Below are 56,158 nucleotides of genomic sequence, written 5' to 3'. Positions count from 1 at the left end.
CCGCTCGCGCCGCCGCCGAGCAGCGGCACCAGCACCGGCAGCGCGAGCATCTGGGCGAGCATCAGCACCGGAGTCGCGGCGAGCAGACGCTCCCGGTCGCCGCCGGCCAGGGCCGTGAAGACGATGACGTAGTCGATGCACGGGGCCAGCAGCACCAGCAGAGCACCGATCAGCAGAGCCGGGGAGGCGGCCAGCGGACGCGTGATCGCCCAGACCACCACGGGGACGACGACGAAGTTCAGGACCAGGAGCGCCGCGAGGAAGCGGCCGTCGGCCGCAGAGACCCGGAAGCGTGTCAGCGGCACCCCGAGGAAAGTGACCAGCAGCAGGGCCGCGATGGACGGCTCGACCGCGGTCTCCATCGCTCCAGCGGCGCGGGGCAGCAGTGCGCCGAGGACGGCGCCGACCGCGATCGCCGCGAGATAGATCGGCACCTGGCGACGCTCGAGACGGCCGGCCCAGGCCGCGAGCGCGCTCGTCGCACCGCGCGCGTTCCGCTCGCGGGGCTCGACACCTCGGCTCCCGTCCATGGGTCGCTACGGTAGTGCGAGCGGCTCAGGGGGCGTTCGGGGGCACGGGATAGCATGTCTCCCGTCACACGTCCGGGGGCGACGAAGGAGCTCACATGGGATTCATCCAGGCATTCAAAGGCGCGATCGGCGGGATGTTCGCCGACCAATGGCAGGACTTCCTCACCGTCCCGAACGGGCTGCCGCAGACCGCGGCGCTGTTCCCGGCCGTGCCGCGCGGCACCAATGCCGGTCGCGGCTCCAACGTCCGCGGCTCGGAGAACGTCATCACCAATGGCTCACGGATCCTCGTGCCCCAGGGCTACGGTCTGATCACCGTGGTCGACGGGCGGGCCACGGGCCTGATCACCGAGGCCGGCGGCTACGAGTTCAATGATCAGTCCCCGGACTCGCGGTCCGTGTTCGCCGACGACGGCATCCTCGCCTCCACCGTCGGCATGTCCTGGGAGCGCTTCAAGTTCGGCGGCCGGCCCACTTCGCAGCAGCTCGGCTTCTACGTCAGCCTCAAGGAGATCCCGGACAACAAGTTCGGCACCCAGTCGGAGATCTACTGGGACGACGCCTACCTCAACGCCCAGGTGGGCGCTGTCGCGCGCGGCTCCTACACGATGCGGATCATCGACCCGCTGCTGTTCGTGCACAACTTCGTGCCCGCCACCTTCATCGGCCCGAACGCCCCCGTCTTCGACTTCTCCGATCCGGACAACGCCGCCGGCAACCAGCTGTTCCGCGAGGTCGTCGGCTCCCTCGCCCAGGCGTTCTCGCGCTACACGAACGATCCGGACAAGGGCAACCGCATCTCCCGCATCCAGGGTGACTCGGTGGGCTTCGCCCAGTCCCTCTCCGCCGCCGTCGAGGAGGGTTACCGCTGGTCCACGGACCGCGGCCTGGCCATCGTCAAGACCGCCATCGCCTCGATCGAGTACGACCAGCGCACCCGTGAGCTGCTCACCGACGTGCAGAAGGCCGACGCCCTCTCCGGTGCCCGCTCGCAGTCCTTCCTCAATCAGTCCGTGGCCCGCGGCGTGGAGAACGCCGGCGAGAACGGCGGCGGCGCTGGGCTGGCCATGTTCGGTGCCGGCATGGGAGCCACCGGCGGCCTGGTGAACCCGGCACAGCCCTGGGCGCCGCCCGGGCAGCAGGGCGGCCCGGCGCAGGGTGCGCCCCAGGGCGGCGCCCCGCAGCAGGGCGGCCAGCAGGCGCCTCAGGGCGGCCAGCAGGCAGCGCCGCAGCAGGAGGATCCGGTGGCCAAGCTCGCCCAGTACAAGGAGATGCTGGATCAGGGCCTGATCACTCAGGAGGACTACGACGCGGCGAAGAAGGCCGCCCTCGGTCTCTGAGATGTCCGTACCTCCCGAGCGCCCGGAGTGGGCGCGCCCGGACCAGCCCGCCCGGCCGCCCGCCGAGAGCGGGCGGGAGCCGGCCGTGCAGGGACCGCCGGGGCAAGGCGGACCGCCTCCCTCCGGTCAGCAGCCCGGCTCCCCGCACCAGTCCGGGCCGCCGCAGCAGTCGGGGCCGCCGCCCCAGCAGTCCGGGCCGCCGCAGCAGGGGAAGTCCCCTGCGCAGATGCTCGGTGACGATCAGATCGCCGGAGCGACGGAGGCCGCGCGCCAGCACGCCGCACACCGGATCATCGACACCAGCTCGGGCCGCAGCGACGGACTGAGCAAGTGTCCCCGCTGCGGCAGCACGGACATCAAGTACTCACTGAGCGCCAAGGCGCTGGTCTGCGCGTACTGCCGTCATCAGTGGAACGAGGACAACGCCGAGCAGGCCTTCGGCTTGGATTCCTCGATCGCGGAGCTGCAGGGCCACACCATGGCCTCGGGCACGGCGGACATCCGTGAGGACGTCTCGGTGGTCACCCTGAAATGCCAGGGCTGCGGCGCGGAAGTCGTCATCAACGTCGACCAGGAGCTGCAGGCCCGCTGCCACTGGTGCCGTCAGACTCTGTCCGTCAACACCCAGATCCCCAACGGCGCGGTCCCCGACGCGGTGCTGCCCTTCGAGCTCACCCGCGAGCAGGCCATCGAGCGGATCGACGAGTTCGCCGGCAAGCGCAAGGCCTTCGCGCACGGCCGCTTCAAGCAGGAGTTCGTGCCCGACAACGTGATGGGCGTGTACATCCCGTACATGGTCGTCGACGGGAACATGCACGCCGTCCTCGGCGGCACCGGCGAGGTCACCACGCGCCAGTACACGGTGCGCCGCCGGGTCGGCAAGGACAACTACGTCACCGAGACCTACTACGACGCCGACGTCTACAACGTCCAGCGTGCCTTCGACCTGCTCGTGGACGACCTGACGGTGGAATCCGCCCAGCGCTTCAACGCTCGCGACAACTCCCAGGCGACCAACAACATCCTCAACGCCGTCCAGCCGTACGACACGGAGAACGCGGTCGCCTACAACTCGAACTACCTCAAGGGGTTCACCTCCGAGCGCCGCGACCTCGACGTGCAGGACGTCGATGACGCGGTGGAGGACAAGTTCCTGGCCATCGCGCGCGCGAAGGCGCTGCCGACCATCGGCCGCTATGACCGCGGCGTGCGCTGGGAGCAGGAGGGCGTCGCCGTGCACGGGACCCGCTGGGTGGCGGTGTACGTGCCGGTGTGGCTGTACAGCTACGCGGACTCCGCCAAGGGCGAGAACTCGCTGACCCACTACATCGCCGTCAATGCGCGCAACGGCAACACCATGGGGTCGGTGCCGGTCTCGCATCCGAAGATCTTCGCGGTCGCGTGCCTGGCCGGCAGCGTCGCCGCGGCGGTCGGCGCGGTCGTCGGCTTCGGCTGGTTCTTCGCAGGATGAGGGCGTCGAGAATGGATGAGGAAAGGGGCCGAGACGATGCTGCCACTGCTCGCTGAGCTGGCCGGGGATCCGGCGACCACGATGCTGCTGGCCGACGGGGACTCCCGGGTCATCGGCCTGTCCTTCCCGTTCCTGGCGGGGCCGGCCGTGTTCGCCGCGGTCTACGGCGGCATCTACCGCTACTACCGCAACACCGACAAGCGCCACCACTTCGAGAAGGAGACCGAGGTCTCCGTCGGCAACCTCAAGCAGCGCGACGCGAAGGTCGGCACCAACAACCGCCAGAAGTCCCGCACCATGAGCGGGGACAACTCCACCGACCACCTCAAGAGGGTCCGCCGGATCGCGGTGGACTGAGATGGGGTCTCCCTCGGCGCGCGCCCTGCTGATCACCGGTGCCGTCGGTGTCGGCAAGACCACGGTGACCGACGCCGTCGGCAGCGAACTCGCCCGCCGCGGCGTGCCCGGGGCGGCCATCGACCTGGACGGGCTGCGGCGCTGCTGGCCCGCTCCCGACGGCGACCGTTTCCACGGCCGGCTCGAGCTGGCGAACCTGCGCGCCGTCTCCGTGAACTACCGGGACGCCGGGGCACGAGTGCTGGTCGCCGCCGGCGTGCTCGAGCGTCGCGCGGACCGTACGCGTTACGAGGACGCTATGGGGTGCCCGTTGACGGTGGTGCGGCTGCAGGCGCCGCGTGACCTGGTCCGTGCCCGGCTGCACCGGCGCCACGAGCTCGACCCGGATGGCCTGGACTGGCATCTGGAGCGTTTCGACGAGCTCACCGAGATCCTCGACGCCGCCCACGTGGAGGACGTCTCCGTTCCCGTCGCCGCGACTCCCGAGCAGACAGCGCGGGCGGTGCTGAGCGCCGTCGGTCTCTGAGCCGGCGGCCCGAAGCCGTCACTGCCCGGTGGGCTCGGCCCTCGGCAGCAGCATCGTCGAGAAGTCGTGCTCGCCGTGGTCGGCGGCGATCTCCGCCTCCAGGGAGGCCAGCGCCCCGCGCAGTGCGGGCAGATCGGAGCTGGGTCGTGCGGGCCCGTCGGCCGACGCGGAGGTGACCGTGTCGATCATGAGCCGGGTGTCCTTGGCGATCGCATTCGCGGAGAAGTCTCCACCCTCGGTGCTGCGTTCCCCGCGCACGAACGGGCCCTTCATCCCGGCGATGACCGCGAGCCCGGTCGAGCCGAGCATCTCGAGGGTCTCCTCGTCCGTGGCGCCCGCCGCCTCTCCCAGGGCCAATGCTTCGCGCAGACCCTGCGCTGTCACCGCGAGCGCCAGGTTCGCCAGCAGCTTGCCGGTGGCGGCCCGGCGACCGGACTCGACGCCGTGCAGGCGCTCCGGGTCCGCCCACGGCGCCACCAGCTCCGTGACCTGCGCGCGCAGCGCGTCGTCCGGGGTGCCGACGTAGACGCCGAGGGTGCCGTTGCGGGCGGGGCCCAGGGTGCCCAGGATCGGCACGCCCACGTAGGTGGGGACGGCCGCGGCGAACTCGTCGGCGTCAGCGGGGGAGACGGTGGTGGTGTCCACCCAGGGGACGCCCGCCGGGATCAGACCGGGGCCGGTCACGGTCTCGCGGACGGTGTCGGGACCGAACAGCGCGGTGATCACGACTTCGGCTCCGTCGACCGCCTCCGACGGGCTCTCGGCCACCGCGGCCCCGGCGTCGGCGAGGCGGGCGGTCTTCTCCCGCGTACGGTTCCAGACGGTGAGCTGATGATCGGGGATCAGGTGGAGGGCCAGTTCGGTGCCCATACGGCCGGTGCCCAGGAACGCGATTCTCATGCGTCCAGTCTGGCACTGCGATCCCGGCGCTGTCAGGGGCGGCTGCGTCTCTCGCCGGTGGGCGGATGGCCGACCGGAGGGTCACGGCAGGAGGCCGGTCGAAGGCCGCAGGGGGAGGGTCGTCGCCGTCCTCGGTCCGGAAGTCCGGCGGGATCCGCGCGGGCCCGTCGGAGACCCGCCGGGACACGCGCATGTCTATCTGACACGAAGCCGCGACCTGAAGACGGGGAAAACGCCCTGTCCAGGGGCGTTTCCGTCCGAGCGGGAGACTGGATGGGGAGGAGTGATCGTCCACATCAGGTGTCGCTCGCGCGGACCAGCATGCACAATGGAGACCATGACACCGCGCATGAGCCGACGCCGAGCGATCGCCGTAGCCGCCGCGGCAGGCCTCAGCCTGCCGGCAGCTACTGCCTACGCCGGGCAGCAGCCGGCCCGTCGCGGTGAGCGCATCGAGCAGCTGCGGGTGGCCACCTACAACGCCTCGCTGAACCGGGCTGCGGCCGGAGATCTCTTCGCGGACCTGGAGACCGGCGAGGACGAGCAGATCCGCGCGGTCGCCGAGGTCATCCAGACCAACAATCCCGATGTGCTGCTGATCAACGAGTTCGATCATGACGATCAGCAGCAGGGAATCGATCTCTTCCGCAGCAACTACCTCGAGGTCGGCCAGAACGGGCGCACCCCGGTCTACTACCCCTACGCCTTCACCGCTCCGGTCAACACCGGGGTCGCCAGCGGGTACGACCTCAACGCCGACGGCACCGTCGGCGGCCCGGACGACGCATGGGGCTTCGGTGAGTTCCCCGGCCAGTACGGGATGGTCATCCTCTCCCGGCACCCGATCCTCACCGACCAGGTGCGCACCTTCCAGAATCTCCGCTGGGCCGACATGCCGAGCAACCTGCTGCCCACCGAGTTCTACGGCGAAGAGGTCGCCGCCGAGCTGCGTCTGAGCTCCAAGTCCCATTGGGACGTGCCGGTGCGGGTCGGCAACTCGACGCTCCACGTGCTCGCGGCGCACCCGACGCCGCCGAGCTTCGACGGTCCGGAGAAGCGCAATCAGCGCCGCAACAGCGATGAGATCCGCCTGTGGGCCGACTATCTCAGCCCCGGCAGCCGTTCGCAGTGGATCGTGGACGATGAGGGCAAGCGCGGAGGCCTCGCCCCGCAGGAGAAGTTCGTGATCCTGGGCGACTACAACTCCGATCCGGCCGACGGCGATTCCTGGCCGGGCGCGATCGACCAGCTGCTCTCGCATCCCCGCATCCAGGATCCGAAGCCGCGCAGCAGCGGGGCGGTCGAGGCCGCCGAGCTGCAGGGTGGGGCGAATGCTGGCCACTCCAGTGACCCTCAGTTCGACACCGCCGACTTCTCGGACGACCCGAGCCCGGGCAACCTGCGCGTCGACTACGTCCTGCCGGAGAAGAACCTCCAGGTCGTCTCCTCCGCCGTGTTCTGGCCCGAGCAGGGTGCGCCCGGCAGCGAGCTGACCGGTGAATACCCCTTCCCCACCTCGGACCACCGCCTGGTGCGCCTCGACATTCAGGTGCGTTCCTGAGCTGACACACCACGGGCCGCCGCTCCATGGCTCGGCCCGCGCACGGAGGATCTGCGGCATGGCACCTGCGCTCGACCCGATCATCGACGTCGCCCAACTCCACGAGCTCCTCGACCGGGGCGCGGACCAGGGCCCTCCCGTCCATCTGCTCGACGTGCGGTGGGCATTCGACGGTTCCAAGGGCCACCACACCTACCTCGAGGGGCATCTGCCCGGGGCCGTGTACATCGACCTCGATACCGAGCTGTCGGCACCTCCCCGGCCCGACGCCGGCCGCCATCCGCTGCCCGACCCGGAGGAGTTCGCGGCCTCGCTGCGCCGCGCCGGCGTGACGGCGGACTCCGTGGTGATCGGCTACGACGACTCCGGCGGCGCCCCCGCCGGACGCCTGGTGTGGATGCTGCGCGCCCTGGGCCATGAGGCGGCCATGCTCGACGGCGGCCTGGCCGCCTGGGACGGCGAGCTGAGCACCGCCGACGAGCACCCTGCGCCCGGCGACGTGCCGGCACGCCCGTGGCCGGCCGACGCGATCGCCACCGCCGACGAGGTCGCTGCCGGAGGCGCCGTGGTCATCGACGCGCGGCCCGCCGAGCGCTACCGCGGCGACAGCGAGCCCATCGACCCCCGCGCCGGGCACATCCCGGGCGCGGTGAACCTGCCCTTCACCGGGAACCTCGGGGAGGACGGGCGCTTCCTGCCGCCCGAGGACCTCGCCGAGCGGTATACCGCGGCGGGAGTGCGGCCCGAGGGTGAGGCCATCGTCTACTGCGGCTCCGGCGTGAACGCCACCCACGACGTCCTGGCCCTGCAGCGCGCCGGATTCGGGAAGGTGCGGATGTTCCCCGGCTCCTGGTCGCAGTGGAGCGCCGACGACTCTCGCCCGGTCGCCACGGGGCCGAATCCCTGACCCGCGGATGTGCTCCGAGCTTTCAGGCTCCTCTGCGCGCGAAGACCATCGCTCCCGGTATCTCGTCGTCCGGTCGCAGGAGCAGCTCGGCCTCGACCGTGAACCCGGCGTCCCGCAACCACCCAGAGACGCGGCTCAGCGGGCGGTGGTGGCTGTCCACGGAGATCTGACGGCCCGTGTAGCCCTGTGAGGAGTGGTGCGTCCCCTCGCCCACGTGGAAGCCGACCAGCAGCGGGCCGGCCGGGCGCAGCACTCGGCGGAACTGCGCGAACACGCCGGGGACAGCGTGATCGGGGATATGGATCACGGACCAGAACGCCACGAGACCGGCCATGGATTCCTCGCTCAGCGCCAGATCGGTCATCGAACCCACCTCGAATCGCAGATGCGGGTATCGGTGCCGGGCGATATCGACCATCGCGGGGGAGAGATCGATGCCGACGGTGTCGATCCCGAGGCGGTGAAGATGGTCGGTGACGTAGCCCGGTCCGCAACCGATGTCGGCCACGGTCCCGCTCCCGCTCTCGCGCACCGATTCGGCGAACATCGCCAGGCCGCCGCGCAGATGGGGCCGTCGCTGCAGCAGACCGTCGACAGTGCGCGCATAACCGGTCGCATCGGCGTCGTAGGAGGCGCGGGTCTCGGACAGCCAGCTCTCGGGCATGAGCGTCACAGTAGCCGCCCGCGCCAGGCACTGAACGAGTAGGGCGTTCTCCGGGACGGCTTGCGGGCGAGCCAGGCGCTCACGTGCCCGGGTGGATCTCCCGGATCGCCTCGATGATGGCGAGGTGGCGGCGGCGCCGGGCCGTACGGTCCGCCGAGCTCGCGTCCTCCCCGAGCGCCGCGGCCCAGATGGGCACCATCTCCTCGTGGTAGGAGTGGCCGTGGCCGCCGGTGACCTTGATCGACAGCGGCATGTCGGCGGCGATCTGCCAGAACGTGATCCACGGGAACCAGCGCATGGCGGGGGTGACGTCGTGGCCCACGCGCTCCTGCAGCCAGGCCGGTTCCTCCCACAGCAGGGACGGCCGCCAGGCGACCACCGGATCCGACGGGTGCTGGGCGTAGACCACGCGCGGGCGCTGCCACGGCTCGTACAACCCGCCCCAGTAGTTGTGCTCGAGGTCGCGCGGGCGGGTGACCACGCGGATGTGCCGGCCGTTGTCCAGGATCGGGGCGATCGCCGGGGCACCCCGTCGGCCGCGCTCGGTGATCTCGCGGTAGATCGGCGTGAAGCTGGGTGTGCCCGTCCAGACCGCGCCGTCGACCTTGGCCAGCATGTCCTGAACATCGCGGAACGCCGCGTGGCCGCCGACGGAGCCCAGGGACTCCCCGGCCACGAACAGCCGCGGCCGGGACTCCTCGGGCATCTGATCCAGACGGCGGCGCACCGCATGGAACAGCAGGTGGCCGGCGCGCTGCGGGGAGCGCCCGTCGAGCAGATAGCTCAGCGCACTGGTGTAGACCGAGTACTGCAGGGAAGCGGTCGCACAGTTCCCGCCGGTGAGGAACTCGATGGCCGACAGCGACCACTCCTGCAGCCAGCCCGTACCGGTCCCGGTGAACAACACCAGCACGTCCCGGTCCCAGGCGCCGGTGCGGTCCAGCTCGGCGAGCACGGCGTCGACGGTCTGCTCGAGGGTGCGGGTCGAGGATTTCCCGGCGTAGACCCGGATCGGCTCCATGGCCTCCTGGCCGGTGGTCCGCGCGATGTAGTCCGCGCCCGCACCGGCCGAGACGATCTTGCGGCCCGGAGCCCCCAGGGACTGCCAGGACTCCAGCGAGTCCGGGCTGCCCGAGCGCAGGGGCGAGGTGGGACGGGGCACGTCGGGGGAGATCAGACGGTTCGCCGCCTCGGCGCTCTCGATCATCTGCTCGAGCAGCCGCCCGCGGACGATCCGTTCTGCGAGCACCGTGACGGTCGCGGCCGTCAGCATCAGGGAGACCGCGCCCACGGTCCGCGCGGGCAGGTAGGGCCGCAGCAGCGCCCGGTACAGGTGGGCGGTCGCGATCACGGCGCGCACCGTCACCAGGGTCCCGAACGAGGCGGAGAGCCCCCCGATCGTGCCGACGATGTGCGTGGCGAGGTTCTTGGGCTCCTGCTGGACCAGATGGCTGATCTCCCGCTGGCGGAGCACCCCGCGCACCCATGAATAGGCGGAGATGCCGATCAGGGCCGCGGCGCCCAGACCGCGGGCCCGACGCCGACGGTCCTCTGCGATCTCCACGTGCAGGCCGATCTCGGAGGCGGCCCGCAGCACCAGCCGCTCGGTCAGCACGCCGGTCGCGTAGCCGTAGATCTGGGAGAAGCCGATGTTGGCCGTCCACATCCACCAGGTCCGCGGCAGCAGGCTCGGGGAGGTGGAGATCCACCCGGTGATCGAGGCCCCGAGGAACCCGCCGGTCGACAGCGGGCGGCTCATCGCGGCCCGCCGCATCCGTCGGCCGGTCCTCCTGGTGGCCCCCCGCACGACGTCCGCGGCGCCACCGAGGACCGCCGAGAGGGCCGACACGGACGATGCGGAGCCAGATCCCATGGGGGCAGGGTATCGAACCCGGGCCGGGACGGCAGGGGCGCGACGGCCCGGGCACGCCGTAGCCTGTGGCCATGAAGATCCTGCTGCCAGACACCATCCCGCTGGACCCCACCCTGCCGGAGGGCTGGGAGTCCGCCGTCATCGACGCCCGCGCCGAGATCCCCGCCGAGCACCACGATGCCGACGTGCTCGTGGTCTGGGGCTCCTCCCGCAGGAACCTGAGCTCCGCCGCGGAGAACCTCGGGCAGCTGAAGCTGGTCCAGTCCCTCTCCGCGGGGGTGGACGGGATCCTCGCCGCGGGCTTCCCGGAGGACGTCGTCATCGCCTCCGGAGCAGGCCTGCACTCGCTGACGGTCAGCGAGCACGCCCTCGCGCTGCTGCTGAGCCTGCTGCGCCGTCTGCCCGAGGCCGCCGAGGCCCAGGCCCGCCACGAGTGGTCCCGGGAGCTGGGCGGGCTGCAGCCGCTGCACCCCGAAGGGCGCATCACCTCCCTGATCGGTGCGCGCGTGCTGATCTGGGGCTTCGGCCAGATCGGTCAGAACCTCGCCCCGACCCTCGCGGCGCTGGGCGCCGAGGTGCGCGGCGCCGCCCGCAGCGCGGGAACCCGGGCCGGTTTCGAGGTCATCGCCGACGAGGACGTGCTGGACGCGCTCCCGGAGGTCGACGTGCTCATCGACATCCTCCCGTCCACCGAGCAGACCGCCGGCGCCATCGGCCGCGAGGTCCTCGCGGCCCTGCCCGACCACGCCGTGCTGATCAACGTCGGTCGCGGCACCACGGTCGACCAGGCCGCGCTGCGCGAGGCGCTGGAGGCCGGAACCCTGGGCAGTGCCGGACTCGACGTGACCGACCCGGAGCCGCTGCCGGCCGACGACCCGCTGTGGGACGCCCCGCGGCTGCTGATCACCCCGCACGGAGCGGGCGGCCGCCCGGTGGGAGCCGACGAGCGGATCCGCGACAACGTGCGCGCCCTCGTGGAAGGCACCGAGATCCAGCACGTCGCCTCGCGCTGAGCGCGCCGGCGCTCACTCGGCGAGGTCGCGCGCCAGCTCCGCCACGGCCCGGGCGGAGATCTCCGCGACCAGGTCGATCTCGAGATGGAACTGCTGGCCCGCGGCCGGGCCGCACAGGTCCGAGACGGCCCGCAGGGCGACGAACGGCACCCCCAGCTGGGACGCGGTGCGGGCGCTCGCGGTGGTCTCCATGTCGGCGCTCAGCGCCGCGGGGAACCGCTGGCGCATGGGCTCCGCCAGGGGAGCGGTGACGAAGGCGTCCCCGGTCAGCATCAGCCCGCGACGGACTCCCGGGTCGCCCGGATCCTTCCGGGCCGCCTGCTCTGCCGCGTCGACCCAGTCGGGCTCGGCGAGGAAGCGCTCGGGCCCGCCGGGCAGCTGCCCCGGGGCGTAGCCGAACGCGGTGGCGTCGGCGATCGAGTACGTGAAGGACTCGCCCACGATCAGCGTGCCGACCTCGACGTCGGCCGCGAGCCCGCCGCAGGACCCCGCGGCGACCACGGCCCGAGGTCGGTGGGAGAGGATCCCCCAGGTCGCGGCGGCGGTCGCGGCCGCGACGCCGATGCCCGTGGTCACCACCACGGTGTCCAGACCCTCCAGCGTGCCGCGCACCGCAGCGACGCCCCCGGTGAACGGTGTCGGCAGCTCGCGGGGCCCGGCGAGGCGGGCCGTGACGGGGCTCGCCTCCTCCGGCATGGCCGTGAGCACCAGCAGCGGCCCGGTCGGATCACAGGAGGTCGTCATGACGGCAGGTTACCCGGCTGCCGGCCGGCACCCGCACCGGGCGCGGGAGCGGGGCTGCGGCCCGTTCGTTAGGCTGGCACCATCCGCAGCGAGGCGACCTCCGGGTCGCAGGTAGGAGGCAGTCATGGGTCGCGTCCGAGATGCAGTGGTGACAGGAGTCCGCGCGGTGCGTCGCATCCCGATCCCGTCGACGGTGTCCCATCAGGCGCTGCGGGAGGCCCGCCGCCCCCAGCCCCCGGCCCCGGTGCAGAAGGCCCACGCCGTCGAGAACGAGATGATCGGGCGCACGCGCACCGTGTGGCTCGACGGGCATCGCGCCGACAAGGGCATCATCGTCTTCCTCCACGGCGGCGGCTACGTCTCCGGTCCCTTCGTCAGCGACTGGGCGTGGCTCTCCCGCCAGGTCGACGACCACGGCTGCGCCGGGCTGATGGTCGACTACCGCAACGCCCCGGACCACCAGCACCCGGTCGCCCTCGATGACGCCGAGGCCGTGCTCACCGCTCTGGTCGCCGACGGTCGGCTCGCCGGGCAGCCGTGGGTGCTGGCCGGTCAGCACGCCGGCGGGGGACTGGCCTTCGCGATCGCCCGGCGTCTGCGCGAGCGCAGCGAGATCCCGGCACCGGCCGCGCTCGTGGCGATGTCCCCGTGGCTGGACCTCGAGCTGACCAACGCCGGCATCACCGAGACCGACCAGGTCGACCCCGTCCATGAGCGTCGCCTGCTGCGCGATGCCGCGCGACGCTATGCCGGCCGCACCCGGCTGGATGACCCGGATCTCTCACCGATCAACGCGAGCCTGGAGGGTCTCCCGCCGGTCCACCTCAGCGTGGGCATGCGAGACCTGTTCCTCTCCGACGTGCGCGTGGCCCGGCTGCAGCTGGAGGAGAACGGGCTGGACCTGTCCTACCGCGAGATCAGCGGTCGCCTGGGGCTGCAGCTGATCCCGCGCCGCGGTGAGGACATCGAACGTCTCCACCGTGAGCAGTCCGACCTCATCGGCAGGGCGCTCGGCTCCGCCTGAGCCCGGTCGCTCGGGGCCGGTCAGCTCTCGACGATGACGAGAGCCGCACCCGCCTGGCGGGGGCTCCAGCGGCGCGTCGGCACCGCCTGGATGATGCCCGCGATCAGCAGGGCGTGGCCGACCATGTAGGTCGCCATCACCCACACCGCGCTGTAGGCGATCGCCGCGCCCGGCAGGAACCAGTCCATCGCCAGCAGCGAGCTGGAGAGCATGAACAACGTGCCTCCGGTCCAGGTCAGCCCGTTGCCACCGGCGGACAGGAAAGCCATCGTCACCAGGGCCAGCCCGTAGACGGCCACCACGGGCAGCATGGGGCCGGCGCCATCCGCGCACGCGACGAACAACCCGATCATGACGCCGCCGTAGGGGATCGCCAGGGCGATGCGCAGGGTGTCCTTGGTGCGATTCCACATCGGGGCCAGCGCCACGGCGTAGCAGACCAGGGCCAGCAGGAAGCAGCCCACCGAGATCTGCTGGACCGCCTGCGGCGCCAGCTGGCTGAGACTGTCGCCCACCCAGGCGAACACCAGCCCGATCACCATCATCGTGGTGCTGCGCGTGCGATGCGGGATCGCTGTCAGCAGCACTGCGATCAGCAGCGGCGCGAGTATCGACTGCGTGCTGCGTCGTAGGAGCTCGGAGTCCGCCAGCAGGGCGAGGAGGTGCACCCCCGCGGTCAGGGCATACGCCACCCACAGCACGAGGTGGGCGGTTCGGATCGGCGGCACTGTTCCAGGTTAGAAACCCGGGAGGCTCCGGACCAGGAATATGACGAACGGTAGGGGCACGTTTAGGTAACGTCCTGACGCATTCGGGGCACAGGTCGACCGGGACGTCGTTTTCGAGCCGGGGACCCGCCCCGACCTGCACCGGAACCGGATGGAATTGCTGTCGGGTGTCCGGAAAGTATGTGCTCGTGGACCCGGTTTTCTCGCTCCGTGGATGCCGCGGCCACCGAAGCGCTGAGCCCCGCCCCCGCTGCGCTCGGGAGCGGGAGGCGCGCCGCGGTTCACATCTGCTGGGGCGCGTTGACTCCGAGCGCTTCGAGGCCCTCGACGAGGACGCGCTCGGTCAGCTGCGCGAGCGCGAGCCGGCCGGCACGGATCTCGTCGTCCGGCTCCGGGAGGATGGGCGAGGCGTCGTAGAAGGACGTGAACGCCTGGGCGAGGGAGAAGAGGTACCCGCACAGCCGGTGCGGCTCGTACTCCGCGCCGACCTGGGCCAGGGTCTGCCCGAAGTCCAGCAGCTGCAGGGCCAGGGCCCGCTCGGCGTCGTTCTCGACGTGCGGCTTCGCGCCGCCGGTCACGCCCTGGGCCTCGGCCTTGCGGCTGATCGAGCGGATCCGCGCCACCGCGTACTGCAGGTACGGCGCCGTGTTGCCGGTCAGGGCGAGCATGCGGTCGAGGTCGAAGGTGTAGTCCGAATCGTGCGCGGTCGAGAGGTCCGCGTACTTGACCCCGCCGATGCCGATGTCGTGGGCGATCCGGCCCCGCTCGTCCTCGGGGAGGTCCGGGCGCAGCTCGTCGATGACGGTGCGGGCGGTGGCCACGGCCTCCTCGAGCAGTGCCATCAGGCGCAGCGAGGAGCCGGAGCGGGTGCGCAGGATCTTCCCGTCGCTGCCGAGCACGGAGCCGATCTTGACGTGGGTCGCCTCGACGCTCTCGGGCAGCCAGCCGGCCTCGCGCGCGGCGGTGAAGACCATCTGGAAGTGAAGCTCCTGGGCGGAGCCGACGACGTAGGCGATACGGTCCGCACTCAGGTCGCGCACGCGGTGGCGGACCGCGGCGAGGTCAGTGGTGGCGTAGCCGTAGCCGCCGTCGGACTTGCGGATGATCAGCGGCAGCGGCTGCTCGTCGCGGCCGGTGAACCCCTCCGGGAACACGCACAGCGCACCGTCGGAGATGCGGGCGATCCCGTCGTTCTCGAGGTCCTGGCAGACGATCTCGAGCTGCGGGTTGTACGTGGACTCCCCGGCGAGGTGCTCGTCGCTCAGGGTCACGTCGAGCATGTCGTAGATGCGGTGGAAGTACTGCTTGGACAGGTCCACCAGGTGCGTCCAGATCCGCAGGGACTCCTCGTCACCGGACTGCAGGGTGGCCACCCGGCGGCGGGCGCGGGCGGCGAAGTTCTCCCCGTCGGCCGCAGCGGCCCCGGAGGCGCCGGCCGAGGCCTCCGCCTCGGCGGCGTCGAACTTGGCGCGGGCCGCCTGGTAGAAGGCGTTGGGGTCGGTGGTCAGCAGGCCGGCCTCGGCACTGTCCTCGCCGACGTCCAGCAGGTGCTCGATGAGCATGCCGAAGGGGGTGCCCCAGTCTCCGATGTGGTTCTGGCGGACGACGGTGTGGCCCTGCTTCTCCAGCGTGCGGGCGATGCTGTCACCCACCACCGTGGTGCGCAGGTGACCGACGTGCATCTCCTTGGCCACGTTCGGCGCCGAGTAGTCGACCACGACCGTCTGCGGCTGCTCGGGGGAGGGGATGCCGAGGCGGTCGTCGGTGGCGAGCTCCGCGGCCTGGGCGCCGATCCACTCCGTGCGCAGGCGGATGTTCAGGAAGCCCGGCCCGGCGATCTCGGGGGTCTCGGCGATGTCCTCGAGGTCCACGGCGGCGAGGATCTCGGTCGCGATGTCGCGCGGCTTCTTCCCCAGGCGCTTGGCCAGGCCCATCGCGGCGTTGCACTGGAAGTCCGCGAACTGGGAGGGACGGATGATCGGGTCCGCGTCGGCGTACTCGGGCCCGAAGGCGGCAGCGAAGGCGGACTGGAAACGCTCGGTCAGCGCGATCTCGGGAGCAGGCATGCGACCAGGGTAGCGGCGGTGAGGTCATCCCCCTGGTCGCGATGAGGTCCGGTGCCTAGGCTGACGCCATGCGCACGCTCATCACCCTGATCCTGAATCTCATCTGGCTCCTGACCGCCGGCTGGTCCCTCTTCCTCGGCTACGTGCTGGCCGGGGTCCTCGCCTGCATCTTCATCGTTACCATCCCCTTCGGCCTGGCCTCGTTCCGCATCGCGGGCTTCGTCATCTGGCCGTTCGGACGTGAGGTGATCGACACCCGTCGCGGCGGCGCCGCGAGCGCGATCGGCAACGTGATCTGGTTCGTCATCGCCGGCTGGTGGCTGGCGATCGGCCACGTGCTGACCGCCGTGGCCCAGGCCATCACCATCATCGGCATCCCCCTGGCGTGGGCGAACATCAAGCTGATCCCGGTGACCTGCTTCCCCTTCGGCAAGGAGATCGTCGACTCGGAGTCGGCCCGGGCCGCCATGCTGCCCACCACTCGCTGACCGCCGCCGTGAATCCTCTGTTCCGGGCGGTGCTGCGCCTGTTCGCCGCGCCCCGGCTCGACATGCGCGAGGACTACCAGCGCGTGCGACGGATCCAGCGCCGGCTGGCCTCACTGCCCGGGCCGCGGTACCGCACCGCCTGGGAGACGCTCTCGGGCAACCCTGCTGACACCGGCGGCAGCGGCGATCAGGTGCCGGTACGGGTCTTCCCGCCGAAGGAGAAGCTGCACGAGGACGTGCTGCTGTTCTTCCACGGCGGCGGCTGGGTCACCGGGGACATCGAGAGCTATACCCCGGCGTGCGCCACCATGGCGGACCTCACCGGCTGCGTGGTGGCCTCCGTGGACTACCGGCTCGCCCCGGAGGACCCGTTCCCGGCGGGCCTGGAGGACTGCTACCGCCTGGCTCATCAGCTGCTGGAGGATCCTGGCCGGCTCGGGCTCGAGGACGCCGACCGGATCGTGCTGGTGGGGGATTCCGCCGGCGGCAACCTGGCCGCCGCCGTCTCGCTGCTGCTGCGAGAGAGGGGCCATCGTGGCGCGAAACGGCAGATCCTGCTGTATCCGGTGACGCACTGGGATCACGACCCCGAGACCTCGCCCTTCGCCTCGGTGCGCCGTCACGGTGAGGACTACCGGCTGACGAACACCGAGGTCCAGGACTACATGGAGCTCTACGTCCCCGATCCCGACCAGCGCCGCCACCGGCTCGTCTCGCCGCTGATGGCCGAGGACCTCAGCGGCCAGCCGGCCACACTGCTGATCACCGCCGAGCGGGACCTGCTGTGCGACGAGGGCGAGGCCTACGGGCGCGCCCTGCAGGAGGCCGGGAACACCGTGCGCCTCCACCGCGTGGACGGGGCGCTGCACGGCTTCATCACCCTGCCCCGCTTCTCCCGTTCCCTGCGCGAGGCCTATGAGGTGATCAACGACTTCCTGCGCGAGCATCCGGCCGACGGGGACGCGCCGGCCGGGCACGCGCCCGCCACCGGCTCCACCGACGGGGGCGCGCCCGCCACCGGTTCCACCGACGTGAGCGCGACCGTGGACGGTCCTGCCGCGGCGGACCCCGTCGGCCCGGAGGACCCGCGGTGAGCCGCAAGGCGTGGGTGCGGCTGGACAACGCCTCGAACATCTTCCTCGCCGCCCGCAGCGAGATCGATCCCAAGGTGTTCCGCATGAGCGCCGAACTCGATCACGACGTGGACCCGCAGCTGCTGCAGGACGCGCTGGATCTGACATACGACCGCTACCGGCTGTACCACGCGGTGCTGCGGCGCGGCGTGTTCTGGTACTACCTCCAGGACAGCGACCTGCGGCCGGTGGTCTCCACGGACGACCAGCCCACCTGCGCCCCCATCTACCAGGCCGACCGGCGCACCCTGCTGTTCCGGGTGGTCCACCATCACCGGCGCATCGTCCTGGAGGTCTTCCATGCCCTCTCCGACGGCACCGGCGCCCTGTGGTTCCTCTCCGACCTGGTCGCGGCGTACGTCCGCCTGCGCCACCGCGCTCAGGAGCGCTCCGCCGACGAAGCAGCTGCGGCCGGGGAAGACTCCGTGGCAGGTGAACCCGCCGAGGGCGGTGGAAGCCCGGCTCCGGCCGACGCCGCCGCTGTCGGCCGGGGCGTTCCCGAGCCGGCGCAGGAGCTGACCACCGACTCGTTCGCGCACTACTTCCGCCGACGCCGGCGCCACCACGGCAGCAGGGGCGAGAGCCCGGTCTCCGGCACCGGGAGCGCGTCCAGCTCGCGGTCCGACGCCGGTTCCGGCAGCGCGCCCGGCTCCCGGTCCGCCTTCAGCCGGGCGGCGGCGCCGGCTGCGCTGACCGTCGCCGACATGGCACGGCGAGCACCCCGCGCGGCCTGGGAGCGAGGCCGCGCACGAGAACCACGGAAGCGGGTCCACCGGGTCCGCGGCACCCGGACGCCCGACAACCGCACCCGCGCTGTCGAGCTGACCATGCCCGCCACACAGGTGCTCGAGCTCGCCCGCGCCGAGAACGTCTCGCTGACGGTGTACCTGACGGCCGTGTTCTTCGAATCCGTGCGCCGGTCCTCGGGCGGTCTCGGCAGGGCCCGCACCCTGGCGGCGTCGGTGCCGGTGAACCTGCGCCAGTTCTTCCCCTCCACCTCGGCGCGGAACTTCTTCGCCACCATCCGGGTCGAGCACACCTACGGCGAGGGGGCCGACGATCTCGGCGCGATCTGCCGGCAGCTGGAGGGCCAGTTCGCCGCGCAGGCCACTCCCGAGGCCCTCGAGGAGAAGCTGCGAGGCTTCATCCGGTTCGAACGCACGCCCGCACTGAGAGCCGTGCCGCGGCCGCTCAAGGACGCCATCCTGCGGGCGGTGAACTGGGGCAGCAATCGCGGTCTCACCGTCGCCGTCTCGAACCTGGGGCGCGTGAGCCTGCCCGAGCCGGCGGAGTCGGAGGTGCGACGGATGCTGTTCCACGTCTCGGCCGTCCGGCCGCAGTTCTGCGCCATGTCCCACGCCGGCCTGCTCACGCTCAGCTTCACCTCGCCCTTCGTCGAGACCGGCCACATCCGCGAGTTCGCCCGGCTGCTCACCAGCGCCGGGGTCGACGTGACCGTCGCCGCGGCGCGGGTGACCGAGGGCGAGCTCTCGGAGGCGCAGCAGAGCGGAGCCGACCTCGCGGGGGCCGAATCATGACGCGGTGCCCCGAATGCGGGATCCGCATCGACGGCGCATGGGACCGGTGCCCGCTGTGTGCGGCGCCCGTCGTCGCCGATGCACCCGTCGGCACCGGAGCGTCCGTCGGTGCCGGTGCCGGTGCCGGTGCCGGTGCCGGTGCCGACGCCGTCACGCGCGCGCCGGACAGCCCGTTTCCCGCCGTGCCCCTGCGGTTCTCCCGCCGGCGTGTGCTCCGGGCGCTGTTCCTCACCTCGATCGCCGTCATCATCGCGTCGTTCCTCGCGCAGCTGCTGTTCAGCGCGGAGCTGGGCCGCATGGGAGTGCTGCGTTCGGTGTGGCTGGGCATCAACGCCATGTGGCTCGTGGTGCTGACGGCCGTGCGCACCCGGCGCAACCTCGCCAAGAGCACCGTGTACTTCGTGGTGCTGGTCGCCCTGGTCTGCGTGTACTGGGACTACCTCGCCGGGTGGCACGGCTGGTCGGTGACCTTCGCGGTCCCGATCGTCTGCGCCTCCTCCATCCTCGCGCTGCTGATCACCGTCCGGCTGATGCGGATCGCCGTCGGCGAGCACATCGTCTACAGCGGCCTGACGGTGCTGCTGGGCCTGGCCCCGATCGGGTTCCTCGCCTTCGGGTGGGTGACCACCCCGCTGCCCTCGGCCATCTGCGGCGCGCTGAGCGTGGTCGCCCTGGTGCTGCTCCAGCTCGCCCGCGGGCCGGACGTGCGCCACGAGCTCGCCAAGCGGCTGCACCTGTAGCGCGGTCGCAGCGCGTGCCCCGGGGAGCGGCGCCGGATATGTGTGCTTCGTGACCCGCGGCGCGCCGCGGACGGGTTCGGCCTCCGCGTCCCTAAGATCGAAAGGTCTGTGCGGGCCGGTCAGGGGGCCGCCCCAGCGCACCGGGAACCAGGAGAGCAGGTCAGATGAGCAGGAATCGACGGGGTGAGGAGAACCAGGACGCGGATTGGATCTTCGCGTCGGACGACCCCGGAACCCTGCCCACCGACCGGCTGCCCGACCGCGCGGAGTTCGACCGCTACGCGGCTCCGCTGCTCGCCCAGCGCCACGGCCGTCAGGCCCAGCCGCCGAGCGAGCACGAGACCGTGGACCTCAGCGGCCTCGACCCCGAGCAGCTGCGCCGAACGGGGTCCGAGCCCGACGCGAAGACCGGGGCCATCCCGGCGCTCGACGAGGAGGCCGACCCGGACGGCGTGACCGCGGACGCGGCGACCGGCCCGGCCACGGCCGACCCGGAAGCGGCCGACGCGGGAGCACCGGGCCAGAACGCCGCGGACCGGGCAGGTGGAGCCGTCCCGGCAGGCAGTGCCGAGGCAGAACCCGCCACCGCTCCGCTGCGGCCCCCGCGCGATGTCTCCTACGCCCGCTCCGGCACCACGCCGAACGCCGAGCACGACGACGTCCCGCCCAACGGGTTCGTGCTGCCGAACCGCTTCAAGGATCTCGGCATCTTCGACGCGCTGCGGGACATACTCGCCCTGATCTGCATGGCCTCGTCCATGACCACGACCTTCACGGTCGCCCACAACTCGCTGGTGGAAGGCGTCGGCAAGGCCGCGATCGGGATCGGCCTGATCGCGCTGGTCGCCGTGCACCTGCTGCGCTGGATCCCGCAGGAACCACCGCTGGGGGCAGTACGGATGGTGCGGGTGATCGGCCTGCTGCCCGCCCTGCTCGCCGCCGTCGGCGTCGTGCTCGCCGATCTGGTGCTCTCCCTGCCGGTGCTGTTCGCCTCCCTGCCCGACGGCCCGCCCGTCGGCATCGGGATCGGGGTGCCGCTGCTGCTGCTCGGCGCCGTGATCGGCATCGAGCCACGCGCCCACGAGGGCTACCTCCCCCAGGCCAGAGCCCGCCGCACCGCCCGGATCCTGCTGGTCGCAGTGGGCCTGGCCGCCGCCGCGGCCCTGCTGCTCGCGCTGGTGATGATCATCGGCCGCATCGTCACCACCGGCTGGGCCTACTCCCTGATGACCTTCGCCGACGCCATGATCTCCGCGCTGCTGATGGGCATCGTGCTCGCCTCGGCGCTGCTGCGCGAACGCTCCTGGTTCGTGTTCTCCACCGCCGCGGCAGGCGGCCTGGTGATCGCCGCGCTCGCCGACAACACCCTCCAGCTGCAGTTCGCCGCGCCGCTCAGCGTCGCCACCGGCTTCGTGTACCTGCCGTTCCTGTTCACCGCGTTCGGGCTGATGATCTCCCGCTCGTTCGTGCGCACCATGCCGATCTCCTTCCAGCGCGCCGACTGGCTGGTCTACACCGTGCGAGCGTTCGAGTTCAGCGCGATCATGCACGTCGCCGCCGTCGCCTGGCATCTGATGGCCGCGATCGCCGCCACGGCGGGGCAGGGTCGCGGCGGGCCCGTGCTGCACCTGATCGACGCCGGCGTCTGCGTCTGCTTCGTCGCCGTCTCCCTGTTCGCCCGCACCGCCCTGCTGGCACGCCCGGCGGTCATCGCCCGCGCCAGCGGCGTGATCGCGGGTCTCGTCCTCGTCGTGGTCGGCTTCCTCGCCATCATCGTCAACTCCCTGGCGATGGGCGCCGGCGCGGGCCTGGTCACCGGCGGCACGGCCCTTGCCATCGGCATCGCCGCCGCGCTCATGCTCACCGTGCCCGCCCCGGTGCGCGACGAGTTCGGCGCGCCGGACATCGCCCAGATGTTCGCCGACTTCCGCAGCCGCGACACCGGAAGCACCTCGCTGCTCAGCCAGGTGCCGGACGTCGGCGAGGAGACTGCCCGCAAGAAGTCCTTCCCCGGTCACTGACCGCCGGCCGCACCCGGCCCCGATCCCCGTCGGCAGAGACCTGCCGGCCGCGCCCCTCGGCCGTCCGGCCGTCCGTCCTCACCCCGGGAGAAGCATGTTCCGCTGGACCCTGCACGGCAACGGCCGCACCATCGCGCCCGACGCCATCGTCACCCCCGAGCAGCGCCTCGCCTGGCCGCTGACCATCGGCATCGGCGCCCAGCACGTGGTCGCCATGTTCGGTGCGACCTTCCTGGTGCCGCTGCTGACCGGGTTCCCGCCCTCGACTACGCTGCTGTTCAGCGGCATCGGCACGCTGCTGTTCCTGGTCATCACCCGCAACAAGGTGCCCAGCTACCTCGGCTCCTCCTTCGCCTTCATCGCGCCCATCACCGCCTCCACGGCAGCGGACTCCATGGGCGCCGCGCTGGGTGGGGTGATGATCACCGGGCTGCTGCTGGCCGCGCTGGGGCTGCTGGTCTCCCGGGTCGGAACTGGCTGGATCAGCACGCTGATGCCCCCGGTGGTGATGGGCTCCATCGTGGCCCTGATCGGCTTCAACCTCGCCCCGACGGCGTACGAGAACTTCCAGGAATCCGCCGTCACCGCGACCATCACCCTGTTCGCGGTGGTGCTGTGCACCGCCGTGTTCAAGGGTCTGCTGGGCCGGGTGTCCGTCCTGGTCGGTGTGCTCGTCGGCTACGTGGTCGCGGTGCTGCGCGGCGAGGTCGACTTCGCTCCGGTGCGCGAGGCGGCCTGGATCGGGCTGCCCGAGTTCCATCACCCCGAGTTCAACCTGGGCCTGCTGCCGATGTTCCTGCCGGTGGTGCTGGTGCTGCTGGCCGAGAACGTCGGCCATGTGACCAGCGTCGGGCTGATGACCCACCGCAACCTCGATCACATGGTGGGCCGCACGCTCGCCTCCGACGGGCTGGCCACCGCCCTCTCGGCCGGGTTCGGCGGCTCGCCCACGACCACCTACGGCGAGAACATCGGCGTCATGAGCGCCACCCGCGTGTACTCCACCGCCGCCTACTGGGTGGCGGGCATCGTCGCCATCGGGCTGTCGCTGTCGCCGAAGATCGGCGCCGCCATCTTCACCATCCCGCCGGGCGTGCTCGGCGGGGTCACCTTCGTGCTGTACGGGCTGATCGGCATCGTCGGCGTGCGCCTGTGGGTCGACGGCAGGGTCGACTTCTCCCAGCCCAAGAACCAGTTCACCGCGGGCGTCGCGCTCGTGGTGGGCATCGCCAACGTCACCTGGGCCATCGAGGGCATCGAGCTGACCGGCATCGCCCTGGGCACCCTGGCCGCGCTGATCATCTACCACGCCATGAACCAGCTCGGCCGCGCGCGGGGCACCGACGCCGAGCACGTCGGCCCGCAGGTGGCTGAAGCCGGGCGGCAGGACTGACGCGTTCGGCGCACCGGGAGGACCCGATGAACACACCGGCAGACGGAGTGCCTGAGGTGTCTCAGGATTCGCCGCCGACGCCGACGCCGACGACGCCGCCGCCGACGCCGACGCCGACAGAGGCGCCGGTGTTGGTGATACTGCGCGGGAACTCCGCGTCGGGGAAATCGACCAGCGCCCACCGAGTCCAGCGCTCCCTGCCGCGGGGACGGGTCGCCGTGATCGGGCAGGATCACGTGCGCCGGGAGATGCTGTGGGAGCACGAGCATCCACATGCCGACACCGCCGCGATTCTGCCGGTGATCGCGCGGCACTGCCTGGCGATGGGCCGGATCACGATCGTCGAGGGGATCCTCGACCGCGAACGGTACGGCGCCATGCTCGAGCAGCTGCTCGCCGGGCACGACGGGCCGAACCTGGTCTACTACCTCCAGGTGAGCCTGGAGGAGACCCTGCGTCGCCACGCCGTCAAGCCGATCGCCGGAGAGGTGAGCCCCGACGAGGTCGCCTCCTGGTACCGCCCCGCAGACCAGCTCGGAGTGGCGGGGGAGCAGACCCTGGGGGAGGAGCTCAGCGAGGACGAGCTGGTCGCGCGGATCCTCGCGGACCTCGCGGGGCGGAGCTGACCTGCCGCCCCACAGCAGACCGGCCGGCCCCGAGGAGTCGGGACCGGCCGGCCTGGTGTGCCCAGAGGCGTGTGTCTGCTTATCAGACCACCGGGACGTCGACCGCCTCGCCGGTGCGTGCGCTCTCGTAGGCGGCGAGGATGATGCCGAGCACCGCGATGCCCTCGGCCTCGGTGTTCAGCGGGCGACGGCCCGTCTCGAGGCACTCGACGAAGTCGGCGATCTCGGCGGCGAAGGTGTTGACGGCCTCGTGCTCGAAGACCTGCTCCTCGTCCTCGCCGCGGATCTTGACCCGCAGCGTGGTGCCGTCCGAGCTCAGCGAGCCCTTCTCGCCGACGACGCTGAAGCGGTCGGTGCCCGGCGCGGCGTCGTAGGCCCAGGAGGTCACCAGCTGGCCCACGCTGCCGTTGTCGAAGCGCACCAGGATCTGCGCGGAGTCCTCGCCCTCCATGAACTTCAGGCGGTGGGTCGACATCATGGCGAAGGCCTTGACCGGCTTGGCGCCCGCGAAGTGCATGAGCAGGTAGGTGGGGTGGTAGCCGGTGTCGATGTACTCGCCGCCGCCGCTGGTGGCGGCCTTGGCGCGCCATCCCATCGTGGAGGGGTCGAAGTTGTTGAAGAACGAGTCGGTGGTGCGCACCTCGTACACGTCGCCCAGGGCGCCGGAGTCGATGACCTCCTTGGCCTTGGCCACCGCCGGCATGAACAGCTGGTTGTGCGCGCACATCAGCGTCACGCCCGCCTTCTCGACGGCGGCGCGCACCTCGGCGGCCTCGTCAGCGCTGAGGCACAGCGGCTTCTCGCACAGGATGTGCTTGCCGGCCTCGGCGGCGGCCACGATGGCTGCCTTGTGCAGGTGGTGGGGCAGGCAGATGTCGACGGCGTCGACCTCCGGGTCCTTCACCAGCTCGGTGAAGTCCGTGTAAGCGCGGGCGCCGGTCTCCTCGACGCGCTTGGCGAGGGTCTCGGGCACGGCGTCGGCGATCGCGGTGATCTTCACGCGCTCGGGGATCGTCGCGTAGCCGGCGATGTGGGCGTTGGCGATGCCGCCGGCTCCGATGAGGCCGATGCGGACGGGCAGGGAGATGGTCATGGTGTTCCTTGTCTGCAGAATATGGAGCCGCGCGGCATCCGGGGCCGCGCGGCGTGCGGGATAGTGCGGCTCAGGCGCGGGCGTCGTCGTTCGCAGCGGCCACCAGTGCCGTCAGGGCACGTGCCCGGCGGAGGTTCTCCTCCATCGTGGCCTCGGTGCGGATCGACTCCACCCACTGGGCGAAGGGGATCGGGTCGTCGGCGGGCACATCGACCGTCGACCAGCCCTCACTGGTGCCCAGTCGCATCACGGCGTTGCCCTCGTCGTCGTTCTCGAAGCCGTACAGCACCGAGCCCTCGGTGCCGTGGACCTCGATGGTGAACGGGCTGGCCGGGGTGACGAACCCGGTCTCGATGACGCCGATGGCGCCGTCGGGGGTGGAGACGGTGACCGAGGAGTTGTCCTCGACCCCACGACCGGTCTGGTCGGTGTAGGTCGAGCGCACGGTGGAGATCTCCTCGCCCAGGATCAGCTGGGTGAGGTAGACGGGGTGGGCGCCGAGGTCGGAGAAGGCCCCGCCGAGCGCCTCGGAGGCGTCGTAGAACCGGGCCGGCAGCCAGTCGGCGGTGGAGCCGTTGTGGGCCAGGCGCACCCGCGAGTACGTCAGGCGCCCCAGGGTGCCCTCATCGAGGATCGTGCGCAGGGCGAGGGTGTAGCCATGGGTGAGCCGCGGCAGGGACACGGTGATCCGCACCCCGGCCTCCTGGGCGGCGCTGATCAGCTGGTCGCAGCCCTCGACGGTGGGGGCCAGCAGCTTCTCGGTGAAGATGTGCTTGCCGGCGGCGATCACCTTGGTCATCAGCTCGACGTGGTCGCTGGTGGCGGCGGTGACGGTGACGCCGTCGAGGTCGTCGCGGGCCAGGAGAGCGTCCAGGTCCGTGGTGGCCTCGACGCCGAGCTTCCCGGCGAGCTCACGGCCGCGGTCGGCGTCGTCGTCCCAGACGGCGACGAGCTCGGTCTCGGGGTGATCGAGGGCGGCGCGGCCGTATTCCTCGGCGTGGACGTGCCATGCGCTGAGCACGGCGATCCGCAGGGGAGTGGTCATGTGGTTCTGCTCCTGGATGGTGGTTCAGGTCTGTCGGGGCTCGAGCGTCGTGACTCGAGTCTGTCGCGTTCGGACGCCATCGGGTCCCGTCGACCGGGATCCGGTCCGGCGTGGACCGATGGCGGTGCGGTCGTCGATCGTGGTGTGCTGCTCAGCCCTCCGGGATCTCGCTGCGCTGCCCGTACGTCTCGGGCATCTGGTAGCCCTCGAAGAGGGACATCTTGGGTTCGATCATGGACTGGTTGGTCTCGATAGCTTCCTGCGGAGTCATGGACTTGATGGCCACCGACGTCCTGGTCCGATCGAGCGTCGACCAGATCGCCGAGCCCACCGGCAGGGGAGGCCGGGAGGTGGAATAGGGGAGCATCGTGCGGAAGATCTCCGCCGAGGGGTTGTAGTTGCCCTCCTGGATCGTCGGGATATTGGTGGGGAGATCGCCGAGCGGGGGCATCGTGAGGTTCTGGCCCGGGGTGCCCGCGTAGAACTTCATGAACTCCCACAGCGCCTTGGTCATGTTCGCGCCCTTGGGGACGACGAAGGAGCCACCGCCGGACCACGTGTAGATGTCGTCCTCCGGGCTGCTGACCGGCAGATAGGTGAACTTCAGCGGCAGATCCGGGGCGTACTTCTCGTTGCCGCGGATCGCGAACGGGCCCGTCGTGAGCATGGCGAGCCGCTCGCTGAACATGGCGTTCTGGGTCGGTGGGGCATTCGGCGGCTGGTAGGTCGCGAAGAACGCGTCGACCGAGGCGTAGGGGAACTCGTCCGCCCAATCGGCGAAGAGCTCGTACACGCTGCGCCACTCGGGCGAGTCCAGGGTGACGGAGGCGGTGGCGTTGTCGTACACCTGGGCGTCCAGGCCGAAACCCCAGGTGTAGGCCCACGCCTCGTCCCGCCAGGCGGAGAACCCGAGGTACTCGTAGTTGCCGCGGGAGTCGACCTTGGTCATCTTCCGGGCGGCCTCGCGCAGCTCGTCCCAGGTGAGGACGTGCTGCTCGGGATCGAACATGTCGAGGTCCACGCCGAACTTCCGCAGCACGTTCTCGTTGTACTCGATGCCGCGGGCATCGGTGCTCATCGGGAGCCCGTACAGCCGGCCGTCATAGGTCAGCTCGTCGATCGCGAACTGCAGCCATTGCTCGGTGAACTCCTCGACGGAGACGCCCTCGTACTCCTCGATGAGGCTGTCGATGGGTTCGAGCAGACCGATCGAGGCGTTCTGGACGGCGTTGAAGCGGTCCATCATCCACAGATCGGGCGCGGTGCCGCCGCGCACCGCGGTGATGATCTGGCTGTTGTCGGCGGCGCCGTTGGAGGGGACCTGGTCGACGACGATGTTGACGTCCCGCCCCGCCTCGGTCTCCTTGAAGGCTGCGATGGCGGCGTCGTCGAACCGTTTGTCCGCGGCGCCGAAGCCCCAGTACCGGATCACATTGTCGCCTTCGGGTGGCCGCGGGGCGCAGGCGCCCAGCGCGAGCGCGCCCGAGGCTGCTGCACCGCCCAGGAATGTGCGTCGGTTGATCACTTGAAACCTCCGATGGTGATACCGCGGATGAAGTACCGCTGGAACACGAAGAACAGGATGAGCAAGGGGAGGATGACCAGGAAGGACGCGGCCATCAGGAGGTTGAACGAGACGTCCTGGGCGTTGACCGACCGGAAGGCCTGCAGGCCGATCGACAGCGTCTGGACGCTCTCGTCCTGGAGGTAGATCAGCGGGCCCATGAAGTCGTTCCAGGAGGCGACGGCGGCGAAGATGGCGACCGTGGTCAGGGCGGGCTTGGCGGTGGGGAACACTAGGCGCCACAGGATCGTCCACTCGCGGGCGCCGTCCACGCGGGCCGCATCCAGCATGTCCTTGGGGATCTGCAGCAGGAACTGGCGCAGCAGGAACACGTAGAACGCGGAGCCGAACATCGACGGGATGATCAGGGGGAACAGGGAGTTGACCAGGCCCAGACGCGCCCACATGTCGAACATCGGGATCAGCGTCACCGGGAACGGCAGGAACAGCGTCGCGATGACCAGATAGAAGACGAGGTCGCGGCCGGGCCAGCGCAGGCACGAGAAGCCATAGGCGACGATGAAGTTGGAGATCACCGAGAACACCACGACCGAGATCGTGATGATCGCCGAGTTCGCGAAGAACTGCAGGAACGGCATGGCCGTGACGGCCTCGACGAAGTTCCCGAACTGCCACGACTCGGGGATGAACGTCGGTGGGAACTTGGCCAGCTCCTGGTCGGATTTCACCGCGGAGATGATCATCCAGTACATCGGCAGCAGGAAGAAGACGGCCAGGGCGATCATGACCACCCGGGCGATCAGCGTGGCGTACCAGGGACGCAGCGTCCCGTCGGCGCGACGGTTGAGCATCTCGGCTTCGGCCGTGCGAGGCCGACGTCGGCGGGACGTGCCCGGGAAAGGTGCGGGAGCGCCGTTGCGGGGCGCCGGGCCGTCGGTGCGGGTCAGGGTGCTCATCAGGCTGCCTCCACGTCGTAGTTCACGAACCGGCGCGAGAGCCAGAAGATCAGCAGGGCCAACGTCAGGCCGGCGAGGAACAGCAGCACCGCCAGGGCGGAGGCGTATCCGAGCTCCGCGAAGCCGAAGGCGTTCTGGTAGAGGTACATCATGTAGAACAGCGCCCCGGCATCAGGGTCGCCGGTGCCATTGGTGACGATGTACGCCTCGGTGAACACCTGCAGCGCGCCGGAGACACCGGTGATCAGGTTGAACAGGAGCACCGGGGTCAGCAGCGGCAGGGTGATCGAGAGGAACTGCCGCATCGGGCCGGCGCCGTCGACTCGCGCGGCCTCGTAGACGGTCTTGGGGACGTTGCGCAGACCGGCCAGGAAGATCAGGGCGGCATTGCCCGCCCCGAACTGGGCCATCAAGATGATGGCGATCTTCACTCCCGTCGGATCCCCGAGGAGGTTCACGTTCGAGCCGCCGAACAGGTTGAGGATCTGGTTGAAGGCGCCGAACTGGGGATTCAGGAACACGATGAAGATGAATGACATCGCGAAGGCCGGAATCAGCGAGGGCGCGTAGAAGATCGTGCGGTAGAAGGCGACCTCGCGCATGTTCTGGTTCATCGCCAGAGCCAATGTGAGGGCGACGATCAGCCCGAGGGGCACCGCGATCAGGGCGAAGAACATCGTGTTGCCGGCCGCCTTGGCGACCAGCGGGTCCGTGAAGGCGCTGACGTAGTTGCGCAGCCCGACCCAGGTGGGGGAGCCCATCCCGGAGTAGCGGGTGAAGCTCAGATAGATCGAGTAGCCGACCGGGTAGACGATGAAGACCAGGATCCCGATGATCCACGGCGAGATGTAGCGCAGGCCGACGGTGAGGTCGCGCTTGTCGGCCAGCGTGAGCCGACGGCCGCGCAGCGGCGTTCGCGGCGGCGTGACCTCGCTCGGTGGGGGTGCGGTTCCCGACGCGGCGGAGTTCGCGGATCTGGTCGCGGTCATGGGTCTCCCTTCGGTGCGACGACGGAGAGCCGACCGTCGCGGACTGGACAGCGGGTCGGCGACGCTCCGAGCCGACTGCGGCTCGTGGCAGGGATGCGATGTGGACCACTCTGTCGTACGGACGCAGACATTACTCATACCGATGGAGTAATTCAATGGGGCATCATGACCCCAGCGGAAGGAGGGCGATGCGCGCGACGACGATGCCGCAGGTGGGGGCCCGGAACGAGCTGATCGTGCTGCGGGAGATCCGCGTGGCACCACGGGGTGTCGACCAGTCGACGCTGATGTCGCGGTGCGGTCTCTCGCGCCAGGCGGTCTCGCAGATCACGAGGCGCCTGATCGAGCGGGGGCTCGTGATCGCGGAGCCGTTGTACACCAATCGCCGCGGCAAGCCGGCGATGTCGCTGCGCGTCCGGCCGCAGGCGATGCTGTCCGCCGGGATGCATCTGGATCCCGCCCACATCACGGTCACGCTGGTGGACATGCTCGCTCGCCCGGTGCTGCAGAGGGCCCTCGAGGCGCCCGGGGACGATCCTGCGGCCGACATCGACCGGATCGGTGCGGCACTGGACGGCATGCTCGCCGAGCTGCGCGCGGCCTCCTCCGCAGACCCGGAGTCGGAACCGCCCGGCACCCTCCAGGGGATCGGCGTCGCCGTTCCCGGAGGGCTCGATGCCGCAGGCGGCAGGATGGTCGACCCGCCCTGGCTCCCCGGCTGGCGCGACGTCGCCCTGGCGGAGATGATCCGACAGCGCACCGGGCTGCCCGCCGTGCTCGACAAGGACACCAACGCGGCTCTGACCGCCGAATGCTGGCCGGGTCGCTTCCCCAGCCACGAGACGGTGCTCTACCTCTACGCCGGCGCCGGGGTGGGATCGGCCGTCGCCGGCCACGGCGGCATCCATCGGGGCAGTACCGTGCAGGCCGGCGAGATCGGACACCTGCCCACGGGGATCGACTGCGCCCGGTGCCCGTGCGGGCGGATGTCCTGCCTGGGCATCTACACCGACGTGGCACGAGTCCTCGAGCGGGCACGTCTGGCCGGCGTCCCCCTGGACGCGCAGGCGCGCCCCGCAGAGTCGCTGGGAGTGCTGCGAGACCTGGCGCGGACGGGCGATGAGATCGCACGGAACCAGCTCCGCGAGTACGGCAGGGCCCTGGCCGAAGCAGCGCGGACTCTGACCAGCATCCACGATCCGCACCGCATCATCGTCGGCGGCCCGTACTGGGACTTCATGGCGGAGGAATCGATGCCCCTGGTGGCCGCCGGCGCCCGGCGGGCTCTGGGCGGCTCCCACGATGTCGACGTGGTCTCCTCGACCTTCGGCGATGACGTCGGGGCCATCGGTGCCGCGACCCTGTTCCTGGACCGCAAGCTCTCCCCGGCCTCGGTGTGAGAGCCGCCGGAGCGGCGTCCATGCACCGTGCGGTCGGAGCCGTCGTCGTCTCCGCGATTGCCGATTAGCATGAACGGGTCCCCACGGCGACCGTCCCAGCGGGAGGCATGGTGTCCGTTCTCGACGCGAGGCCCGCAGCCGCCGGCAGAGCGGCTGCGTGGCGGCGCGCGCTCGGCGCCGGCGCCGCGATCGCGCTGATGCTCTGCGGATGCGGCTCCGGCTCTGCCACCCCCGTGCCGATCGACCAGGCCCGCGCGATGAGCGAGGAGATGCTCCCTCCGCTGCAGGACGCACTGCTCACCGGCCCCGATGCGCAGTGGACCGATGGCCGGGAGCAGGCCACGACCGACGTACGGGGCACCTGCCGATGGACCCCCGGCGACGCCACTGCGGAGACCGCGATCCCGCAGGAGAAGTCGACGTGGATGGAGCGCCGCGACGCCGTCAACGACGTCCTGGAGCACCACGGCTTCGACGCCGTCTGGGAGCCGATGCAGAAGAACGGCACGTACGGCTTCTCCACCAGCCGCGAGGACGGTGCGGGCATCGCGCTGTATGCCACCAAGGGCGGCACCGTGATCCGGCTGTTCAACGTTCCCGTGGCTGACGGTGCCTGCGAGTAGATAGGTCCCCGGGCGCGGCGGGTCGGGGAACCGAGCGGTCAGAGCCGATCCCGGCGCTTCACCTGCGCACGCCGGATGCGTAGGTTGGGACCTCCAGCAGGACCCGCCCGCCCGTCACGCCGAGTGCGTGACGCTCACGAGGGAGAGATCCATGAGAGTCGCTGTCGTCGGTGCCACCGGGAACGTCGGAACGGCCGTGCTGGCCGCGCTGCAGCAGCGACCGGAGGTGACCTCCGTCCTCGGCATCGCCCGGCGCCTGCCCGACCAGGACCTGGCCCCCTACTCCTTTGCCGACTGGGCCTCGATCGACATCGCCGCCGCCGTCGACCCGGACCAGGCCGTCTCCGAGCTGACCGGCGCGTTCCGGGGCGCGGACGCCGTCGTCCACCTCGCGTGGCTGATCCAGCCCAACACCCGCCGCGAGCTGCTGCGCCGCGTGAACGTGGACGGCACCGAGAACGTCGCCCGCGCCGCCGCCGAGGCCGGCGTGCCGAGGCTCGTGGTGGCCTCGTCCGTCGGCGCCTACTCGCCCTCGCCCGGCAACGAGGTGCGCGAGGAGACCTGGGGCACCGAGGGCATCCGCTCCTCCCACTACAGCGTCGACAAGGCCGCCCAGGAGCGCGTGCTCGACGAGTTCGAGCACGCCCACCCGGAGATCGCCGTGTCCCGGCTGCGCCCTGCGCTGATCTTCCAGGGCGACGCCGCCTCCCAGATCCAGCGCTACTTCCTGGGCACCTGGATGCCCATCCAGGCGCTGCGCGCGGGACGCCCGCCGGTGCTGCCGCTCCCGGCGGGGATGCGGATCCAGGCCGTCCACGCGGCCGACGTCGCCGCCGCCTACGCAGCTGCCGCGGTCACCGGGGCGCGCGGGGCCTTCAACATCTGCGCCGACGACCTGCTGGGCATGCAGGAGCTGGCCGACATCGTCGACCACGGCCGCTTCCTCCAGGTCCCCCACTCGGTGGTGCGCGCCGCGTTCACCGCCGGCCATCGCGCCCGGTTGCTCGCCGCCGATGAGGGCTGGTTCGACATGGGTATGAACGTGCCGGTCATGAGCAACGAACGAGCGAAGGCGGAACTGGGCTGGGCGCCCCACCACACCGCCGCCGAGGCGGTCGAGGAACTGCTGGAGGGGATGATCGCCGGCCACGGTGCCGGCTCGGTGCCGATGCGTCCGCGCGATGTCCGCCGCGCCCAGCTCCCCGTCGATCAGGTGCCGGCCGTGGCCGGTGCCGGGGCCAGGGCCGATGGACCGAGCGGCCGCGTGGGCGAGACGGCACCCGGGGGAGCGACCCGGCATCTGCCCGTCGAGCCCCGCCCGCAGATCTCCGAGAAGGTCACGCAGGACCTGCTGAACCTCTACCTCTCCGACCATCTCACCGGCGCCTCGGCCGGCGTGGAACGCATCGAGCGGATGGCGGCGGCGTTCGTGGACACTCCGGTGTTCGCGCCGCTGTCCAGCGTCGGCCAGGAGATCCGGGCGGAACGGCAGTTCCTCGAGGAGCTCATCCACGATCTCGGCTTCCGACAGCTGCCGCACCGGCAGGCAGTGGCCTGGCTCGGCGAGCGCGCCGGGCGGCTGAAGAACAACGGGCGCCTCGCCACGCGCTCACCGATGACGATGGTGCTGGAGACCGAACTGATGCGCAGCGCCGTGATCGGCAAACGGGGCGGCTGGCAGACCCTCCAGGACAACGCCGAACTGCTGGGCCTGGGCCCCGAGGTCTTCGCCCGGCTCGCCGAGAACGCGCTGCGGCAGGCCGAGATCCTCGACCAGGTCCACGCCTACGCGCGCCGCCGAGCCTTCCGCCGGGATCTGGAGACCCATACTCCCCAGGAGACGGACACCCCGCAGGACTGACGGAGCCCGGGCGTCACGCCGTGACGGCGGCCAGCAGCTCCAGGACGTGGCGGTACGCCTTGCCGGTCGCCGCCTGCATGCCCAGCTCGCAGGTGCGGTTGGCCGAGACGTACCAGTCCGTCTCCCGCCGGGCGACCTCGGCCGCCTCGGCGGCGGTGGCCGAGGCGGTCAGCTCCGGATGCAGCATGCCGCGGTCCCCCGCGTAGGCGCAGCACCCCCATTCCACCGGCACCACGACGTCCTCGGCGCAGGCCTCAGCGATCGCGACCAGATCGTCGCTCGCGCCCAGATGGGTGGTCGAGCACGTGGGATGCACGGTCACCGAGCGCGCCGGCTCGCGGATCTCGAGGCGGTCCAGCAGGTGGCGGCGCACGTAGGTGATCGCGTCGATGACCTCGATGCCGGTGCCTTCCACGGCCTCCACGATGCCCTCGGTGCAGCTCGCCGCATCGACGATCACCGGCAGCTCGCCGCCATCGGTGGCCTCCCGCAGGGCGTTGCGCACCCGCTCGCGCATCTGCTCCTTCGCCGCCGTCATGCCCTTGGAGGAGAACGGGGTGCCGCAGCACAGGGAGGCGGCGTCGTCCGGAACGGCGAACCGGACTCCCGCGCGCTGGGCGAGGAGGGTCAGCGACGCCGGGACGCCGGTCGTGCTCCCGCTCCCGCTCCCGCAACCGCAGCCTCCGCCACACCTGCCGCGGGACTCCTCGGCGGCGCCGAACATGGTGTGCACGCAGGCCGGGAGGTAGACGACACTGACGTCGGCCCCGGTGCGACCCCGGCTGCCGGCACGGCGCACCGACCCGCCACGGCGCGGCAGCTCCGGGCGGTACTCGGGCACCGTCTCCGCACCGAGCAGAGCCCGGCCGACGTCGGTCGCCGCCCGGGGCAGCGCCGCGGGCATCACGCCGGCGGCGGTCATCGCGGCCGAGGCCCCACGGGTGACCGTGGCCCACCGTGAGGACGCGGCCTTCCAGGCCGTGGCCGCCGGTGGCTCCGCGGATTCCGCGCGCAGCCGCCGCACCAGGTCACCGGTGTTGATGTCGACCGGGCAGGCGGTCACGCACATCCCGTCGGCCGCGCAGGTCTGATCGCTCTGGTACTCGTAGGCCTCGCGGATCGCCGCCGCCGTGGCGAGGTCGCCGCGCTGCTCGGCGAGGTTCGCGTCCCGTCGCAGCACGATCCGCTGGCGCGGCGTGAGGGTGAGATCCTTGCTGGGGCAGACCGGCTCGCAGTAGCCGCACTCCACACAGCGATCGGCCTCCTCCTCGATGCCGATGACGGGCTTGAGATCGCGCATGTGGGCCGAGGGGTCATCGGTGAGCAGGACACCCGGATTGAGGATCCCGGCGGGGTCGACGAGCTGCTTGATCTCCCGCATCACCTGGTACAGCTCCGGGCCGTACTGGCGCTCGACGAACGGGGCCATGACCCGGCCCGTGCCGTGCTCGGCCTTGAGGTTGCCGCCGTGATCGAGCACCAGCTCGGCCATGTCCTCCGTGAACGCCTCCAGTCGGTCCTGGGACTGGCCGAGCCGCTCGTTGAGCAGGAAGTGGATGTTGCCGTCCTTGGCGTGCCCGAAGATCACCGACTCGGTATAGCCGTGGCGTTCGAACAGGGACTGCAGGCCGCGGCAGGTCTCATCCAGCTCGGGAACCGGCACCACCACGTCCTCCAGCAGCGCGGTCGAGCCCTCCGGTCGGGCGCCGGCGATCGCGGCGTAGAGCCCCTTGCGGCTGGTCCACATCGCGGCCCGGCGGGAGGCGTCGGTGGTCATCTCCAGCGGCGTCGACAGCCCGAGGCCGCCGGCCAGCGCGGTCGCCTCGGAGGCCTTGTGCTCGAGCTCGTCCGGGTCGTCGCTGCGATGTTCGACCAGGAGTGCGGCATGGTCGGCGACGTCCAGTCCCCGGATCTCCTGGGGCGCCCCCGCCAGGTTCTGGGCGACGGTCAGGGAGCGGGCGTCCATCAGCTCCGCGGTTGCGAACCCGGCGCCGACCACCTCCGGCAGCGCCGCCGTGGCCGCCTGCAGCGACGGCAGCACCATGAGCCCGGTGGTGATGTGCTTCTGGATCGCGACCGTGCGGAACACCGCGGAGGAGACGAAGGCGAGGGTCCCCTCGGAGCCGACGATCAGGTGGGCGAGGACCTGGGCGGGCTCCTCGAAGTCCAGCAGCGCGTTGATGCCATAGCCCATCGTGTTCTTCAGGGCGAACCGCTCCTGGATGACCCGCGTGGCCTCGGCGTCCTCGCGTACCCGACGGCTCAGGCGGACCAGGCCCTCGTGCAGCTCCGGCTCGTCCTCGCGCAGGCGGGCGTCGGCATCCGGGGCGGCGGTGTCGACCACGGTGCCGCTGGGCAGCACGAACCGCAGCGATTCGAGGGTGCGATAGGAGTTCTCGCTGATCCCCGCGGCCATCCCCGAGGAATTGTTGGCGATCACCCCGCCGATCGTGCAGGCGATCTCCGAGGCCGGGTCCGGGCCCAGCCGGCGTCCGTGGCGGGCGAGGTGCGCGTTGACCTGCCGCAGGGTCGACCCGGGGCCGACGCGTACGCGCTCGCCGTCGTCGAGGACCTCCACGGACCGGAAGTTCCGGCGCACGTCGGCCAGGACGGCGTCGGACTGCGCCTGCCCGGACAGACTGGTGCCGCCGGAGCGGAAGGTGATCGGCCGACGGGTCTGCGTGGCCTGCCGCAGCAGCGCGACGACCTGGGCCTCGTCGGTCGGGGAGGCGACGGCCTCGGGCAGCAGCAGGTAGTGCGAGGCGTCATGGGAGAGCTTGTGGCGGGCGACGACATCGGTGTCGAGCATGGGCGCGCCGTCGGCGTCGAGCGATGGTGCGCGGCCGGTGTCGCGCGATGGTGCGAGCGTCATCGCCTCACGGTATATCCGCCACCGGCGTAGCGGCAGTGGCCATCTCGCCTGACGCGAAAACTCGGTTGTAGCCCGCCGTGCCGCATGAAAACGTACGACGCATGATGCAGGTGAGAGTGCTTGCGCCCGAGGAATGGCGCACGTGGCGCGAACTGCGGCTGCGCGCGCTGGCCGATGCGCCGTGGGCCTTCGCCAGCACGCTGGAGGAGGTCCTCGAGCGGGATACCGAGGAGCACTGGCGCGCAGGAGTGTCCGCCCCGATGGTCTCTTTCGTGGCGGCGACCGGCGGGGAGGATTCGGGCATGGTGCGCCTCATGCTCCCTCAGCAGCCCGGTGAGCCTGCTGAGCTGATCTCGATGTGGGTGGCTCCGGAAGCCAGGGGGAGTGGCGCCGGGCGTGCCCTGATCACCACGGCCGTCGACTGGCTCGCCGAGCATTATCCCGCCACCCGCTGCCGCCTCACCGTCCTCGAGAAGAACCACACGGCCCGGCGCCTGTACGACCGGTGCGGTTTCGTCGTGACCGGTCGCAACCCCGAGGACGATGCCGAGCTGATCTTGGAGCATGAGGCAGGGTCCGAGGGCGGCTGAGGGTCGCATGGTCAGGCCGGCAGGATCAGGTCGAGACGGAAACCCTCGTGCACGTGCTCCGCGCGGACGGCGCCACCGTGCGCCTCGGCGATGCCACGGACGATCGCCAGGCCGAGCCCGGCACCGGTGCTCCCGTCGCCCGGCTCCCGGGCAGGTCTCGCCGTGTCGGCCCGCCATCCGACCTCGAAGATGTAGCCCAGCTCCTCGCTCGAGACGCCCGGTCCCTGGTCCAGCACGCTCAGCACCAGCCGGTCCCGGTCCAGGAGGTCGGCGGAGATGATGATCTCGCCGCCGTCGGGAGAATGGCGCACGCCGTTGCTGAGCAGGTTTGCGAGGGCTCGGGTCAGTTCGCGGGGGTCCGCGTGCAGCACTCTGCCCTCGACGCCGCGGGGGACGATCGTGATTTCGCGGGCCTCGGCAACGGGCATGACGTCGGCCACCGCATCGGAGACCAGATCCAGCAGCTCGACGGCCTCGCGCCGCAGGTGGAGACTGCCCGATTGGATCAGCGAAAGCTCGAAGAGATCCTCGACCATGGCGTTGAGAGTGTCCACGCGACCCCGGATTCCGCGCACGTACTCGGCGGGGTCCTCGGCGATTCCGGAATCGAGCGCCTCCGCCATAGCCAGCAGCCCGGCCAGCGGAGTGCGCAGATCATGGGAAATCCAGGCGACGTACTGGCGGCGCGAGGCGTCGAGCGACTCGATCTCTTCGCGCGCCGCGGCCAGCTTCCGCGAGGTCTCGGCGAGCTCGGCGGAGATCTCCTGGAACTCCTTCCAGCTCGTCGGGACGGGTTCGAGGACGGCCCCGTCGCCGAGTCGTCGCGCCGAGGTGGACACGGAGGTCACTGAGGCCCGCACCTGCCGCGTGATCAGCAGCCACGCGGCGAGCAGGCTCAGCGGACCGGAGACGCCCATGACCGAGGCCAGGACGATCACGTCGTGCGCGGAGAAGTACATCTCCACCAGCACGGCGATGGTGGTCAGGGCGATCGACAAGACCGCGGCGGCCACCACGATCCCGGTCTGCGAGGCGATCGATCCCCGTCGGTTGCGGCTCAGCGCGAGCCCCGCGAGCGCGGTCACGATCCCGGTGCACACCACGGTGGTGACGACGATGAGCAGGAGGTCGGTGGCACTCAGCATGTCGGCCCCGGGTCGAGCCGGTAGCCTGCGCCCCATTCGGTGCGCAGGTAGCGAGGGGTCCGGGGATCGGGTTCGATCTTCTCGCGGAGCCGGCGCACGTGCACGGTCACCGTCGAGGCGTCACCGATGGTCCAGCCCCACACCTCCCGCAGGATCTCGTCGCGCCGCACGACCTGCCCCTGGCGGCCGAGGAGGTACAGGAACAGCTCGTACTCGCGCGCGGTCAGCGCCACCTCGTCCGCCCCGATCCAGAGCCGACGATGCGCCGGATCGACCCGGAACGCGCCGACGGTGAACTCCCGTGGGGCGGAGGCGGGCAGTCGCCGCCGCAGCAGCGCCTCGACGCGCAGCTGCAGCTCGCGCAGCGAGAACGGCTTGGCGAGGTAGTCGTCGGCGCCGTGCTCGAGCCCCTCGATACGGTGATCGACGCCGTGGAGCGCCGTGAGCATGAGAATGGGCAGGTCGGAGATGTCGCGCACGCGGCGGCACAGCTCGTCACCGCTGAGCCCAGGCAGCATGCGGTCCAGCACCATGAGGTCCGGGGTGCGCGAGCGCACGGCGTCCCAGGCGTCGCTGCCGACACTGTACGGGGTCACGTTGTAGCCGGCGACCCGGAGGTAGTCACCCACCACGGTGCGCACGGCGGCGTCGTCCTCGACGACCATCACCCGAGCCCCCGACGGGGCGGCGCTGCTGCTCATGTGAGCCAGCCTATGCGCGTCACGGGCCGGCGGATCTTACGGATCCGTCATCCCGCTGACGCGTCCGACATCCTTCTGTCCTGCGTGGTCGGCGGGCGGGTCCACTGGGTGCTGCGGGATGGACCCGCAGTACAAGCATTCCCACGGAGGCCCCCATGATTAACACCACCACCCGATTCCACCGCCGCACGCTCATCGGTGCCGGCGCGCTCTCCCTCACCGCCTTCCTGGCCGCCTGCGGCTCCGAGGAGCCGGCGGCGGAGGATGAGCCCATGGCCGACGGCGAGGAGTCCATGGACGAGGATGAGTCCATGGAGGACGAGGAGCCCATGGACGCCGCCGGGGCGGCCGAGGGAACCTTCGCCGGCGCGAACGACAAGGTCGTCGAGGGCACCGCCACCATCGACGCTGACACCCTTTCCCTCACGGAGTTCAGCTCCGACGAGGGGCCCGACCTTCACCTGTACCTGACCTCGGGTGACGACGAGGCTGCGGTCACCGCCGGCACGGAGCTCGGGAAGGTCGCCTGGGACGAGGCGGAGCAGTCCTTCCCTCTCGACGGGACGGACGTCTCCCAGTTCGACCACGTCGTGGTCCATTGCGATAAGGCCAAGGCCGTGTTCGGAAGCGCGCCGCTGTCATGACGAGGTGGGCAGGGGCAGCTCTCGCCGCGCTCCCGAGGGTGCTGCTCGGGGTCCTCTGGCTCGCCGAAGGTGCCGTGAAGGTGCGTGCGGGCTTCGGGGTGGCCGATATCGGTCTCGTGGTCGACGGTGCGGCGAACAACCCCCGCGTCCCCGGTGCCTTCGTCTGGTTCGCGCAGAACGTGATGGAGCCCTTCAGGGTGCTGCTGGGGCCGAGCATTCCGTTGCTGGAGCTCGCGCTGGGCCTGCTGCTCGTGCTCGGCGTCGTCACGGCACCGGTCGTGCTCGCCTCGACGGCGACTCTCGCGCTGTACTGGTTCTCGGACCAGATGGTGTGGCAGTACCCGGTGATGGCCCTGCTGGGGACCGTGGCGATCGCTCTGGTCGGTTTCGCCCGTCCGGCGACGCTGAGCGGTGCGTGGAGGGAGCTGAGCGCTCGCCGTCAGGTCGACGGCGAGGCGTCCGAGGCACGGACCGCGGTCGCGCCATGACTCGGCCCGTCGGCGGGTCATGCCGTGCACGTCGCGGCATGACCCGGGGTCCCTCGGGACGGGGCCAGGGATCGGTAGACTTTCCGGCATGAGTCCCGCCCCGCACGACGCTCTGGTCCTCCGCCCCTTCGAGGGGCTGCCGAACGAACGAGACCTGGTCGCCATGCGCCAGCTGATCCCGGCGGCGACCATGAGGGCGAAGACCACCGCCGAGTACGGCTCGGCCGACGTGGAACTGGCGACCATCCTGCCCATGGCCTGGCCCGCGGTGCGTCGCACGGACGGCACCGTCACCGTCGGAGTCCAGGCCGGCTACCCCGGCGGGGATCTCTCGCGCGGCATCGGGCAGGCCATCAAGCTCGCCCTCGCCCTCGAGCCCGGCAATCCGATCACCACCGTCACCCTCGACGACGAGGCGCCGCGCCTGCAGGAGATCCTCGACCTCGACAGCGACTTCGCCATCACCGTCCACGAGACCTTCGACTTCTGGCTCGACCCCAACGCCCAGCGCACCGCCGAGATCGACGAGTCGATCAAGCAGGCCAACGAGTCGATCATGCCCACCGCCCCGATCGGCGGGCTGCCCCACGCGTACTGGGTCGACGCCGGCCCCAAGGAGCACGTGCGCTGGGTGCTCGACGCCGACGAGGACCGCGTGATCGACGCTGTCACCCGCCTGCACGCCCGCCGCGAATCGGCCATCGGCGAGGGCACCAAGTACGTCGGCTCCTTCCGCGCCGAGGGCATGTCGATCCCGGTGTGGGACCTGCCCAAGGGGCACGGGGTCGAGCCCGTCGAGGAGATCGCTGCGGACTTCCGCGCTCGCTTCGAGGAGGCCCTGAACACCAAGGAACCGCTGACGGCGCTCGAGCGCCGGGCCCGCGGCGGGATCGTGGCCCGGCAGGTGACGCTGCGATGAGCGTCGCGGGGCCGCTGACGGCGAACCGCCCCGAGCGGGTGGCCGTCGTGATCCCCGCCAAGAACGAGGCGGAGCGGATCGAGGCGACCATCGAGGCCGCCCGCGCCATCGTCGGGGTCGATCTGGTCGTGACCGTCGACGACGGCTCCACCGACGCCACCTCCGCCGTCGCCATGGGGGCCGACGCCCTGGTGGTGCGGCACAAGACCAACCGCGGCAAGGCGGCCGCCATGGCCACCGGTGCGCAGATGGTCGCGATCCGTGAGCATGCCGAACGCGCCGATGGCGGCGAGGACTTCTCCGAGGAGCTGCACGCCGAGCCGCGCGCTCCCGGCCACACCGGGCCGCTTCCCGTCATCGGGGCCGACGTCGCCCCGCGCGCCCTGCTGTTCCTGGACGCCGACATGGAGACCTCCGCCACGGCGGCCCAGCCGCTGGTCGACGCGGTGCTCGGCGAGGGCGTCGACATGGCCGTCGCCCTGCTGCCGCCGCAGGCCGGGGCGGCCGGCATGGGCATCGTGGTGCGCACCGCCCGCAGCGGCATCCGTCGCGCTACCGGCTGGGAGGCGACCCAGCCGCTGTCCGGGACCCGCTGCATCACCCGCGAGACCTGGGAGGCCTGCCAGCCGCTCGCCCCGGGCTGGGGCGTGGAGACGTCGCTGACCATCGACGCGCTCTCTGCAGGATTCTGGGTCAAGGAGATCGAGGCGGACCTCCACCACCGCTCGACCGGCCGTGACCTGCGCGGTCAGCTGCATCGCGCCGCCCAGCTGCGGGACGTGCTGCGCGCCCTGGCCCGCAAGCGCCGCGGCGTGTTCGACGCCGACGAAGCCGGCGCGCCGTCCGAGGACGACCTCGACGGCGACGTCATCGCGCCCTCGCCGGCCGCTGCCACCGTCGCCGAGCGCGAGGAGCCAGACGGCCCCGCGCCGACGGCCGCCGAGGAGCCTGCCGATGCCGCGCCGACGGCCGCCGAGGAGTCTGCCGATGCCGCGCCGACGGCCGCCGAGGAGCCTGTCGACGCAGTGCCGACCTCCGCCCAGGAGTCTGCCGATGCCGCGCCGACCTCCGCCCAGGACGGCGATGTCGACGAACCGTCCGCGGACCAGATCACGCCTGCGCGCACGGCCGACGGGCACACGGCCGACGCCTTCGCCGCCGGTCTGGGCGAGCCCGCACAGGCCGTGCCCGAGGCCGACGAGCCGGAGGCCGACGCCTGGGCCATCCCGCCGGATCCCGCGACCGCTGACGTACCGGCGGCTCCCGAGGCCCCGGCCCCGGCACCGGCACGGGCTGAGGATTCCGTGTCCACCGAGGAGCCGGCGGTCACTGACGGGTCGGCGACGGGCGAGGTGCCCGCGAACGCCGAGCAGCGGGCACGAGGCCGCCGCGCGAGGCGTCGTCGGGACGATTTCTCCGTGCTCCCGGTCGAGGGCGAGTTCTCCGACGCCGAGACCCGCGCACTCGGAGACGTCGACGTCGAGGCCCTGGGACGCAGGCTGCGCGCCCTGCCGGTGACCGGGCCCTTCGCCTCCGACGACGCCGTCTACCTCGCCGGGGTCGATCTCGACGCACTCGCCGAGAAGCTGCAGGCCGCACCGGTCGAGGGCGAATTCAGCCCGGAGCACGCGGTCATCATCGCCTCCCACCTCAGTGCCCCCGAACCGGAGCTGCCGCCCTCGATCCGGCCGCCGCTGAGCCCCGACGAGTACACCTCGCTGGTCGTCCACGCCGCGGTCGACGCCGAGAATGCCGACTGACCCAGCCACTCGCGCGCCACCAGCTACGAGCCGCGATCGAGTCGAGACCGCTGCAGTTGTCGCTGGTCGAGACCGCTGCAGTTGCCGCTATGGGGACCGAATAACGGCACCTACAGCGGTCTCGACAGCAGAGATCGAGCCGAGGGGCGGAAAACCCCTCGCGGTGAGGCCGGAGCGTCGGTAGTTTCGCGGCCGATGACCGCCTCCCGTGCCTCCGCATCCTCGCCAATTCCGCTCCGCGCGGTACAGCGGGCCATCGCCGAGCAGTTCCCCCGGCTCGCCGACCTCGAGGTCCGGGCGCTGGAGACGGACGGGACCGACAACGCGATCGTCGCCGTCGGCCCCGAGATCATCGCGCGCATCCCCCGGCGGCCGGGCGACCCCGCCCCGGTAGCGGCCTCGACCGACCATGGTCCCTGCAGACGCGAGTTCCCTGGGTCGCAGCACGCTGGAACGCGTCATCGAGGAGTGGCAGCGGTGACGTCTCCGCCGACGGGTTCGTCCCGTTCCGACGGCAGCGTCGGATCCGGCAGCACCGCCGGGAGATAGGCGATCCAGATCCCCAGGATCGCGGCGACCAGCACAGGGCCGGTGTCGTTGACGGCGTACCCGAGCCAGGTGCCGGACACCAGCGCCACGCGCACCGCATACGAGGCGGGGTGGAGCGTGTCGAGCTCGGCGAGGCGGCGCCAGCCGATCCGGCGCGGCATGAGGATCGCCACGGAGGCGATCACGGCCAGGATCATCAGGATCGCGAGGGACCAGTACCCGGTGGTCATCCCGATGTTCTGCGCGAGCTTGCGCACGACCACGGAGAACAGCTCGCCGCTGATCAGCTCGTCGATGAACCGTCCCAGGTGGGTGCGCTCCTCCGCGGGCCGCAGCCAGTCCAGGAACGAGACTCCCAGCACCGCCACGACACTGCCGGCGCCGAGCGCGAGCACGTGCCACAGCCGTGGCCGGGTCCCGGAGACCAGCAGCGCCAGCAGTCCGAAGGTCGGGATCGTCGTCAGCATGGAGCCGAAGTCCGCGCCCATCGAGGGGGCCACGCACACCACCGCGACCACTGCGCCGACGGCGAGCGTCCACACCACCCGGGCCCGGGACGTGGCCACCACCGCGAACAGGCATAGCAGGGCCATCATCGCCGCGGCCAGCACCATCCCGAACAGGTGATTCGAGAGCCCGTAGAAGCGGCCCCCGGAGATCGGCTGCGCCCCGAGCGGGGAGCCGAGCTGGAACCGCGACCCCGTCGCGGACTCCCCGAGGATCAGCAGCGCGACCAGGGCCGCAGAGACCCCGGCGGGTCCCAGCCGGTGGCGGCGCCAGGGGCCGGCCAGTGAGATCGCCGCCAGGATGGCGCTGCCGGCCCAGATCACTCCGGTCAGCGCGAGCGCGTCGTTCTCGGCCCGCCACCAGGGCACCGCCGAGGCGAACAGGGCCACCGCGAGCGCCAAGGGGGTGATGGCCAGCAGGGCGCGGCCGACGGCGGCCACCCGCGGGCGTCGTGCGAACCCGGGCACGAGCACGAGCACCAGGCCGATCACGCCGAGGGCGAACCACGAGCCGAGCGCCGGCATGGTCGCGGCATCGACCTCGGCCGCGGCCAGGGAGCGGTCCAGGGCGAGCTGCTGGGGGTCACCGTGGTCGATTCCGCGGAAGGGCTGACCGGGGATGTTCCCGTCGGGCTCCGCGTCGTAGGAGGCCAGGATCGTGGGCAGCACGTCGGTCAGCACCACCACGCCGTTCTGCTTGGTGGCCCCGCTGGTCAGCGCCTGGCCGGGGAAGGCCGAATCGAGGGCGACCTGCAGGCCGACGGTCCGGGAGGCGACCGCGCCGGTCTTCTCCATCTCGTCGGGGTCCGGCGGATCGGTCGCAGCGACCGAGACCAGCAGGGTGCGGGGGAGGGCCTCGGCATCGCAGCCGCCGGCGGCCTCGAGGACGCGGCCGACGGTCTCATCCAGCGCGGCCAGGTCCTGCGCGCGGTCCGGATTGTCATGGTCGGGCACCGACCCGGCGTCGACCTGAATGATCGCATCGCCCGCGAGGGCGTCGGCGACGGCGGTGGTCTGCTGCGCGGATATCTCGCCGGAGACCTCGCGATCGCTGGCGTCGACCTCGACGGTCTCGACCGGCAGCTGCTGCCACTGGTCGGTGGGCGGGGTCGGGATGCCCGCAGTGCGCGGTGCCTTCTCCGCGAGGCCCCGGTAGCCGGTGTGCAGAGTCTCCAAGCCCTGGCGCTCGGTGGAGACCACCGTGGACGAGGTCGTGTTCATCGCGCCGGCACCGGAGCGGTCCGCCAAGCACTGCAGGTTCGGGGTCGCCTCGGCGGAGATGTCCTCCCAGCCCAGCCCCGCGGTGGTGATGACCAGCCGCACCGGATCCTCGGGTCCGTCGGCCTGCGCCGGCGGCGTCGTGCCCAGCAGCAGGGCGCCGAACAGCGCGGCCAGCACCGCGCCCGGCAGGACGCGCAGGCGACGAGCGGGCAGGGAGAGAACCGGGAGGTGAGGCACGACAACGATGCTACGGGCCCCGGCCGCCCGGAAGCCCGACCCATACAGGGCCTCCACGGATCTCTCACCGCGCCCGCGTCGTCCGTGTCCGCGAAGGGGACGTCTCTCGCAGGTGGACCGCTATATGCAGGGCGGCTTCGACTGGCCTCCCCTTCGTGGCCTTGGCAGGGCGGCCTCGGGTGGCGTCTCTTTTGTGGCCTTGGGCAGCGTTGCGCGACGGGCGGGCGTCGCTCAGCTGGAGAAGCGCCGACGAGCCATATCGTGGTCGCCATGACGAACCCGACCCCGCCGTACGAACAGGTCCGCCGCGAGATCATCGGCCAGGTCCGCAGCGGTGAGCTGACGCCGGGGGACCGGCTGCCCGCGATCCGCGCCTATGCCGGCGAGCTCGGTCTGGCCCCGGGCACGGTGGCACGCGCCTACAGGCTGCTCGAAGAGGCCGAGATCATCGTGACCAGGCGCGGGGCAGGCACCACCGTCGCCCCCGGTGCGGTGGCCGCGAGCGAGGCGTACGCCGCGGCCGTGGCGCGTGAGGGCGGGGGAGAGGCGGACCCGGCGCTGGTGGCGCTGTTCCGCGGCGTCGTCTCCGATGCCCGCGAGGACGGCCACACCGACATGGCGATCCTGGCCGCGGTGCGCGAAGTACTGGCCGGGACGGAGGAGCCCGCCGAGCAGTCCGAGCGCGTCGAGCGGGCCGAACAGCACTCGTGAGCATCCGGCTCGAACCGCTGGGACCGCAGCACGCCCCGGCGATCCTCGAGGGCCAGGACGAGGCCATCGCCCGCGAGATCTCGGGATGCCGGTGGGACGCCGAGTCGCTCTCGACGTTCCTGGCCCGCTGCGCCCGGTGGCGCGAGGACGGGCCGATCCGTGAGTATGCGGCGCTTCCCGCTGAGTCCGGCCGAGTCGCCGACGGAACCTCGACGCTGATCGGCGGCGCGGGTCTGAACACGAGGGCCCCCGGGCTCACGCGGAACCAGGCCACCATGACGTACTGGCTCCTCGCCGCTCACCGGGGCCAGGGAGACGGCCACGCACTGGCCTCGGCGGTGGTCGAGGTCGCCCGCACCGACCCCAAGATCCACCAACTCGTCCTGCTGATCGCCCCGGCCAATGCGGCCTCGCTCGCTGTGGCCCACCACCTCGGGGCGACGGCGACCGGTCACCACGAACCCCACCCGGCCGACGCGACGCGCACCGTGGAGCGGTGGACGATCGAGCTGCGCTGACCGCTCCCCGTTGCTGCCCCGTCACCCCGATGTGTCCGGGGAACCGGACGCACTGACCCGCACCGGCCGCGCAGCGCATTACCCTTGGCTCTCATGCGGTACGGCTTCCTCGGTCCCGAGACCACGTTCACCCACCAGGCACTCCTGCAGGCCCTCGCCGAGGCGCCCGAGGAGTTCGCCGGCGACGCCGAGATCGTGCCGTTCGCCTCCGTCGCGACCGCCACCACCGACCTCATCGGTGGGGACATCGACGCGCTCATGGCGCCGATCGAGAACTCCGTGGAGGGCGGGGTCTCGGGCACCCTCGACGTGCTCGCCGCCACCGACTCGATCACCATCGTCGCCGAGCAGATCGTCCAGATCACCTTCGTGCTCGCCGCCCGCGAGACCACCGCGCTGAGCGACCTCGACGTCGTCGCCTCCCACCCGCACGCGCAGGCGCAGGTCCAGGGCTGGCTGCGCGAGAACGTCCCCGAAGCCGACATCGCCGCCGCCTCTTCGACAGCCGCCGCCGCCCAGGACCTGGCCGCGCTGAGCGCCGAGGACGCCCGGGGCCGCGCCGCCGTGTGCTCGCCACTGGCAGCGAAGCACTTCGGCCTGGAGATCCTCGCCGAGGGCATCGAGGACTACGAGGGTGCCCAGACGCGCTTCGTGCTCGTCACCCGCGAGGGCAGGATCCCGGCACGCACCGGCGCCGACAAGACGTCGCTGGTTCTGCACCTGCCGCACAACCGCTCCGGCGCGCTGCTGGAGACGCTGGAGATGTTCAGCGCCAACGGCGTGAACCTCTCCCGCATCGAGTCGCGCCCCATCGGCGACTTCCTGGGCCGGTACTCCTTCTCGATCGACGTGGAGGGGCACATCGAGGACCGCCGCGTCGCCGCCGCGCTGCGTGCCTTGCACCGGATCTGTCCGGTCGTCCACTACCTGGGCTCCTACCCGCGGGTCGACGGGGTGCGCCCCGACGCGCCCGCCGAATTCGCCGACGAGGCCTATGACGAGGCCCGCGACTGGGTCGAGAAGCTGACCGGCATGGTCACGCCGGCCTCGAGCGGCGCCTGATCTTTCCATGGCACTGGCCCCGTATAACCGGCACGTTGCGCGCAACTGGGGTCCCACCCGGCGGCAGCTCGCCGTAGGGCTCGTTGGTGCCGTGCTCGCCGGCGCCGGCGCGGGGTGCGGGTTCCTGCCGGGGAGACCTCGGCGTGAGATCGAGGTCGCCGGCAGCCTCCAGCTGGACGAACTCCTCATCGAGGCGACGGGGTCCGGCACGTCCGCCAGGGTCTCCGACGGCACGGACTTCGAGTGGGACAGATTCCAGATCTTCTCGATCGGCACCCCCGCGGAGGAGATCAACGAGGCAGCTGGAGTCACTGTCATCACAGACGACTATTACGCGGTGCAGGAGCACCTCTTTCTTTTCGCGCTCGATGGTCGCGGTGTCCGCGGCATTCCGACAAGTCGCGAATCATTTACTCCGCCGTACCTCGATATTTGGTTCAGTGCGGAGACCCGCGCCTATTCGGATGACGAGACATGGCTCGGTTTCGAGGACGTCGAGGGCGGGGCTTCGGACAGTTGAGGGCAGACGCGCCGTGGATCGCTCGGCGGGCTCCAGCCCCAGCTCCCGCACTCACTCCCGCGTCGGGTCAGGGCTGACCGGCACGCGCAGCAGCAGCGCGCCGGGGTCGATGCGGCCGATGAGGTGGCTCGCCTCCACGTCGGTGTCACCGTCGAGCTGGACCGGCTGCGCCTTGGTCGTCGCCACCCGCACCTCGGTGGCCGAGTAGCGATCCATCGAGGCCAGGCGCGGCCGGGGGGAGAGCTTGGGATTGACGACCTGGGTGAGGACCTGGCTGAACCCGGCTGCGCCCTTCCAGCCGGCCACGACGATCTCGAGCCTGCCGTTGTCGACGGTCGCGTCGGGCATCAGCACGAAGCCGCCGGGGAGCTTGCCGACGTTGCCCAGCAGCACGGTCCTGGCCTTGTGCGCATGCCGCGTGCCGTCGGGGAAGTCGACCACCACGTCGATGGATCGGCCCAGGATGGTGCGCACTCCGCCGAAGACATAGGCGAGCCAGCCCAGGCGCTTCTTCATCGAGTCATCGGTGTGACCGATCATCTCGGCATCGGCCCCGAATCCGGCGATGACCAGGAAGATCTGCTCGGCGGCTGCCGCGGCTTCGGTCACGCTGCCACCGGTGCGCAGCCAGCCCACGTCGATCCGACGGTCATGGCCGGTCAGGGCCGCGGTCATGGCCGCGGCCGGGTCGTCCAGCGGCACGTCCACGTTGCGGGCCAGCAGGTTGCCGGTACCGGCCGGGATGATGCCCATGCGGGTGTCCGTGTCGGCGAGGACCGAGGCCACCATGCGCACCGTGCCGTCCCCGCCCGCGGCGACCACCAGATCGGCGCCCTCGGTGCGGGCCTGGCGGGCCTGGCCCCGGCCCGGATCCTCCACGGTCGTCTCGTAGAAGGCGACCTCGGCGCCCTCGAGATTCTCCACCACCTCGCGCACGCGCGTGCGGAACGCCTCCGCATCCGAGAACTTCGAGGGGTTCACGACGACCGCGACCTTCCGCAGCCGGTCCGCGGGGGCGTGGTCCCCGGCGCCCTCGTCGTCGGAGGCCCCAGCGCGATCCGCCTCGGTACCGGCCGCCGACCCGTCGGCCCGTCTCCGGCCTCGCGCCCCCCGCGCCACCCGGCCGCCAGGCTGCTCCTCGGCCGCGGCGCGCAGGGCGGCGATCTCGCGACGGTGTCGGCCGAGATGCCGCAGTACGACGACCAGCAGCACGACCGCCACGACCATGATGACGACCGAGGCGATGCTGAGCGCGAGGAGAGTGTGGTCCATGCGCTCAGGGTACTGACGCCGGCGTACGACTACCACGTCGCCGCAGGTACCCTGGTGCAATGATCGATCTGCGGCTGCTGCGCGAGAACCCCGATGCCGTCCGCGACGCCCAGAGGGCGCGTCGGCGCGACACGGCCACCGTCGATGCCGTGCTCGAGGCGGATTCCCGCTGGCGCGAGACCACCGCCGCGTACGAGTCCGCCCGCGCCCAGCAGAAGGCCTTCGGCAAGAAGGTCGCCCAGGCCCAGGGCGAGGAGAAGCAGCAGCTGCTGGCCGAGGTCAAGCAGCTCTCCACCGACGTCAAGCGCCTCGAGGCGGAGACCGCCGAGGCCATCGCCGCGCGGGATAAGGCGCTGCGCGAGATCCCGAACCTCGCCGAGGGCGCCCCCGAAGGACTCGAGGAGGACTTCGAGCTGCGCGAGACCGTCGGCGAGGTTCCCACCTTCGAGCATCCGGTCAAGGACCACCTGGAGATCGGCGAGGGCCTGAAGGCGATCGACATGGCCCGCGGCGCGAAGGTCTCCGGGGCCCGCTTCTACTTCCTCACCGGCGTCGGCGCCCAGCTGGAGCTGGCGATCCTGAACTCCGCGATCGACCAGGCCACCAAGGCCGGATTCACCCCGATGATCACCCCGACCCTGGTGCTGCCGGAGTCGATGGAGGGCACCGGCTTCCTCGGCGAGCACGCCGACGAGGTCTACCACCTGGACAAGGACGACGATCTCTACCTCGTCGGCACCAGCGAGGTGGCCCTGGCCAGCTACCACAAGGACGAGATCCTGGACCTCTCGGACGGTCCGCTGCGCTACGCCGGGTGGAGCGCCTGCTACCGCCGCGAGGCCGGCAGCTACGGCAAGGACACCCGCGGCATCATCCGCGTCCACCAGTTCCACAAGGTCGAGATGTTCTCCTACTGCCGCATCGAGGACTCCTACGAGGAGCACGAACGGCTGCTGGAGTGGGAGCGGGAGATGATGGCGCGGATCGACGTGCCCTACCGGATCATCGACACCGCCGCCGGCGACCTGGGCACCTCCGCGGCCCGCAAGTACGACTGCGAAGCGTGGATGCCCAGCCAGGAGACCTACCGCGAGCTGACCTCGACCTCGAACACCACCCAGTTCCAGGCACGGCGACTGAACATCCGCGAGCGCACGGAGGACGGGCTGCGCCCCGTCGCCACGCTCAACGGCACTCTGGGCACCACTCGCTTCATCGCAGCGATCCTCGAGAACCACCAGCAGGCCGACGGATCCGTCGTCGTCCCGGAGGGCCTGCGGCCCTACCTCGGCGGCCGCGAGATCTTCGAGGTCCCCGCCTGAGACCGTCCCTGCCCGAGACCACCGAGATGCCTGAACTGAGACGCTGAGATGACCGCGAAGAACACATGGCGCCGAATGCTCGGCAGTCTGCGACACCGGCGGTTCACCCGGACGTCAGATGCTGCTGGGACACTGCCCGACATGGACGCCACCACCGTGACCACCGACCGGGACACCACCCGGGAGCGCCTGGCCGAGCATCTGAAGGATCTCGCCGGCAAGCGCCTGCTGATCGGCCTCGACGTCGACGGCACCCTCGTCGACCACGACGGCACCATGTCCCCGCCCATGCGCCAGGCGCTGCAGCAGGCCGCCGACGAGCAGATCGTCGTCATCGCCACCGGCCGCTCCATCGGCGCGACCCTCCCGATCGTGGAGGCCGCCGGCGTCACCCGCGGCTACGCGGTCTGCTCCAACGGCGCAGTCACCCTCGAGATGGATCCGGAGGCCGACGGCGGCCACCGCGTGATCGACACCCGCACCTTCCAGCCCGGCCATGCGCTGCGCACGCTGCGCGAGGTCGCCCCCGATGCGCACTACGCGGTCGAGAAGGCCGACGGGACCTTCCACTCCACCGCCGGGTTCCAGGACGCCAGCTTCGGCGTCGAGGCCATCGAGAGCCCGCTGGACGACCTCATGGAGCTGGAGGCCGTGCGCGTGGTCGTGCACGTGCCCGACCTGACCCCGCAGGAGTTCAGCAAGGTCATCGCCGAATCCGGCGTCCACGGCGTGGAGTACTCGATCGGGTGGACGGCGTGGCTGGACATGGCCGCCCCGGGCGTCTCCAAGGCCAGCGCCCTGGAGGATGTCCGTTCCCGGCTCGGCGTCGAGCAGGCTCACACGGTGGCCGTCGGGGACGGCTTCAACGATACCGAGATGCTGACCTGGGCCCGCGTGGGCATCGCCATGGGCCAGGCCCCGCAGGGCGTGAAGGACACGGCCGACACCGTCACCGAATCGGTCTACGACGACGGCACCGTGCTGGTCCTGGAGTCATTGCGAGCCTGACCATGTCCTGGGCAGATGGTTCCGGTTTCGTCTCGGCCCCACATCGTCCACGACCCCGTGTCGGTGCGTGCGCGCAACAGGCGTAGCATTCCGCGCGTGCTGTTGACCAGAACCGCACGGACCCCGGTTGCGGACCGGCGCCCGCGCCCCGCTCGCACCGTCCTGCTGGCATTCGCCGGCGCCGGGATCTCCGGGACCCTCCTGCTGCTGCATCCGGGCGCGACCACGGGCCCCGGTGGTGCCACGGTGATGGAGGGTCTGTTCACCGCGGTCTCCGCGCTGTGCGTGACCGGCCTGATCGTGGTGGACACTCCGGTCTACTGGAGCGGCTTCGGGCAGGGAGTGATCCTCGCGCTGATCCAGATCGGCGGCTTCGGCGTGATGACCTTCGCCTCCGTGATCGGCATCGCGGTGATCCGCAAGCTCTCCCTGCGTTCGAAGCTCACCGCAGCTTCCGAGGTCAAGAGCTTCGGCATCGAGGACGTCCGCTCGCTCGTGATGAGCGTCGTACGGCTCTCCCTGCTCATCGAGGCGGTCGCCTCCCTCATCCTGACCCTGCGCTTCGCCCTCGCCTATGACGAGACCTGGGGACGTGCACTGTGGCTCGGAATCTTCCACGGCGTCTCCGCTTTCAACAACGCCGGGTTCGCCCTGTTCAGCGACAGCCTCATGCCGTTCGCCGGGGACCCGGTGATCCTGCTGACCGCGAGCACCGCCACCATCCTGGGCGGGATGGGGTTCCCGGTCCTGATGCAGCTCGGCAAGCAGCTGGGCACCCCCCGCCTGTGGACGATGAACACCCGCATCGTCGTCGCCGCGACGCCGCTGCTGCTGGTGCTGGGCACGCTGTACATCACGGCACTGGAATGGGCGAACCCCGAGACCCTCGGAGGGATGCCCCCGCACCTGCGGGTGCTCAACGGCTTCGCGATGTCGGCCCAGACCCGCACCGCCGGGTTCAACAGCATCGACACCAGCGCCATGGACCCGGCCACCTGGCTGGGCATCGACATGCTCATGTTCATCGGCGGTGGCCCGGCGGGCACCGCCGGCGGCATCAAGGTCACCACCTTCGCCGTCGTGTTCTTCCTGATGCTGGGTGAGCTGAGGGGCGCCGGCGCCGTGACGGTGTTCGGCAAACGGCTCTCCCGCGCGGTCCACCGCCAGGCGATCACGGTGATCGTGCTGGCGCTGGGACTGGTCGCGGTCGCCACCATCGTGCTCATGGTGCTCACCGACTTCACCCTCGACGAGATCCTGTTCGAGGTGTTCTCCGCCTTCGGCACGGTGGGGCTGTCCACCGGCATCACCGCCGACCTGCCCCGGTCGGCTCAGCTCGTGCTCGTCGCGCTGATGTTCATCGGCCGGCTGGGCCCCATCACCGCTGCCTCCGCGCTCGCTCTGAGGCCGCGGCAGCTCCTCTACGACCTCCCCAAGGAAAGGCCGATCATTGGCTAGGCACAGACTCTTCGGCGGAACCGATCCGGCCCGCGTCGCCTCGGAGAATGCGGTGGCCGTCATCGGCCTCGGCCGCTTCGGGCAGTCCCTCGCGGTCGAGCTCATGGAGGACGGCGCCGAGGTCCTCGGGATCGAGGCCCACGAACACATCGTCCAGTCCCTCAACGGGCAGCTGACCCACGTCGTCGCCGCCGACGCCACCAACGAGCAGGTGCTGCGGCAGCTCTCGGTCAACGAGTTCGATCGGGTGGTCGTGGCCATCGGCAGCGACATCCAGGCCAGCATCCTGGTCACCTCGCTGCTGCTGCGCTTCTCCATCCCGCACATCTGGGCGAAGGCCGTCAGCGATGCGCACGGGCTCATCCTCGAACAGCTCGGCATCCCGCACGTGGTCTATCCCGAGAAGGACATGGGGCGCCGCGTGGCCCACATCGTGCGCGGCAGCATGCAGGACTTCATCGAGATCGACGCCGACTTCGCGATGGTCAAGACCGAGGTGCACCCCTCCTTCGCGGGCTCCCGGCTCGGGGACTGCCACATCCGACGCAAGTACGGGGTGACGGTGACCAGCGTGAAGCATGCGGGGGAGCAGTGGCAGCCCACGACGGCGGACACCGTGCTCAAGCTCGGCGACACCATCCTGGTCACCGGCCCCACCCGGCAGGCGGAGAAGTTCAGCCGGATCGGCTGAGGTCGGCGCAGGTCGACGCTGGCCGACGGGGGCGGACCTGGCCTGACGCTAGCCGGCCGCTCGTCCTCGGAGGAGTCAGGCGTCCCGAGCCGCGACCTGGAGTATCACCTTGCCCAGATGGCCGCCTTCGCGGAGCACGTTCTGTGCCGCCGCGGCCTCTTCCAGCTCGAACGTGGCGTGGATCGGGATGTTGACGGTGCCGTCGGCCAGCATCGGCCACACCAGCTCCCGGGTGCGCTGGAGGATCTCCCGCTTGGACTCCGTCGGCCGTGAGCGCAGAGTGGTGCCGATGACGCGCGCCCGCTTGCCCATGAGCATCCCCACCGGCAGCTCGCCGCTGGCGCCGCCGAGGGTGCCGATGATGATCAGCCGGCCGTGCTCGCGCAGCATGGTCACGTTGTCGGCGAGTGCCGGACCACCGACGATGTCGAGGATGACGTCGGCCCCGCCGGCCTCCCGCACCGCGTCGGGAACGTCCGTGGCGTGTCGGTTCCAGGCGTGATCGGCACCCAGCTCCCGCACCTGCGTGATCGCCTCGTCGGAGCCGACCGTGGTCATCACGCGCGCCCCGAGCTGGCGGGCGATCTGTATCGCCACGGTGCCGATGCCACCGGTGCCGCCGTGGATCAGCACCGTCTGCCCGTCGGCCAGGCCGCCCTCGAGCACGAGGTTGGAGACGACGGTCGCGCACACCTCGACCACGCCTGCCGCGTCGGTCAGATCCATGTTCTCGGGAGCCGGCAGCAGCTGGCCTTCGGGAACCGCCACCACCTCGGCGTAGCCGCCGCCGGCCAGCAGCGCCACCACGGCCTCGCCGGTGTCGCGACGGTGGCCGGAGACCTCGAGGCCGGGCAGCTCGGAGGCGCCGGGCGGTGGCGGGTACTTCCCGGCGGTCTGGGCGACGTCGGCGCGGTTCACGCCGGCGGCGACCACGTCGATGAGCACCTCGCCGGGGGCGGCCACGGGCTCGGGCAGCTCGGCGAGCTCGAGCCCGTGGTCCTCGGTGATCGTCATCGCGCGCATGCTCACAGCTCCGTATCCACGACGGTGCGCCCGCGGACCTCGCCGGCGAGGATCCGCTGGGCGTACGGGATGGTCTCGGACAGGCCGATGCTCGTGGTCATCGAGTCGAGGATCTCCGGATCCAGTTCCTGGGCCAGGGCGTCCCACGCCCGCTCACGCATAGCGCGCGGCGCATCGACGGAGTTCACGCCCGCGAGGGTGACGCCCCGCAGGATGAAGGGCAGCACGCTGGCGGGCAGGTCCGGCCCCTGGGCGAGTCCGTAGGCTGCGACGGTGCCGCCCCAGGCGGTCTGCGCCAGGACGTTGGCCAGCGTCGTGCTGCCGACCGCGTCGATCGCCCCCGCCCAGCGCTGCGACTGCACGGGCCGGCCGGGTTCCTCACTGAGCTCGCGACGGTCGACGACGTCGGCCGCCCCGAGCTCACGCAGGTACTCGCCGTTCTCCGCGCCGCGCCCGGTCGAGGCGACCACACGGTACCCGCGAGCGGCGAGCAGGGCGATCGCGACGGATCCGGCCCCGCCGGAGGCGCCCGTGACCAGGATGTCCCCGTGGTCGGGAGAGATCCCGGTGTCCTCCAGGCGCAGCACGGAGAGCATGGCCGTGAACCCGGCGGTGCCGATCGCGGCGGCGCGCTCGGCGGAGAGGTCCGCGGGCAGCCGCACCAGCGCGTCGGGACGCACCCGCGCGCGGGTCGCGAAGCCGCCGTGGCGGGACTCGCCGATGCCATCACCATTGAGGATCACGAGATCCCCGGCGGAGTACTCCTCGACTTCGGAAGCGGTCACCCGGCCCACGATGTCGATGCCGGGGATCAGCGGGAAGGTGCGGGCGATGCCCTTGCCGGCGATCGCCATCCCGTCCTTGTAGTTGTAACTGGAGAACAGCACGTCGAGCTCGACGGGGCCCTCGAGCAGCGACTCGTCGGCCTCCTCGTCCAGCCGGGCGTCGGCGCCCTCGGCCTCGATCAGTACGGCACGCATGGCGCGTTCCTCTCCCTCGGCGACAGGTCCCCTCAGCCTATTCGCGATCGCGCAGCTGTGGAGGAGGTGCCGCTGGGCGACGAGCGGCGCCGGGCTGGTCACCGGTACACTCTGCGGGTGCCTCCGGGCACTGGGAGGGTTGTCAGAGCGGCCGAATGAGATGGTCTTGAAAACCATTGTGCGGTAACCCCGTACCGCGGGTTCGAATCCCGCACCCTCCGCCTTTGTGATGTCGCAGGACATCGGCATGGCCCGAACCCACGCAACGTGGGTTCGGGCCTTTGTCATCTCTGCTGTGGTTGGTAGTCGCGGGTGGGGTCGATGGTGAGCTCTCTGAGGACTTCTCCGGTGGTGGCGTCCAGGACGGTGGCGTGGAGGTCCTGGCTGAGGATCAGGACGCGGGTTCCGCTGTGGGGTCGGCCGATGCCGATGTGGTGCATGCGTCCGTTCACTCGCAGGGTCACCGTCCCGCCGGTGTCGACGACGTCGTCCCGGACGCGTTCGTGGGTCGGCGTGGGAATTGCGTCATTGGGTCCGGCTTTGGGCATGGAGCCATAGAGCGCAGCGGGGACGGCCTGGTGGGGCAGGGAGCGGTGTGGCCTGTGCTCGTTGTAGACCTGCTGGAACCGGTCCAACAGGGACTGCAGCTGCGTGAGGGTCCCGGGCTGATGGGGCTGGGCCCGCAGCCACTTCTTCATTGTCTGCTGGAACCGCTCGACCTTCCCCTGGGTCTGCGGATGGCCGCCCCGGCCGTTGATCTGACGGATGTGCCAGGAGGCCAGCAGGGCTTCGAACCCGTTGCGTCCGGGGCGACCGCTGAAGCGGG

At 71.0% G+C, this 56,158-nt stretch carries 51 protein-coding genes and 1 tRNA gene (1 of these 52 cut by a window edge); 32 read left to right on the top strand and 20 right to left on the bottom strand.

From position 1 onward, the window contains the following. Positions 1-530, bottom strand: the 5' portion of a protein-coding gene (locus AC5020_RS04395) for a bile acid:sodium symporter (RefSeq protein WP_464987371.1). The gene continues 472 nt to the left of window position 1, outside the view; 530 of the gene's 1,002 nt are visible here — the first part of the coding sequence; it begins with the start codon at positions 528-530; its stop codon lies off the left edge, out of view. 95 nt (positions 531-625) lie between these two features. On the opposite strand from AC5020_RS04395, the gene AC5020_RS04390 reads away from it, so the two are divergent. From AC5020_RS04390 to AC5020_RS04375, 4 genes are all read left to right on the top strand, one after another. Then, a complete protein-coding gene (locus AC5020_RS04390; protein WP_377015904.1) occupies positions 626-1,870 on the top strand; it encodes an SHOCT domain-containing protein in 1,245 nt (414 codons plus the stop codon). A gap of 226 nt (positions 1,871-2,096) precedes the next feature. Then, complete coding sequence (locus tag AC5020_RS04385; RefSeq protein WP_464987370.1) at positions 2,097-3,341, top strand: hypothetical protein; 1,245 nt, start codon at positions 2,097-2,099, stop codon at positions 3,339-3,341. A 36-nt stretch (positions 3,342-3,377) separates the two neighbouring features. After that, positions 3,378-3,698, top strand: a complete 321-nt coding sequence (locus tag AC5020_RS04380; protein ID WP_464987369.1) for a hypothetical protein — start codon at positions 3,378-3,380, stop codon at positions 3,696-3,698. Position 3,699: 1 nt separating this feature from the next. Continuing rightward, a complete protein-coding gene (locus AC5020_RS04375; RefSeq protein WP_464987368.1) occupies positions 3,700-4,224 on the top strand; it encodes an AAA family ATPase in 525 nt (174 codons plus the stop codon). An 18-nt stretch (positions 4,225-4,242) separates the two neighbouring features. Here the strand turns inward: AC5020_RS04375 and AC5020_RS04370 are convergent, their stop codons facing one another. Then, positions 4,243-5,124, bottom strand: coding sequence for an NAD(P)-dependent oxidoreductase (locus AC5020_RS04370; RefSeq protein ID WP_464987367.1), 882 nt, complete (start codon positions 5,122-5,124; stop codon positions 4,243-4,245). 349 nt (positions 5,125-5,473) lie between these two features. Between AC5020_RS04370 and AC5020_RS04365 the strand changes: the two genes are divergently transcribed. Together AC5020_RS04365 and AC5020_RS04360 are read left to right on the top strand one after the other, a co-directional pair. After that, positions 5,474-6,685: an endonuclease/exonuclease/phosphatase family protein gene (locus AC5020_RS04365; protein ID WP_464987366.1), complete on the top strand. Its 1,212-nt coding sequence runs from the start codon at positions 5,474-5,476 to the stop codon at positions 6,683-6,685. A gap of 58 nt (positions 6,686-6,743) precedes the next feature. Beyond that, the gene (locus AC5020_RS04360; protein ID WP_464987365.1) at positions 6,744-7,592 is read left to right on the top strand and encodes a sulfurtransferase; all 849 of its coding nucleotides are present in this window, start codon (positions 6,744-6,746) and stop codon (positions 7,590-7,592) included. 22 nt (positions 7,593-7,614) lie between these two features. On the opposite strand, the gene AC5020_RS04355 is transcribed toward AC5020_RS04360, so the two are convergent. Beyond that, positions 7,615-8,256, bottom strand: coding sequence for a class I SAM-dependent DNA methyltransferase (locus AC5020_RS04355; protein ID WP_377792669.1), 642 nt, complete (start codon positions 8,254-8,256; stop codon positions 7,615-7,617). A 79-nt stretch (positions 8,257-8,335) separates the two neighbouring features. Then, complete coding sequence (locus AC5020_RS04350) at positions 8,336-10,129, bottom strand: alpha/beta hydrolase (protein ID WP_464987364.1); 1,794 nt, start codon at positions 10,127-10,129, stop codon at positions 8,336-8,338. Between the two features lie 71 nt (positions 10,130-10,200). On the opposite strand from AC5020_RS04350, the gene AC5020_RS04345 reads away from it, so the two are divergent. Then, on the top strand, positions 10,201-11,142 hold the full coding sequence (locus AC5020_RS04345) for an NAD(P)-dependent oxidoreductase (protein ID WP_377792667.1): 942 nt from the start codon (positions 10,201-10,203) through the stop codon (positions 11,140-11,142). 12 nt (positions 11,143-11,154) lie between these two features. On the opposite strand, the gene mtnN is transcribed toward AC5020_RS04345, so the two are convergent. Then, positions 11,155-11,886, bottom strand: coding sequence for a 5'-methylthioadenosine/S-adenosylhomocysteine nucleosidase (gene mtnN, locus AC5020_RS04340; RefSeq protein ID WP_464987363.1), 732 nt, complete (start codon positions 11,884-11,886; stop codon positions 11,155-11,157). Positions 11,887-12,010: 124 nt separating this feature from the next. On the opposite strand from mtnN, the gene AC5020_RS04335 reads away from it, so the two are divergent. After that, positions 12,011-12,910, top strand: a complete 900-nt coding sequence (locus AC5020_RS04335; RefSeq protein WP_377792665.1) for an alpha/beta hydrolase fold domain-containing protein — start codon at positions 12,011-12,013, stop codon at positions 12,908-12,910. Positions 12,911-12,930: 20 nt separating this feature from the next. Here the strand turns inward: AC5020_RS04335 and AC5020_RS04330 are convergent, their stop codons facing one another. Then, complete coding sequence (locus AC5020_RS04330; protein ID WP_377015927.1) at positions 12,931-13,638, bottom strand: lysoplasmalogenase family protein; 708 nt, start codon at positions 13,636-13,638, stop codon at positions 12,931-12,933. A gap of 281 nt (positions 13,639-13,919) precedes the next feature. Then, on the bottom strand, positions 13,920-15,704 hold the full coding sequence (gene argS, locus AC5020_RS04325; protein ID WP_464987362.1) for an arginine--tRNA ligase: 1,785 nt from the start codon (positions 15,702-15,704) through the stop codon (positions 13,920-13,922). A gap of 68 nt (positions 15,705-15,772) precedes the next feature. Between argS and AC5020_RS04320 the strand changes: the two genes are divergently transcribed. The 7 genes from AC5020_RS04320 to AC5020_RS04290 all read left to right on the top strand — a co-directional run bounded on the left by AC5020_RS04320 (position 15,773) and on the right by AC5020_RS04290 (position 23,643). Then, positions 15,773-16,192, top strand: coding sequence for a YccF domain-containing protein (locus tag AC5020_RS04320; RefSeq protein ID WP_377015931.1), 420 nt, complete (start codon positions 15,773-15,775; stop codon positions 16,190-16,192). An 8-nt stretch (positions 16,193-16,200) separates the two neighbouring features. Continuing rightward, positions 16,201-17,286 carry an alpha/beta hydrolase gene (locus tag AC5020_RS04315; RefSeq protein ID WP_464987361.1) on the top strand — a complete coding sequence of 362 codons (1,086 nt, stop codon included), beginning with the start codon at positions 16,201-16,203 and terminating at the stop codon, positions 17,284-17,286. After that, positions 17,283-18,863, top strand: a complete 1,581-nt coding sequence (locus AC5020_RS04310; RefSeq protein WP_464987360.1) for an alcohol acetyltransferase — start codon at positions 17,283-17,285, stop codon at positions 18,861-18,863. Before AC5020_RS04315 ends, AC5020_RS04310 begins: the two co-directional genes overlap by 4 nt. Then, entirely contained in the window at positions 18,860-19,603 is a 744-nt protein-coding gene (locus AC5020_RS04305) for a DUF6320 domain-containing protein (RefSeq protein ID WP_464987359.1), read from the top strand. Before AC5020_RS04310 ends, AC5020_RS04305 begins: the two co-directional genes overlap by 4 nt. A 164-nt stretch (positions 19,604-19,767) precedes the next feature. Beyond that, positions 19,768-21,624 (top strand): DUF7937 domain-containing protein, encoded by a 1,857-nt coding sequence (locus AC5020_RS04300; RefSeq protein ID WP_464987358.1) that lies wholly within the window; start codon positions 19,768-19,770, stop codon positions 21,622-21,624. 94 nt (positions 21,625-21,718) lie between these two features. Continuing rightward, positions 21,719-23,017, top strand: a complete 1,299-nt coding sequence (locus tag AC5020_RS04295) for a uracil-xanthine permease family protein (protein WP_464987357.1) — start codon at positions 21,719-21,721, stop codon at positions 23,015-23,017. Between the two features lie 56 nt (positions 23,018-23,073). Continuing rightward, on the top strand, positions 23,074-23,643 hold the full coding sequence (locus AC5020_RS04290) for an AAA family ATPase (protein WP_494564392.1): 570 nt from the start codon (positions 23,074-23,076) through the stop codon (positions 23,641-23,643). A gap of 82 nt (positions 23,644-23,725) precedes the next feature. Here the strand turns inward: AC5020_RS04290 and AC5020_RS04285 are convergent, their stop codons facing one another. The 5 genes from AC5020_RS04285 to AC5020_RS04265 form a co-directional block, all read right to left on the bottom strand. Next, a complete protein-coding gene (locus AC5020_RS04285; RefSeq protein WP_377015951.1) occupies positions 23,726-24,736 on the bottom strand; it encodes a Gfo/Idh/MocA family protein in 1,011 nt (336 codons plus the stop codon). A 70-nt stretch (positions 24,737-24,806) separates the two neighbouring features. Continuing rightward, positions 24,807-25,781: a Gfo/Idh/MocA family protein gene (locus AC5020_RS04280; protein WP_464987355.1), complete on the bottom strand. Its 975-nt coding sequence runs from the start codon at positions 25,779-25,781 to the stop codon at positions 24,807-24,809. Positions 25,782-25,932: 151 nt separating this feature from the next. Next, a complete protein-coding gene (locus tag AC5020_RS04275; protein WP_464987354.1) occupies positions 25,933-27,306 on the bottom strand; it encodes an extracellular solute-binding protein in 1,374 nt (457 codons plus the stop codon). Further along, a complete protein-coding gene (locus tag AC5020_RS04270; RefSeq protein WP_464987353.1) occupies positions 27,303-28,262 on the bottom strand; it encodes a carbohydrate ABC transporter permease in 960 nt (319 codons plus the stop codon). The genes AC5020_RS04275 and AC5020_RS04270 overlap by 4 nt, the downstream gene beginning before the upstream one ends. After that, a complete protein-coding gene (locus tag AC5020_RS04265; protein WP_464987352.1) occupies positions 28,262-29,251 on the bottom strand; it encodes a carbohydrate ABC transporter permease in 990 nt (329 codons plus the stop codon). The genes AC5020_RS04270 and AC5020_RS04265 overlap by 1 nt, the downstream gene beginning before the upstream one ends. Before the next feature lie 188 nt (positions 29,252-29,439). On the opposite strand from AC5020_RS04265, the gene AC5020_RS04260 reads away from it, so the two are divergent. The 3 genes from AC5020_RS04260 to AC5020_RS04250 all read left to right on the top strand — a co-directional run bounded on the left by AC5020_RS04260 (position 29,440) and on the right by AC5020_RS04250 (position 33,135). Then, positions 29,440-30,651 (top strand): ROK family transcriptional regulator, encoded by a 1,212-nt coding sequence (locus AC5020_RS04260; RefSeq protein WP_464987351.1) that lies wholly within the window; start codon positions 29,440-29,442, stop codon positions 30,649-30,651. Positions 30,652-30,758: 107 nt separating this feature from the next. After that, positions 30,759-31,274 (top strand): hypothetical protein, encoded by a 516-nt coding sequence (locus AC5020_RS04255; RefSeq protein WP_464987350.1) that lies wholly within the window; start codon positions 30,759-30,761, stop codon positions 31,272-31,274. Positions 31,275-31,425: 151 nt separating this feature from the next. Continuing rightward, positions 31,426-33,135 (top strand): NAD-dependent epimerase/dehydratase family protein, encoded by a 1,710-nt coding sequence (locus AC5020_RS04250; protein ID WP_464987349.1) that lies wholly within the window; start codon positions 31,426-31,428, stop codon positions 33,133-33,135. 13 nt (positions 33,136-33,148) lie between these two features. Here AC5020_RS04250 and AC5020_RS04245 read toward each other — a convergent pair whose 3' ends face one another. Next, on the bottom strand, positions 33,149-36,007 hold the full coding sequence (locus AC5020_RS04245; protein ID WP_464987348.1) for an FAD-binding and (Fe-S)-binding domain-containing protein: 2,859 nt from the start codon (positions 36,005-36,007) through the stop codon (positions 33,149-33,151). Between the two features lie 101 nt (positions 36,008-36,108). Here AC5020_RS04245 and AC5020_RS04240 point away from each other — a divergent pair, with 101 nt between their 5' ends. Further along, the gene (locus tag AC5020_RS04240) at positions 36,109-36,597 is read left to right on the top strand and encodes a GNAT family N-acetyltransferase (RefSeq protein WP_464987347.1); all 489 of its coding nucleotides are present in this window, start codon (positions 36,109-36,111) and stop codon (positions 36,595-36,597) included. Positions 36,598-36,608: 11 nt separating this feature from the next. Here the strand turns inward: AC5020_RS04240 and AC5020_RS04235 are convergent, their stop codons facing one another. Next, positions 36,609-37,742 carry a sensor histidine kinase gene (locus AC5020_RS04235; protein ID WP_464987346.1) on the bottom strand — a complete coding sequence of 378 codons (1,134 nt, stop codon included), beginning with the start codon at positions 37,740-37,742 and terminating at the stop codon, positions 36,609-36,611. After that, positions 37,736-38,443 carry a response regulator transcription factor gene (locus AC5020_RS04230; protein ID WP_464987345.1) on the bottom strand — a complete coding sequence of 236 codons (708 nt, stop codon included), beginning with the start codon at positions 38,441-38,443 and terminating at the stop codon, positions 37,736-37,738. The genes AC5020_RS04235 and AC5020_RS04230 overlap by 7 nt, the downstream gene beginning before the upstream one ends. Before the next feature lie 155 nt (positions 38,444-38,598). Here AC5020_RS04230 and AC5020_RS04225 point away from each other — a divergent pair, with 155 nt between their 5' ends. From AC5020_RS04225 to AC5020_RS04210, 4 genes are all read left to right on the top strand, one after another. Further along, entirely contained in the window at positions 38,599-39,087 is a 489-nt protein-coding gene (locus tag AC5020_RS04225; RefSeq protein ID WP_464987344.1) for a DM13 domain-containing protein, read from the top strand. Beyond that, entirely contained in the window at positions 39,084-39,575 is a 492-nt protein-coding gene (locus tag AC5020_RS04220; protein ID WP_464987343.1) for a hypothetical protein, read from the top strand. Before AC5020_RS04225 ends, AC5020_RS04220 begins: the two co-directional genes overlap by 4 nt. 88 nt (positions 39,576-39,663) lie before the next feature. After that, a complete protein-coding gene (locus AC5020_RS04215) occupies positions 39,664-40,494 on the top strand; it encodes a DUF5926 family protein (protein WP_464987342.1) in 831 nt (276 codons plus the stop codon). Continuing rightward, entirely contained in the window at positions 40,491-42,254 is a 1,764-nt protein-coding gene (locus tag AC5020_RS04210; RefSeq protein WP_464987341.1) for a glycosyltransferase family 2 protein, read from the top strand. The genes AC5020_RS04215 and AC5020_RS04210 overlap by 4 nt, the downstream gene beginning before the upstream one ends. Before the next feature lie 458 nt (positions 42,255-42,712). Here the strand turns inward: AC5020_RS04210 and AC5020_RS04205 are convergent, their stop codons facing one another. Then, positions 42,713-44,767, bottom strand: coding sequence for a hypothetical protein (locus tag AC5020_RS04205; protein WP_464987340.1), 2,055 nt, complete (start codon positions 44,765-44,767; stop codon positions 42,713-42,715). A gap of 270 nt (positions 44,768-45,037) precedes the next feature. On the opposite strand from AC5020_RS04205, the gene AC5020_RS04200 reads away from it, so the two are divergent. From AC5020_RS04200 to AC5020_RS04185, 4 genes are all read left to right on the top strand, one after another. Then, entirely contained in the window at positions 45,038-45,478 is a 441-nt protein-coding gene (locus tag AC5020_RS04200; RefSeq protein ID WP_377015968.1) for a GntR family transcriptional regulator, read from the top strand. After that, on the top strand, positions 45,475-45,996 hold the full coding sequence (locus AC5020_RS04195; protein ID WP_377015970.1) for a GNAT family N-acetyltransferase: 522 nt from the start codon (positions 45,475-45,477) through the stop codon (positions 45,994-45,996). Before AC5020_RS04200 ends, AC5020_RS04195 begins: the two co-directional genes overlap by 4 nt. Positions 45,997-46,089: 93 nt before the next feature. After that, positions 46,090-47,058: a prephenate dehydratase gene (gene pheA / locus AC5020_RS04190; RefSeq protein ID WP_377804218.1), complete on the top strand. Its 969-nt coding sequence runs from the start codon at positions 46,090-46,092 to the stop codon at positions 47,056-47,058. 7 nt (positions 47,059-47,065) lie between these two features. After that, the gene (locus AC5020_RS04185; RefSeq protein ID WP_377804220.1) at positions 47,066-47,578 is read left to right on the top strand and encodes a hypothetical protein; all 513 of its coding nucleotides are present in this window, start codon (positions 47,066-47,068) and stop codon (positions 47,576-47,578) included. 51 nt (positions 47,579-47,629) lie between these two features. Here the strand turns inward: AC5020_RS04185 and AC5020_RS04180 are convergent, their stop codons facing one another. After that, positions 47,630-48,850 carry a diacylglycerol/lipid kinase family protein gene (locus tag AC5020_RS04180; protein ID WP_377792635.1) on the bottom strand — a complete coding sequence of 407 codons (1,221 nt, stop codon included), beginning with the start codon at positions 48,848-48,850 and terminating at the stop codon, positions 47,630-47,632. Between the two features lie 59 nt (positions 48,851-48,909). Here AC5020_RS04180 and serS point away from each other — a divergent pair, with 59 nt between their 5' ends. The 4 genes from serS to AC5020_RS04160 all read left to right on the top strand — a co-directional run bounded on the left by serS (position 48,910) and on the right by AC5020_RS04160 (position 53,329). Further along, on the top strand, positions 48,910-50,172 hold the full coding sequence (serS, locus tag AC5020_RS04175; protein WP_377015976.1) for a serine--tRNA ligase: 1,263 nt from the start codon (positions 48,910-48,912) through the stop codon (positions 50,170-50,172). A gap of 141 nt (positions 50,173-50,313) precedes the next feature. After that, positions 50,314-51,180: an HAD family hydrolase gene (locus AC5020_RS04170; protein ID WP_377792633.1), complete on the top strand. Its 867-nt coding sequence runs from the start codon at positions 50,314-50,316 to the stop codon at positions 51,178-51,180. A gap of 96 nt (positions 51,181-51,276) precedes the next feature. Then, positions 51,277-52,638, top strand: coding sequence for a TrkH family potassium uptake protein (locus AC5020_RS04165; RefSeq protein ID WP_377015980.1), 1,362 nt, complete (start codon positions 51,277-51,279; stop codon positions 52,636-52,638). Positions 52,639-52,690: 52 nt separating this feature from the next. Then, complete coding sequence (locus tag AC5020_RS04160; protein WP_464987339.1) at positions 52,691-53,329, top strand: potassium channel family protein; 639 nt, start codon at positions 52,691-52,693, stop codon at positions 53,327-53,329. Positions 53,330-53,404: 75 nt separating this feature from the next. Here AC5020_RS04160 and AC5020_RS04155 read toward each other — a convergent pair whose 3' ends face one another. Together AC5020_RS04155 and AC5020_RS04150 are read right to left on the bottom strand one after the other, a co-directional pair. Then, positions 53,405-54,352, bottom strand: coding sequence for an NAD(P)H-quinone oxidoreductase (locus tag AC5020_RS04155; protein WP_494564391.1), 948 nt, complete (start codon positions 54,350-54,352; stop codon positions 53,405-53,407). 2 nt (positions 54,353-54,354) lie between these two features. Further along, a complete protein-coding gene (locus AC5020_RS04150) occupies positions 54,355-55,332 on the bottom strand; it encodes an MDR family oxidoreductase (RefSeq protein ID WP_464987337.1) in 978 nt (325 codons plus the stop codon). Positions 55,333-55,465: 133 nt separating this feature from the next. Here AC5020_RS04150 and AC5020_RS04145 point away from each other — a divergent pair. Further along, positions 55,466-55,553 (top strand) — tRNA-Ser (locus tag AC5020_RS04145). Between the two features lie 63 nt (positions 55,554-55,616). On the opposite strand, the gene AC5020_RS04140 is transcribed toward AC5020_RS04145, so the two are convergent. Beyond that, on the bottom strand, positions 55,617-56,158 hold a 542-nt coding region (locus AC5020_RS04140; protein ID WP_464987336.1), incomplete at its 5' end, for an integrase core domain-containing protein.

The organism is Brachybacterium sp. SYSU DS0246, from assembly GCF_059391765.1.
This window is presented reverse-complemented; position numbering and strand designations above follow the sequence as displayed.

Bases quoted from the DNA above. Each gene is read 5' to 3' on its own strand.
- AC5020_RS04260 (WP_464987351.1), top strand. From the start codon at position 29,440: ATGCGCGCGACGACGATGCCGCAGGTGGGGGCCCGGAACGAGCTGATC.
- AC5020_RS04285 (WP_377015951.1), bottom strand. From the start codon at position 24,736: ATGACCATCTCCCTGCCCGTCCGCATCGGCCTCATCGGAGCCGGCGGC.
- AC5020_RS04255 (WP_464987350.1), top strand. From the start codon at position 30,759: ATGGTGTCCGTTCTCGACGCGAGGCCCGCAGCCGCCGGCAGAGCGGCT.
- AC5020_RS04305 (WP_464987359.1), top strand. From the start codon at position 18,860: ATGACGCGGTGCCCCGAATGCGGGATCCGCATCGACGGCGCATGGGAC.
- AC5020_RS04295 (WP_464987357.1), top strand. From the start codon at position 21,719: ATGTTCCGCTGGACCCTGCACGGCAACGGCCGCACCATCGCGCCCGAC.
- AC5020_RS04225 (WP_464987344.1), top strand. From the start codon at position 38,599: ATGATTAACACCACCACCCGATTCCACCGCCGCACGCTCATCGGTGCC.
- AC5020_RS04335 (WP_377792665.1), top strand. From the start codon at position 12,011: ATGGGTCGCGTCCGAGATGCAGTGGTGACAGGAGTCCGCGCGGTGCGT.
- AC5020_RS04380 (WP_464987369.1), top strand. From the start codon at position 3,378: ATGCTGCCACTGCTCGCTGAGCTGGCCGGGGATCCGGCGACCACGATG.
- AC5020_RS04220 (WP_464987343.1), top strand. From the start codon at position 39,084: ATGACGAGGTGGGCAGGGGCAGCTCTCGCCGCGCTCCCGAGGGTGCTG.
- AC5020_RS04245 (WP_464987348.1), bottom strand. From the start codon at position 36,007: ATGACGCTCGCACCATCGCGCGACACCGGCCGCGCACCATCGCTCGAC.
- pheA (WP_377804218.1), top strand. From the start codon at position 46,090: ATGCGGTACGGCTTCCTCGGTCCCGAGACCACGTTCACCCACCAGGCA.
- AC5020_RS04200 (WP_377015968.1), top strand. From the start codon at position 45,038: ATGACGAACCCGACCCCGCCGTACGAACAGGTCCGCCGCGAGATCATC.
- serS (WP_377015976.1), top strand. From the start codon at position 48,910: ATGATCGATCTGCGGCTGCTGCGCGAGAACCCCGATGCCGTCCGCGAC.
- AC5020_RS04345 (WP_377792667.1), top strand. From the start codon at position 10,201: ATGAAGATCCTGCTGCCAGACACCATCCCGCTGGACCCCACCCTGCCG.
- AC5020_RS04150 (WP_464987337.1), bottom strand. From the start codon at position 55,332: ATGCGTGCCGTACTGATCGAGGCCGAGGGCGCCGACGCCCGGCTGGAC.
- AC5020_RS04250 (WP_464987349.1), top strand. From the start codon at position 31,426: ATGAGAGTCGCTGTCGTCGGTGCCACCGGGAACGTCGGAACGGCCGTG.
- AC5020_RS04300 (WP_464987358.1), top strand. From the start codon at position 19,768: ATGAGCAGGAATCGACGGGGTGAGGAGAACCAGGACGCGGATTGGATC.
- AC5020_RS04385 (WP_464987370.1), top strand. From the start codon at position 2,097: ATGCTCGGTGACGATCAGATCGCCGGAGCGACGGAGGCCGCGCGCCAG.
- AC5020_RS04180 (WP_377792635.1), bottom strand. From the start codon at position 48,850: ATGGACCACACTCTCCTCGCGCTCAGCATCGCCTCGGTCGTCATCATG.
- AC5020_RS04390 (WP_377015904.1), top strand. From the start codon at position 626: ATGGGATTCATCCAGGCATTCAAAGGCGCGATCGGCGGGATGTTCGCC.
- AC5020_RS04365 (WP_464987366.1), top strand. From the start codon at position 5,474: ATGAGCCGACGCCGAGCGATCGCCGTAGCCGCCGCGGCAGGCCTCAGC.
- AC5020_RS04270 (WP_464987353.1), bottom strand. From the start codon at position 28,262: ATGAGCACCCTGACCCGCACCGACGGCCCGGCGCCCCGCAACGGCGCT.
- AC5020_RS04155 (WP_494564391.1), bottom strand. From the start codon at position 54,352: ATGCGCGCGATGACGATCACCGAGGACCACGGGCTCGAGCTCGCCGAG.
- AC5020_RS04375 (WP_464987368.1), top strand. From the start codon at position 3,700: ATGGGGTCTCCCTCGGCGCGCGCCCTGCTGATCACCGGTGCCGTCGGT.
- AC5020_RS04360 (WP_464987365.1), top strand. From the start codon at position 6,744: ATGGCACCTGCGCTCGACCCGATCATCGACGTCGCCCAACTCCACGAG.
- AC5020_RS04170 (WP_377792633.1), top strand. From the start codon at position 50,314: ATGGACGCCACCACCGTGACCACCGACCGGGACACCACCCGGGAGCGC.
- AC5020_RS04280 (WP_464987355.1), bottom strand. From the start codon at position 25,781: ATGACCACTCCCCTGCGGATCGCCGTGCTCAGCGCATGGCACGTCCAC.
- mtnN (WP_464987363.1), bottom strand. From the start codon at position 11,886: ATGACGACCTCCTGTGATCCGACCGGGCCGCTGCTGGTGCTCACGGCC.
- AC5020_RS04350 (WP_464987364.1), bottom strand. From the start codon at position 10,129: ATGGGATCTGGCTCCGCATCGTCCGTGTCGGCCCTCTCGGCGGTCCTC.
- AC5020_RS04320 (WP_377015931.1), top strand. From the start codon at position 15,773: ATGCGCACGCTCATCACCCTGATCCTGAATCTCATCTGGCTCCTGACC.
- argS (WP_464987362.1), bottom strand. From the start codon at position 15,704: ATGCCTGCTCCCGAGATCGCGCTGACCGAGCGTTTCCAGTCCGCCTTC.
- AC5020_RS04265 (WP_464987352.1), bottom strand. From the start codon at position 29,251: ATGACCGCGACCAGATCCGCGAACTCCGCCGCGTCGGGAACCGCACCC.
- AC5020_RS04355 (WP_377792669.1), bottom strand. From the start codon at position 8,256: ATGCCCGAGAGCTGGCTGTCCGAGACCCGCGCCTCCTACGACGCCGAT.
- AC5020_RS04230 (WP_464987345.1), bottom strand. From the start codon at position 38,443: ATGAGCAGCAGCGCCGCCCCGTCGGGGGCTCGGGTGATGGTCGTCGAG.
- AC5020_RS04235 (WP_464987346.1), bottom strand. From the start codon at position 37,742: ATGCTGAGTGCCACCGACCTCCTGCTCATCGTCGTCACCACCGTGGTG.
- AC5020_RS04370 (WP_464987367.1), bottom strand. From the start codon at position 5,124: ATGAGAATCGCGTTCCTGGGCACCGGCCGTATGGGCACCGAACTGGCC.
- AC5020_RS04185 (WP_377804220.1), top strand. From the start codon at position 47,066: ATGGCACTGGCCCCGTATAACCGGCACGTTGCGCGCAACTGGGGTCCC.
- AC5020_RS04210 (WP_464987341.1), top strand. From the start codon at position 40,491: ATGAGCGTCGCGGGGCCGCTGACGGCGAACCGCCCCGAGCGGGTGGCC.
- AC5020_RS04215 (WP_464987342.1), top strand. From the start codon at position 39,664: ATGAGTCCCGCCCCGCACGACGCTCTGGTCCTCCGCCCCTTCGAGGGG.
- AC5020_RS04240 (WP_464987347.1), top strand. From the start codon at position 36,109: ATGATGCAGGTGAGAGTGCTTGCGCCCGAGGAATGGCGCACGTGGCGC.